Source organism: Streptomyces sp. NPDC037054 (assembly GCF_055606745.1).
On the sequence record NZ_JBVJSJ010000003.1, the window covers coordinates 112,126 to 168,357 of the forward strand.

Here is a 56,232-nt window from a genome sequence, read left to right on the forward strand (position 1 = left end):
CCGGCGTTCGTGTGCCGGGGCCCGCCCCGGGTGAGGGCCGTCAGTCGTCCCCGCGCTCCTGCGGGGTGTCACCCGCGCGGCCCTTCGGCGGGGTTCTGGACCGGTGGCTGGTGTCGCACCACGGGTAACGGCGGCTGCGACGGCAGGTGCACAGGGCGACCCGGAAGCGGTCGGACGACACGGTCGTGCCGTCCTCCATCTCCACCTCCACCGGGCCCTCGACCAGCATCGGCCCCCCGCGCCGCACGGTGATCCGGCGGGGCGGGTCAGACGGGGCGTTCGGCACGGACCACCACCAGTTCCTCGTCGTCCTCGGCCGGGCCGAGCAGGCCCCGCTCCCGCAGCCAGCGCTCCCGGCCGCGCAGCACCGGCCCGAACGCCACCCGCCGTCGCCGGGTCACCGCGGCCTTGAGCCCCGCGGCCCGCAGCCGCGCCACCGTCAGGTCGGGTGCGCTGAGCGAGGACTGCACGACCAGCAGCACGCCGCCCGGGCGCAGGACCGCCGGCGCCTCCCGGCAGATCTCGTCCAGGACCAGCCGCCCGTCGTGGCCCGCGTCCCAGGCCCGGGCCGCGCCGCGCGGACCGTCGCCGGGCGCCGGCACGTACGGCGGGTTGGCGAGCACCAGGTCGAAGGTCTCGCCGCGCACGGGCTCGAAGAGATGCCCGTGCCGGACCCGGATCCGCAGCCCGGCCAGCAGGGCGTTGGCGCGGGCCGCGCACACCGCGCGCCGCGAGGCGTCGACGGCGGTCACCCGCGATCCCCGCCGTGCGGCGGCCAGGGCGAGCGCGCCGCTTCCGGTGCCCACGTCGAGGACGTCGGCACCGGGCGGGACCGGCTCGTCGTACAGGGCCCCGGCCAGCAACCGGGTGTCGTCCTGAGGGGCGTACACGCCCGGCAGTACCAGTGGATTCACGTCGGCCCGGGTACCCCGGCATTCAGGAAATATGGGAGGTTTCAGGCGCGTCGGGTGTCCGGAGTGGTGTGCGCAGCGCCGAGCGGCCGGCCTCCCAGTCGGCGAGCAGCCGCGCCCCGAAGCGGTCCTCCACGTATCCCGTCGCGTCGATGCCGAAGGCGACGTCCGGCGCGAGGTGCGGCTCCTGCTCCAGCAGACCGGCGATCACCTCGTGCCGCACCACCTGCTCGTGCACGGCGTCCGCCTCCACGTGCTCGTCGTAGAAGTGCTCGGCCGCCGGTCCCGCGCCCGTGCGGCGCATCGCCTCGGCCAGTCGGCGGGAACCGGGCGACGAGGTGATCTCGACGGCCGCGAAGTGCCCCACGAGCGCCCCGCGCAGCCGCCGGTGCAGCCCGAACAGGGACATCATGTTCACCGTGACCAGCGCCTCGGTGTTCGCCGCGTCCAGATGGCGCCCGTACGTGGTGTCCAGGCCCAGGTCCGTCATGAGGTCCGCGAACAGCCGGGCGTGCACCCGGTCGGCGCGCCCGCCGCCGAACTCGTCGAACTCGACCGCCGCCATCGCCGCCTTCGCCCGGCCCGACAGCCGCGGCAGCACCCAGGCGTGCGGGTCGGCCTCCTTCAGGTGGTACAGCGAGCGCAGCGCCGCGTACTCGCGCAGGTGCCACAGCTCGCCCTTGTCGCGCAGGAAGTACGAGACGCCGGTGCCGTCCACGGGTTCGACGAGGAGGTCGGCGACCGCGTCGTCCACGCTGTCGTGCACGGGGGTGTCGGCGCGCAGGGCGGTCAGGAAGCGGTCCTCCAGCGCGGCCCGGGTGCGCAGCAGGTCCGGGTCCCATTCGAGCTCGCCCGGTACCCCCGCGAAACCGCGGTAGTGCAGCTCGTAGCAGAGGTAGAGGGCGAGCTGGAGGTCGTCGCCGTACGGGTCCGCGGCCCTCGCCCCGTCGGGGGCGGGCAGCGGTCCGGTACCGCGCAGGTACCGCGTGACGGCCTCGGAGAGCGGGCCCCGGGCCGTCGGCAGTCGTGGTTCTTCGCTGTCGTGCGCCATGCGGCCCCGGGTACCCCGGGCGGGCCCCGGCATCCGCGTGTCCGTGTCCTCGGCAGCCGCGCGGCGACCCGTGACTTTGGCGGTCCGTGGTCCGGGGTGGGCTCAGCCGTCGCCGGAGGACTGCTCCTGGGCGCGCGTGTTGGGGGTGATGGCCTCCCCGGCCTCGCCCCTGCGGCGCCGCTGATGGTCGGACTCGGTGGTGCGGCGCTCGGCGTCCTCGGCCTCGGCGAGGACCTCCTCGAGCGCGGTGTTCGGCTGGTCGTCCTCGGCGCGGTCGGCACGCCTGCGGTCGTCGGTCACGGTGCCTCCTTGGTGGTCGGCGGTTTGTTTCTCGCGGTCGGCGGTCGGCGGTGTGCGGTCTGCGGTGGTCGGTCTGCGGTGGTCGGTCGGCGGTCCGCGGTCGGCCGTGGTCGGTGGCCGGTCGGCGGTCCGCGGTCCGCGGTGGGCGGTCGACCGCAGGCCGGCGACTGTTCACTGTCGACAGTCGACGTCGGTCAGTGCGTCGCCGTTGCGATGCGCAGGGGTACCGGGCCCGGTGGAGCGGGCTCCTCGGCGTGCCGGGTGACCTCCGCCCACCACGACGGGCCGTCCTCGATGTGGCGCAGCAGCACGCCCTCGCGGATCGCCCAGGGGCAGATCGTCAGCGTCCGCAGTCCCGTCAGCTTCATCGCCGTGTGCCCCACGACGGCGCCGGCCAGGCTCTGCGCGGCCCGGGGCGCCGAGATCCCGGGGAGCCGGGCGCGCTCGGCCGCGGGCAGCGCGGCCAGCCGCTCGATCGCCATCGCCAGGTCCGTGCTGCGCAACTGCCGCTCCACGAACGGTCCGTGCCGCCCGGGCGGGGCGCCGCACAGCCGGCCCAGCTGCTGGAAGGTGCGCGAGGTCGCGACCGCCGTCTGCGGGCCCTCCCAGCGGATCCGCGCCGCGACGTCCCGCAACTGGTGCCGCACCTTGCGGCGCAGCGCCCGCACCTGCGCGGGCCCGGGCGGATCGGCGTCCGCGAAGAACTCGTGGGTCAGCCGCCCCGCGCCCAGCGGCAGCGACGCCGCGAAGTCCGGCAACCGGCCCCGGCCGAACGCCACTTCCAGCGAGCCGCCGCCGATGTCCAGCATCGCGAGCGGCCCGGAGCGCCAGCCCATCCAGCGCCGTGCGGCGAGGAACGTCAGCTCGGCCTCGACCTCGCCCGGCAGGGTGCACAGGGCGACGCCGGTGCGGGCCCGCACGGTGCGCAGCACGTCGTGGCTGTTCGGCGCGGCCCGCACCACGGCCGTGGCGAAGGCCAGCGGCGCGGCGGCGCCCCACCGCTCGGCGGTCCTGGCGGCCGCGGCCACCGCGTCGACGAGCCGTACGACGGATTCCTCCGGCACCGGGCCGCCCGGGGTCACCTGCTCGGACAGCCTGAGCCGCCACTTGGCGGTGTGCACCGGCAGCGGGACCCCGCCCTGCGCGTCCGCCACCACGAGCCGGACCGTGTTCGACCCCACATCCACGACGCTGATTCGCATGGACGGTGAGTACCCGCCCAGGGCCGCGATCAACGGTCGGAGCCGCACGAAGTCCGGGAAACGGCCGGGAAAAGGCCGGGGGAAGATCAGGGAACGCGGGGGGAACAGCGGGAGAACACGGGCAGAAGGAGGGAAGACGCCCGCGGACCCGGCGCCGGAGCCCGCCTCGGCTCTGGAGCTCGCCTCGGCCCCGGAGCCCGCCTCGGCCTCGGCGCGGGCCCCGGCGTCACGCCATCTGCCGCCGTACCAGCTCGTGCAGCCGCCCGCCGGTGTCGGCGAGCAGCTGCGCGGGCGGGCCCTGCTGGATGATCCTGCCGTCCTCCATCACGATCACCCGGTCCGCGTCCAGCACCGTCGACAGGCGGTGCGCGATGACGACGCGCGTGGCGTTGAGGGCCTTCGTGCTCTCGATGACCGTGCGCTGCGTCTCGTTGTCGAGCGCGCTGGTCGCCTCGTCGAAGAACAGGATCCGGGGCCGGCGGATCAGTGCCTGCGCGATCATCAGCCGCTGCCGCTGGCCGCCCGAGACGGCCCCGCTGCCCGAGACGATGGTGTGCAGCCCCATCGGCATCCGCCGGATGTCCTCGGCCAGGCCCGCCATCTCGGCCGCCGCCATCGCCTCCTCCGGGGTGTACGGCTCGCTGCCGCAGATGACGTCCAGGATCGAGCCGGTGAACGGCTGCGCGTGCTGGAGCACCACACCGCACTGCCGGCGCACCGCCGACTGGTCGAGGGCCGCGAGGTCCTGCCCGTCGTACAGCACGCTCCCCGACAGCGGCCGGTCGAAGCCGATCAGCAGCCGCAGCAGCGTGGACTTGCCGCAGCCGCTGGGACCGACGATCGCCACGAACTCGCCCGGCCGCACCGCGAACGACACGTCGTCCAGGACGAGGGGCCCGTCGTCGGAGTACCGGAACGACAGCCGCCGCGCCTCGATCGCCCCGGTCAGCGGGCCCGGCCGGGTGCTCGCGACCCGCACCTCGGGCGTCGCGTCCAGCACCGGCCGGATCTCCTCGAACAGCGGCAGCGCCGCCACCGCGGACACGAACGCGCCCGTCAGCTGCGTCACGGCCGTCAGCAGCATCGTCACCGACGTGTTGAACGTGAGGAACGCGGCCGCCGACATGGTGCCGCGCGCCGGGCCCGCCAGCAGCATGAACATCAGCAGCGTGCACAGCGGCAGATAGACCGCCCCGAGTACGGCCGTGAGGTTCTTGATGCGGCCGACCTTCTGCTGGAGCTCACGGCTGCGCGCGAACCGCTCCGCCCACGCGGCGTACGCGTAGTTCTCCGCCGCCGCGACCCGCAGCTTCGGCAGGCCGCGCAGCGTCTGGAACGCCTGGTTGTTCAGCTTGTTGGTGAGCACCACGAGCCGCCGCTGCCAGCGCACCTGCCACAGCCCGAGCCCCACGAACACGCCCGCGATCACCACGAGCATGCCGATCGCCGCCAGCGCCATGGGCACGCTGAACCACAGCAGCAGACCCAGGTTCATCGCGCCGACCGTGACCGACTGCGCCACCGTGGGGCCGACGCCCGCCAGCAGTCTGCGGATCGCGCTGATGCCCATCGCCGCGCTCGCCAGCTCACCGGTGGACCGCTCGGTGAAGAACTTCGTCGGCAGCCTCAACAGCCGGTCCCACACCGCCGGTTGCAACGTCGCCTCGACCCGGCCCTCCAGGCGCAGGATCGTCAGGTTCTGCAACAGCATGAACGCCGCCGCGACCACGCTGCTCAGCATCACCGCCAGACACACCTGCACGATGAGGTCGGTCTGTGCCTTCGGCACGAACTCGCCGAGCACCTTGCCCGTCGCGACCGGCACCAGCGCCCCGATCGCCACCGTCACGAGGCCGCTGAGCAGCAGGCCGGTCAGGTCGCCGCGCGTGCCGCGCATGCAGAACCGCAGCAGTCCCGCCGGGCCGAGCCGCTTGTCCGGCAGCGGACGGTAGAACATCACCCCGCGCGGCTCGAACTCCTCCGCGTTGGCCCTCTCCACGGGCGTCTCCCGCCCGCTCGACGGATGCACCGCCACGTACCCGCCGCGCCGCCACAGCAGCGCCACCGGCGCCCCGGACAGCGCCCGGTGCCCGACCAGCGGACCCACGTCGTCGCGCCACCACGGTCCGTCCAGCCGTACGGCCCGGGTGCGGACGCGGGAGGCCACGGCGATCTGCTCGACCGGGTCCAGCCGGTCGCCGCCCGTGCCGCTCTGCGCCGGCTCCGCGAGCGCGATCCCCGACTCACGGGCCACCAGCCGGCACGCCGCGTACGTGGCGTCGGCGTCGGCCGCCGTGCTGCGCCGGTCCGACCGCTTGCCGATGGAGGCGAGCAGCGTCCGGTCCGCCTGGGCGCGCACCGCCTCACCGGCCTTGATGCCGGCGGCCGTCCGCGTCTCGTGGGTGCGCTCCAACTGCTCGATCCAGCGGTCCAGCGTGGTCAGCAGCCGGTACTGCTGGTCGACCATGCTCTGCCACAGCGCCGGGTCCATCAGCAGGTCGGCCGCCGCCTCCGCGCCGTACAGCGAGCCGTACTGCACGCTGCCCGGCGGGACCTGCATCCAGAACACGTCGTCGTCGGCGGGCGCCACGCCACCGTCGCCCGCCATCGGGGCCTGGAACAGGATCGACAGGCTGCGGCCGACGCCGAGGGCGAGGGCGTACTCCAGCGGGCTGGTCGTCGGCGGCACGTACTGCGGGTTGCCGTACTCGTCGTACGACCACGTCTGCGTCTCCGCCGTCTGGTACAGCTCGCGCAGCCCGATGCGGTGCACGACGCAGTTCCGCAGCGGGCGCGCGACCAGCGTGTGCTGCGGGCCGGCCACCGGGCCGAGCAGCAGCGAGCCCGCCTCCAGCCGGCCGAGGTGGTGCCAGTGGCCCTGCTGCCCGGCGTCCACCGCGAACAGGTCGACGGCGCCCGACGCGACGAGCCACAGCACCTGCGGCCCCTCCAGGTCGAGCCGGTTGAAGCCCGTGCAGTCGATCGGGGTGCCCAGCGCGCCGAGCGCACCGAGCACGAGGTCGCCTTCGTGGCCGGTCGTCATCTCACCGCTCCCTGACCAGCGCCGCGTACGCCCCGCCGTGCGCCACCAGTTCGTCGTGCCGCCCGCGCTCCACGATCGTGCCGTGCTCCAGCACGACGATCTCGTCGCTGTCGCGCACGGTGCTCAGCCGGTGCGCGATCACCACGCAGGCGCAGCCCCGCTTGCGCAGGTTGTCCATCACGACCAGCTCGGTCTCCGCGTCGAGCGCGCTCGTCACCTCGTCCAGCACCAGGATGCTCGGCCGGCGCACCAACGCCCGCGCGATCTCCAGGCGTTGCCGCTGCCCGCCGGAGAAGTTCCGGCCGTCCTGCTCGACCCGGCTGTGGATGCCGCCCGGGCGGCGCACGATCACGTCGTACAGCGCGGCGTCCCGCAGCGCGTCCACGATCGCGTCGTCCGGGACGGACGGGTCCCACAGCGCCACGTTGTCGCGGACCGTGCCCTCGAACAGGAACACCTCCTGGTCCACGAAGGACACGGAGGCGGCCAGCGCGCCGCGCGGGATGTCCTCGATGCGCTGCCCGTCGATGCGGATCACACCCTCCCACGGGGTGTAGAGACCCGAGATCAGCCGGGACACCGTCGACTTGCCGCTGCCGGAGCCGCCGACCAGCGCCACCTGCTGCCCCGGTCCGACGGTCAGGTCGAAGCCGCTGAGCAGCGGCTTGTCCAGCGGGTTGTAGCCGAACGTGATGTTCTCCAGCTCGACGTGCCCGTGCAGCCGGCGCGTGGAGTCACCGGTGCCGGGACGGCCGTAGAGCGGGTCGGTCCTGAAGTTCTCCACGTCCTTCAGGCGGGCCACGTCCGCGGCGAAGTCCTGGATGCGGCCCGCGACACCGTTCAGCCGGGTCAGCGGGGCGGTGAAGCGGGTGACCAGCGCCTGGAAGGCGACGAGCAGGCCGATCGAGATGTGGCCCTCGACCGCGCGCATGCCGCCGATCCACAGGATCAGCGCGCTGTTGAGCGTCGCGAGCGTCGGCGCGACGACACCGAGCCAGGCGCTCGGCACGCCGAGCCGCTGCTGCTCCTCCAGCGTCGTGGCGTGCTGCCCGGCCCACTTGCGGAAGTAGCCGTCCTCGCCGCCGGTCGCCTTCAGCGTCTCGATCAACTGCAGGCCCGTGTAGGCGGTGTTGGTGAGCCGCGCCGTGTCCGCGCGGAGCTTCGCGGTACGGGTGGCGCGCAGCCGCACGACGACCCGCATCGCCACGACGTTGAGCAGCGCCACGCCGATCCCTACGGCGGTGAGCTGCGGGTCGTAGGTGTAGAGCAGCAGCGCGTACAGGACGACCACCACGGCGTCGACGCCCGCCGCCGCGAGGTCGCGGGCCAGCGTCTCGGCCACCGCGTCGTTGGACTGCAGCCGCTGCACCAGGTCCGCCGGGCTGCGCTGCGAGAAGAACGTCACCGGCAGCCGCAGCAGGTGCCGCAGGAACCGGGCGCTGGACAGCGTGGAGGAGATGATGCGGCCGTGCAGCAGATTGGCCTGCTGGAGCCACGTCAGCACCACCGTCAGCAGCACGCACGCCGCCATCGACGCGAACAGCACGCCCAGCAGCGAGGTCTGGCCGCCGATCAGGAACATGTCGATGTAGGTACGGCTCAGCGCGGGCACCGCCGCCCCGACCAGCACCAGCAGCAGGCTCGCCAGCACCGCGGCCGGCAGGGTGCCCGCCGTGCCGCGCAGCCGCGCCGGCATCGCGCCCAGCACGCCCGGCTTGCGCCCGCCGCGCTTGAAGCCGTCGCCGGGCTCCAGCACCAGCACGACGCCGGTGAAGCTGCCGTCGAAGTCCTCCATGGGGACGAAACGGCGGCCCTTGCCCGGGTCGTTGATGTAGACGCCGCGGCGGCCGAAGCGCCGGCCCATGCCGTCGTAGACGACGTAGTGGTTGAACTCCCAGAACAGGATGGCCGGCGCCGCCACCTCGGCGAGCGCCGCCGTGTCCATCTGCATGCCCTTGGCGGTCAGGCCGTAACTGCGCGCCGCCTTGAGCAGGTTGCTGGCGCGCGAGCCGTCCCGGGACACGCCGCAGGCGATGCGCAGCTCCTCCAGCGGGACGTGCCTGCCGTAGTGGCCGAGCACCATCGCCAGCGAGGCCGCGCCGCACTCGACGGCCTCCATCTGGAGCACCGTCGGCGTGCGGACCGTCTTCACCCGGCTCGTGGGGACCTTGCGTCTCGGCGGGGCGGCGCGGCGCCGGGAGCGGGTGTCCTGCGCGGCGCTCACGGCAGCAGCCAGTCGACGGGACGCTGGTCGGCCAGCTTGACGGAAGCCGTCGCCGCCGTCATGGAGGTGAGGGCGAACGGTGGTCCCTCGGCCGACGACCACGCGTAACCGCTCTTGTTTCCGGACGACGTGACGAGCCGGACCGTCACGGCCACCGGCCTGCCCTGCCGCGTGAACTGCTCGCCGAGCTGGCTGTCGCCGAGGAACGCCGCGATCTGCTGCGCCGACTGGGCGGTGCGGTCCACGGACTTCACCCGGCCGCGCAGCACGCCGTACTCCTGGCTGGGCACCGACTGCACGGTCAGGTCGACGGCGGCGCGCGCGGGGATGGAGGCCGCGTTCTCGGCGGGCACGTAGACGGTCGCATACAGCGGGTCGTCCTCGTGGGCGACCTTCTCGATCGCGGCGACGTTCGCGCCGGCCCGGATGATCCGGCCGACGGTGGCGGCGAGCGCGCTGACCCGCCCGGCGTCGACGGAGCGTACGACGCTCTCGCCCCGCGGGGTACGGACCTTGAGCACGGGGGAGTCGGCGGGCAGCCGTTGGCCCTGCTTCACGAGGACCGCGGTGACCTGGCCGGCGACGGGGCTCTGGAGGAGGTAACTGCCCTGCCCGTGCGTGAGGATGGCGGGCGCGCTCACCGTGGAGGCCACCGAGCCGGTGGTCGCCCACACGGACGCCGCCGCCATCGCGACCAGCGTCACGGACAGCACGAGCCAGCCCTGCGGCCGGGCGAAACGCACCGGGAGGTCCAGCTCCTCGGGCGACGAGAGCTTGGCGAGGGCCTGTTGGCGGAACTGCACGGACTTTCCCTCACCTGCGAGGACGACGAGGACAACGGAGAATCCCGGAACCGCCGGCTGCGGCTCCGGGACTCAGACGCGTGAAGGCGCGATCAGAGACCGGCGACCAGGCCCTGCACCGGGGCGGTGTTCAGGCCGGTGACACCCTCGACCGTGCCGACGACCGTGTCGACGGTCTGCGAGACCGGGGCGATGCCGTTCAGGGCGCCGGTGGCGCTGTTGAGGGCGTTCACGGACAGACCGCCGGAGACGTTGTCGAGCTCGGCGTCGGAGATCTCAACGGTGTCGACCTGGGGGGTGGAGTTCATGACGGAACTTCCCTTCGTATGGGTATTCACAAGGGGGAGCGGCCCCCTCTGGGGACAGACGGACGGCCGCCACCGCGGGCACCGGGCACCCGTGTCCGGGAAACCCGAACGGCCCCCGCGGTGCGATGGATCAAAGCACGCGGCTCGTCCGGGCTTCCAATCAACCAAACCTCTCACCAGGCGATTTGACGCACAGACGGACCGAACGGTGCAGGCCCCTGCACGACGCGGCGGCGACTTCTTCACATGCCCCACGGCATCGGTTCGCGCGACCCCTTGCGCCTCGCGTGCCGAATCCGGCACTCCCGCACCAATGGCGTACACCGGATCCGTTACGTGTGCAGATCCACCGACCGCGGTGACCGCGTTGGGCATTCGGTGTGCAGATTCACTGAAGCTGGGATTCCGTTCTTTGACTGGAACGGACTGTTACCGATCGATCGCTGTCCGTGTCAGCCCAGAAGTGCGTACACGGTGCTCGCCCGCGCCGCGAGATCGCCCGTCTCCTCGACCGTCATCGTGACGTCCGCGAACGCCATCCGCCGGCCCAGCTTGCCGAGCACCGCCTCGATCAGCACATCCGAACCGGTCACCGCGCGCTGGAACGTCGTCGACTGCTGAACGGTCGTCATGGGCGCGAAGCCGCCCCGCGCCGCCGACACCGCGATCACGGTCGCCGTGTCGGCCGCCGCCATCAGCGCCTGGCCCGACAGCGCGCCGCCCTCCCGCGCCAGCCGGTCCGACCAGGGCAGTCGCAGCGTCGCCCGGTCGTCGCCCAACGCGACGGCGGACAGCCCGAGTTCCAGCACCCAAGGGGCGAAGTTGGCGGAAAGGATCTTGTCGGCCTCTGCGGGAGTCATCGTCATATGGGCGATTGTGCCCGCCCGTTGCCCGCCGGAAGCGGATTGAACGCTCGCCGCGGCCCGTGCGTACCACCTGCCATCCAGGCGCCCCCGACAGCCGACGACCGGTGGCACGGTCCCCGTACCCCAGGAGGTCGAGAAGTTTGAGTCACAAGCGAATTCCGAAGCGCAAAGCCGCGTTCGCGGCGGGCGGCGCGATCGCGCTCGGCGCGGCCGCGATCCTGCTGCCGAACGCCAACGCCTCGCAGGACGACGCCTCGGACGCCGCCGCACCCAGGACCCTGAAGGCGGACGACGCCTCGGACCTCGCCTCACGGCTCGCCGGCCTGCTCGGTGACGCCTTCGCCGGCTCCTACTACGACGCGGACAGCCGGCAACTCGTCGTCAACGTCGTCCCCGGCGACAACAACAACGTCATCGTGCAGGCGAAGAAGGCGGGCGCGGCCGTCCGCGAGGTCGACAACAGCATCGCCGAACTCCGGGCGGGCGCGCGGACGCTGAAGACCGAGGCGACCATCCCCGGCACCGCCTGGTCCGTCGACCCGCGCACCAACAAAATCCTGGTGACCGCCGACAGCACCGTCACCGGCGCCGCCTGGGACAGACTGGAGTCCACGGTCGACGGCCTCGGCTCCGGCATGGCGACCGTCCGGAAGTCCGCCGGCACCTTCAAGACCTTCGCGTCCGGCGGCGACGCCATCTTCGGCGGCGGCGCGCGCTGCTCCCTCGGCTTCAACGTCACCGCCGCCGACGGCTCGCCCGCCTTCCTGACGGCCGGTCACTGCGGCGTCGCCACCGAGCAGTGGTCGGACGCGGAGAACGGCGCGCCGATCGCCACCGTCGACCAGGCCACCTTCCCCGGCGCGGGCGACTTCGCACTCGTCACGTACGACGACCCGAACACCGAGGCGCCGAGCGAGGTGAACGTCGGCGGGCAGACCGTACGGATCAGCCGGGCCGCCGAGGCCACCGTCGGCCAGCAGGTCTTCCGGATGGGCAGCACCACGGGCCTCGCCGACGGCCAGGTCCTCGGCCTCGACGCCACCGTCAACTACCCGGAGGGCACAGCGGCGGCTCGCTGTTCACGCAGGACGGCCTCGCGATAGGGCTGACCTCGGGCGGCAGCGGCGACTGCACGGCCGGCGGCGAGACGTTCTTCCAGCCGGTCACCACCGCCCTGGAGGCCGTCGGCGCGACCCTCGGCGACGGCGGCGCGGGCGCGGGCGAGGAGGACGCCGGAGCCGGTGAAGAGGGCCAGGGCGCGGGCGGCGAGGACGACGGCGCCGGTGAGCAGGGCCAGGGCCAGGGTCAGGGCCAGGGCCAGGGCCAGGGCCACGGCGCGGTCGGCAACGGCATCGCGAACGGCCTCTCGCGCTCGAACTGACCCGCGGCACCGCACGGCACGCCGCTGAGACCCACGGCCCGCACGACACCCACAGCACCGCCCGGCCAACACCCGCGGTTCCGGCCGGGCGGTGGCCGGTCCGGCTCCTCGGCGGGAGGACCGGACCGGCCCTCACCCCTCGCCCCGGGCGCGCAGCAGCAACAGGGCGATGTCGTCGAGCCGTTCCCCCTCGTGCGCGTTCCCGCTCACGAGGGCGTCGGCGAGTTCGTCCAGGGGCACGTCCCCGGCGTCGGACAGCCGGCGGCCGAGCGCCGCGAGCGCCTCCTCGAAGTCCACGCCGGGCGACTCCACCAGCCCGTCGGTGTAGAGGACCAGCAGACTGCCGGGGGAGAGGTCGACCTCCGTCGTCGGGTACGAGGCCGACGCGTCGATGCCCAGCAGCGGACCGCCCGCCAGGTCCAGCACCCGCACCCGCCCGTCCGGGCGTCGCAGCAGCGGCGGCGGGTGACCCGCGCGGGACATCACGGCCCGCCCCCGCTCCCGGTCGAGCCGCAGATACAGACAGCTCGCGAAGAGGTCGGAGCCGAGGTCGATGAGCAGCCGGTTGGTACTGGACATCACCTCCTCCGGCGCCTGCCCCACGGCGGTGTACGCCCGCACCGCCGTGCGGAGCTGCCCCATGAGACCGGCCGCCGTCACGTTGTGCCCCTGCACGTCCCCGATCACCGCCGCCGCCATCCCGGATGACACCGGCACCAGGTCGTAGAAGTCGCCCCCGATGTCCATGCCCTGCGTCGCCGGCAGATAGCGGGCCGCCGTGTCGAAGCCCCGCAGCGGCGCCAGCGAGTGCGGCAGCAGCGCGGCCTGCAGCCCGTGCGCCAGCCGGTGCTTCGCGTCGTACAGCAGGGCCCGCTCCAGGGCCTGCGCGATCATGCCGCCCAGGCTCGTCAGCACCGCCCGCTCGTCCGCCGGGAACGGATGCGGCTCGGCGTACGCCAGCACGAGGGTGCCCACCGGTCGCCCCGAGGCGATCAGCGGCAGGTACGCCCACGCCGCGTTGCCGTCCGGGGTCTCGCGCCGCGCCGGATACAGCCGCTCCAGCTCCTCCTGCGACTCCAGGAACGCCGGCACGCCCGTCCTCAGGACCTGCGTGCCCGGCGTCCGCTCCCTCAGCAGCGTCCCGTCGTGCTGCTCCACGATCCGCGCGTCGGGATACCCGCGGTGCCCCAGCACGTGCATGCGCCCCGCCCGGGAACCGAGCACGACCAGCGCGTTGCAGCCCACGGCCGGGGCGATGTCGTCCGCCACCAGCTGCACCACGTCCTGCGCGCTCACCGCCTCCGTCAGCGCGCTGGCCAGCGAGAGCACCTGCGTGATGGTGACCAGCCGGGACGGTCCGGCGTGGCGCTGCGCCGTCTGGTTCAGCTCCGTCACCGCCCGGGCCCGGTTGATGCGCACGCTCAGCCCGGTCGTGCTCGGGAACAGCCGGAACGACAGCCAGTCCCCGGGCGGCCGGAGCGCCACGAACGACGTCGTGTGCTGGCTGATCAGCGCCGCCCGGTACCGGTCCTCGTACACCGGGTCGTTGAGCCACGGCACCGCCACCCACAACTGGGTGCCCAGCAGCTCACTGACCTGCGCGCCCATCAGCTCCGCCGCCGCCGCGTTGGCGAACGTCACCCTGCCGTGCAGATCCAGCGAGCACAGCCCGTACGGCAGCCGCGCCGCCATCCGCGCCGCCTCCACCGACCCCAGCGTGTGGGCCGCGCCCCGCACCGCCGGCTCGGCCAGCAGATCCGGCTCGGGATGCACCGGACGGTTCTCCTCGGCCGCCCGCTGCAGACGCAGCGCGAGCCGTTCGCAGCCCGCCCGCAGATGCGCGCGTTCCCGGTCCGACAGCTCCGGCGGATGCGAGCCGGGCCAGGTGAAGAAGACCGAGCCGTACGCCCGGGACGCGGTCGCCACCGGCAGCGCCGCCAGCGCGAAGGGATACGGCAGCACCATCGCGACGCGCGGGAAGCGCCGCGCCATCTCCTCCTCGCCGCCCACCCACACCAGCCGCCGCTCGCGCAGCGCCTCGGCGACCGGGACCGGCGCGCCCAGCCCCACCCGCTCCCACGGCGCCGCGAACACCCGGGGCAGCCCCGCCATCACGGCCATCTCCAGCACCGGCTCGTCCGGCGCCAGCAGGTACACGGCGCCCGAGTGCGCGTGCACCTCGTCCATCATCGACGCCAGCGCCAGGGAGAGCAGGGGCCGGCCGAGCGGCGCCGGCGGGTGCGCCGGGGTCTGCGACCGTGACGGTCCGTCCGGCACGCCGACCACCTCCTCACCGGGCCACGCGACGGTCCAGGCATCAAATCTCCCTCCCCCGCCCCCGTCCCGCACCACGAACGGGTGACCACCCGGGACCGGCCCGCACGCGGGCCATACGGGGCGGGGGTACACGCGCCCCCGTGCGCCGTCGCCTACCCCCGACCCCCGGCCCATGCCGCCGGGAACGGCCACGGGGCCGGGACGGAACGTCCGCAGGGGCTGCGCGGGCGCGGGATTGGCGCTGTAATGACGGCGTGGCCAGTGAGGACGCGGCGGGACGCGGAGCGACGGTACTGCGTGCCGAAACGGCCCTCAGAACCCTCGCCGCGGCCCCCGCCTCACCCGAACGGACGCGCCGCGTCCTGGAGCAGGCCCTGGTCTTCGCGGGCGCGGCCTTCGTCGCCGTCTACACCCCCGGCGAGGACCCCGAACTGCTGTGCCTGGTGGAGTCCGCCGGCGTGCCGAGGACCCTGTACGGCGTCCGCGACAGCTACCCGCTCGCCGGGCACTCCCCGGTGGCCGACGCGCACCGCGCCGGGCAGGCCGTGTGGCTGTGCCCCGCCGAACTCGCCGACTCGGCCGACTCGCGGCGGGTGCCGTCCCGGGAGTTCTTCGTCGGCGCGCTGCCCCTGCTCGGCGAGCGCACCGGCGGCCTCCTCGCCGTCAGCGAGTCCCCGGGCGGCTTCGACACCGACGAACGCAAGTGCCTGGAACTCATCGCCGAGGCCGTCGTCTGGTCCGCCCCGGCCGCGACCGCCGACGGCGAGGAACTTCCCTCCAACGCCTTCAGCCTCGCCATGGACAGCGGCCGGGTCGAGGTCGGCGACGACCTCCTCGACCTGTTCGGCATGGACCGCGCCCGCTTCGACGGCCGGGTCGAGACGCTCCTCGGCCTGACCGTGCCCGAGGACCTGCCCTCCCTGATGTCCGTGGTCGAGGCCGACCACATGTCGATCGGCGACCGCGAGCTTGAGTTCCGCGTCCTCCAGCCGGACGGCCCGCCCAGGTGGCTGCGGCTGCGCGGCCGGCTCGTACCCGGCGGCGACGGCCGGCCGGCGCGGCTCGTCGGCACCGTCGTCGACGCCTCCAAGACGCGCGCCGACGTCACCGATGTGGCCCGCGTCCAGCGCCTGGCCGCCGCCCTGGCCACCGCGGGCACCGTCCGCGACGTCAGCCAGGCCGTCGTGTCCGCGCTGCGCGCCCCGCTGCACGCCGACCGCATCGCGCTGGCGGAACTGGAGGGCGACCGGCTCGTCGTCACCGTCCTCGACCCGCCCGAACCCGAGTCGTGGCCCGAGCTGTGGCGGCTGGAGTGGCGCACCGAGTGGCCCGACGCGCCGGTGCGCGCCATGCCCACCCTCGCCGCCGCCCTGCGCGACGGGCGCGCCGCGATCTGGCCCGCGGGAACCGCCCTGGAACCGGCCCTCGCCGAGGTCGGCCCCGGCGGCCTCGCCGTGCTGCCGCTGCCCGCCGGGGGCCGCATGGCCGGCGCCTGCCTGATCGGCTGGGACGCCCCGCACGACTTCGGCCCCGACGAGCGCGCCCTGCTCACCGCCTCCGCCGGACTCGCCGGCCAGGCCCTGATGCGCGCCCACGCCTTCGACGCCGAGCACGAACTGGTCGGCATGCTGCAACGCCAGCTGCTGCCGCGCCGCCTGCCGAAACTCCCCGGCGCGGTCGCCGTCGCCCGCTACCTGCCCAGCACCGCCGGGCTGGAACTCGGCGGCGACTGGTACGACGTCATCCCGCTCGTCGACAACCACGTGGCCCTCGTCATCGGGGACGTGCAGGGCCACAGCGCCGCCGCGGCCACCCTCATGGGCCAGATGCGCACCGCCCTGCGCGCCTACGCCACCGAGGGACACCCGCCGGACGTGGTCGTCTCGCACGCCAACCGCCTGCTGACGGAGATGGAGACCGACCTCTTCGCGACCTGCGCCTACGTCGACATCGACATGGAGGAGGGCACCGCCTGGTGCGTGCGCGCCGGTCACCTGCCGCCGGTGCTGCGCCACCCCGGCGGCGGCACGGAGATCGCGGAGGCGGAGGGCGGCCCGCCGCTCGGCGTGACCGCACAGGCCGAGTTCCCGATGAGCCCGCTCAGGCTGCGGCCCGGCACGGTCATCGCCCTGGTCACCGACGGGCTCGTGGAGACGCCCGAGACCGACATCGACACCGGCATGGACCGCCTCGCCCACGAACTGGCCGTCTCCGACCCCGCCCACCTCGGACTCGTCGCCGACGCCCTGCTCGGCAACGCCGGACGCGGCGACGACGTCGCCCTGCTGCTGGTGCGCTTCGACGGCATGGCCCGCCGCCCGCAGCGCGAGAGCTGGACCGTGTGGCGCGTCCCCGAGGCCGTGCGGCACGCGCGCCGCTTCACCCGTCGCACCCTGCGCGCCTGGGGCGTGACGCGGGAGATCGACACCGTCCTCCTCGTGGTGTCCGAGCTCGTCACCAACGCCCTCGCGCACACCGGCGGCCAGGTCCGCCTCGATCTCACCCTGGTCAACGGCCGGGTGCGGGTCGCGGTCGCCGACGCCTCGCCCCGCACCCCGGTCAAGCCCACCAGCATCGGCTGGGAGGCGACCGGCGGGCGCGGCATCCTGCTGGTGGAGGCCGTGTCGGCGGCCTGGGGGGCCGTGCCGGTCAGCGGCGGCAAGCAGGTGTGGAGCGAGGTCGCGATCGGATGACGCCCGCCCGCGGCGCGACCGCAGGTGCGTACGGCGCGTTCCCGGGTACCCGCCCCCTCTGACGGCCGGCGGCGGTCCCCCGAACGACCGGAGCCGGGCCGGTGGAGCAGGGCGGTGAGCAGACCATGACGCAGCACGTGCGCGACATCATGACCGGCGCGCCGGTGACCGTGGAACCGCAGGCGTCCGTCGCCGCGGTGGCCCGCACCATGCGCGACCGGGACGTCGGGGCCGTCCTCGTCACCGACGGCGACCGGCTGCGCGGCCTGGTCACCGACCGCGACCTGGTGGTGCGGTCCGTCGCCGAGGGCGGCGACCCCGAGCAGACCACCGTGGCGGGCGCGTGCAGCGACACCGAGGTCGTGACGGTGGCACCGGACGACGACCTGGACCGCGTGACGGCGCTGATGCGGGAGCACGCCGTGCGCCGCGTGCCCGTCGTCGAGGACGGCCGCCCGGTCGGCGTCGTCTCCCTCGCCGACCTCGCCATGGAGCGCGACCCCGGCTCCGCGCTCGGCGACATCAGCGCGGCCCGCCCCAACACCTGAGGCGGCCACCCCAAGGCACTCCGGGACGCGAACACTCGTGTCCCTGTCACGGAACAACTGACGGAAGCGGAAGGGAAGTCGAGGCGCCGTGATCGCGCAGTCGCACCAGAAGACAGTCGTACGCCGGCCCGAGACCGGATGGTCGAGGGCCCGCCGCCTCAAGGGCGAGAACGTCCTGCGCACCTGGATACCCGCCGTCGCCGAACGGGGCGGGCCGCGCGGGACCGACGGGGTCGCGGAGGGCAACATCGTGCGGGGCGAGGACTGACCCCGCCGCGGCAACCGGCGTCACCAAGAATTCAGCCGATCGATCGTCGCAGGAAACCGGCCAGATCCCGACACTTCAGCCGAGATCGCGGCTAAGGTGAACCAGATGAAGGCTCTCGTACTGTCCGGTGGCGCCGGCACGCGGTTGAGGCCGATCACGCACACTTCGGCCAAACAACTCGTCCCCGTCGCCAACAAGGCGGTGCTCTTCTACGGGCTCGAATCCATCGCCGACGCCGGCATCACCGATGTCGGGATGATCGTCGGCGACACGGCCGCGGAGATCGAAGAAGCGGTCGGCGACGGATCGAAGTTCGGCCTGAAGATCACCTACATCCCGCAGGAGCGCCCTCTCGGCCTGGCCCACGCCGTGCTGATAGCCCGGGAGTACCTCGGCGACGACGACTTCGTGATGTACCTCGGCGACAACTTCATCGTCGGCGGCATCACCGACCTCGTCGAGGAGTTCCGCGCCAACCGACCCGACGCCCAGATCCTCCTGACGCGCGTCGCCGACCCCCGCGCCTTCGGCGTCGCCGAACTGGACGCCGCCGGGCAGGTGATCGGCCTGGAGGAGAAACCGGAGAACCCCAAGAGCGACCTGGCGCTGGTCGGCGTGTACCTGTTCACGCCCGCCATCCACGGGGCCGTCCGGTCCATCGAACCCTCCTGGCGCGGCGAGTTGGAGATCACCCACGCCATCCAGCACCTGATCGACCACAGCGCCGACGTGCGCTGCACGGTCATCAAGGGCTACTGGAAGGACACCGGCAACGTCGTCGACATGCTCGAGGTGAACCGCACGGTCCTGGAGGGCATGGAGCGCCGCATCGACGGAGAGGTGGACGACGCCTCCGAAACCATCGGACGCGTGATCCTGGAGGAGGGCGCGAGGATCGTCAACTCCCGCGTCGTCGGCCCCGTCGTGATCGGCGCCGGATCGGTCGTCAGCGACTCCTACGTCGGGCCGTACACGTCCATCGCGGAGAACTGCCGTATCACCGACAGCGAGCTGGAGTTCTCCATCGTGCTGCGGGACTCCTCGATCCACGGAGTGGGCCGGATCGAGTCCTCACTGATCGGCCGGCACGCCGAGGTGACCCCGGCGCCCAGCGTGCCCAGCGCCCACCGTCTCGTCCTCGGCGACCACAGCAAGGTGCAGATCCACACATGAACCTCCTCGTCACCGGCGCCGCCGGCTTCATCGGCTCGCGCTACGTCCGCACCCTCCTCGAGTCCGACGCGCCCGACGCGCCGCGGATCACCGTGCTGGACAAGCTCACCTACGCGGGCACCCTCGACAACCTCGAACTGGACCATCCCCGCCTGGAGTTCGTGCAGGGCGACATCCGCGACGCCGAACTCGTCGAGAAGTTGATGTCCCAGGCGGACCAAGTGGTCCACTTCGCGGCCGAGTCCCACGTGGACCGCTCCATCCTCACCGCCGCCGACTTCGTCCTCACCAACGTGGTCGGCACGCAGACCCTCCTCGACGCCGCCCTGCGGCACCGCGTCGAACCGTTCGTGCACGTGTCCACGGACGAGGTCTACGGCTCGATCGAGTCCGGCTCGGCGACCGAGGAGTACCCGCTCGACCCCAGTTCCCCGTACTCCGCCTCCAAGGCGTCCTCCGACCTGTTCGCCCTGGCCTACCACCACACCCACGGCCTGGACGTGCGCGTCACCCGCTGCTCCAACAACTACGGGCCGCACCAGTTCCCCGAGAAGGTCATCCCGCTCTTCGTCACCAACCTCCTCGACGGCAAGAAGGTCCCGCTGTACGGCGAGGGCCTCAACGTCCGCGACTGGCTGTACGTCGACGACCACTGCCACGGCGTCGACCTCGTCCGCACCAAGGGCCGCCCCGGCGAGATCTACAACATCGGCGGCGGCACCGAGCTGACCAACAGGGAACTGACCGGACTGCTGCTGGAGGCCTGCGGCGCCGACTGGGACAGCGTCGAGTACGTCGCCGACCGCAAGGGCCACGACCTGCGCTACTCCGTGGACTGGAGCAAGGCCCGCGACGAACTCGGCTACCGCCCCCGGCACGACTTCGCCGCCGGCCTCGACGCCACCGTCGCCTGGTACCGGGACAACCGCGGCTGGTGGGAGCCCCTCAAGCGGCGCGTCGCCGAGGAGCGCGCATGAAGTGGCTCGTCACCGGCGCGGGCGGCATGCTCGGCCAGGACGTCGTCACCGAACTCACCGCACGCGGCGAGGACGTCACCGGCCTGGACCGCGCCGCCCTCGACATCACCGGCTCCGCCGCCCTCGACGCGGCGCTCGCCGCGCACCGCCCCGGCCTCGTCGTGAACTGCGCCGCGTACACCGCCGTCGACGACGCCGAGACCGACGAGGAGCGGGCGCTGCTGATCAACGGCGAGGGCCCGCGGCTGCTCGCCCGCGCCTGCGCCGAGCACGGCGCGCGGCTGATCCACGTCTCCACCGACTACGTCTTCTCCGGAGACACCCGTACCACCCCCTACCCGGAGGACCACCCGACCGCCCCGCGCACCGCCTACGGCCGCACCAAACTCGCCGGTGAACAGGCCGTACTGGAGGAACTCCCCGGGGCGGGCGCCGTCGTGCGCACCGCGTGGCTCTACGGCGTCCACGGCCGCAGCTTCGTCCGCACGATGATCGACCTGGAGGCCTCCCGGCCCACCGTCGACGTCGTGGACGACCAGCGTGGACAACCGACCTGGAGCGCGGACGTCGCCGCCCGCATCGCCGACCTCGGCCCCCGGCTGGCCGGCGGGGCGAGCGGCGTCTTCCACGCCACCAGCTCGGGCGAGGCGAGCTGGTACGAACTGGCCCGGGAGGTGTTCCGCCTCATAGGCGCGGACCCGGACCGGGTCCACCCGACCACCGGCGCGGCCTTCCCCCGGCCCGCACCGCGCCCCGCCTACAGCGCGCTCGCGCACGGCCGCTGGCAGGAGATCGGCCTGCCCGCGCCGCGCGACTGGCGCGCCGCCCTGCACGAAGCACTGCCCAGGATCCGCAAGGAGAGTCCCCTTCGTGAAACGCCATGAGTTCCTCCGGGAACTGCACAAGGTCAGCGCCAACCGCAACTACCTGGAGATCGGCGTCAACGACGGTCGCAGCCTGCGCCTGTCCCGCGTCCCCAGCATCGCGGTCGACCCCGCCTTCAAGGTGGTGTCGGAGATCAAGTGCGACGTCCACCTGGTGAAGGCCACCAGCGACGACTTCTTCGCCCGTGACAATCCGCTCCAGCACCTCAAGGGCGGCCGGCACCCGCTGCGCAACCTGCGCCGAGGCCGCAGCCCCATCGGCTACTGGCGCCGCACCACGCTGGACCTGTCGTTCATCGACGGCATGCACCTGTTCGAGTTCGCGCTGCGGGACTTCATCAACATCGAGAAGCACTCCGACTGGGGCAGCGTCATCGTCTTCGACGACATGCTGCCGCGCAACGTCGACGAGGCGGCCCGCGACCGGCACACCGGAGCGTGGACGGGCGACGTCTACAAGATCATCGAGGTCCTCGCGCGCCACCGGCCCGACCTGGTGACGGTCCAGGTCGACACCCAGCCGACGGGGCAGCTCGTGGTGTTCGGCGCCGACCCGACGAACACGGTGCTCCAGGACAAGTATGAAGAGATCCTCGAGGAGTACCTCGTCCCGGACCCGCAGAAGGTGCCGGAGGCCATCCTGGAGCGGGCCGGTGCCGTGCCGCCGGAGGCGCTGCTGGAGGCGGGCTTCTGGGGCCGTCTCGTCCGGGCCCGCAACATGGGCCTGTCGCGTTCCCGCGGCTGGGAGCCGCTGCGACAGGCCCTGGATCAGGTCGGCGTCAGCCGCTGACCCGGTCGGCGGCCGACCCCCGGTCGGCGGCCGACCCCCGGCCGGCCGCCGACCTCCGGTTCAGTCCTCGAGAGGCCTGCCGCGCAGGTGGGAGTACCACGTGCGGCAGGCCTCGTACGAGGGCAGCAGACCCGCCTGCCGGGCCTCCGCCAGCGTCGGCGCCTCGGTGTCCTTCGGGGACAGCACCGGCGTGATCCCCTCGGGCCATTCGATGCCCAGCTCGGGGTCCAGCGGGTGCAGCCCGTGCTCACGCTCCGGGGCGTAGCCGGTGGAGCACAGGTAGACGACGGTGGCGTCGTCGGTGAGCGCGAGGAAGGCGTGCCCGAGGCCCTCGGCGAGGAACACCGCGTGCCGCGTGTCGTCGTCCAGCCGCACCGCCTCCCACTGGCCGAAGCCGGGCGAGCCCTCCCGGAGGTCGATCACCACGTCCAGGACGGCGCCGCGCACGCACGTGACGTACTTGGCCTGACCGGGCGGCACGTCGGCGAAGTGCACCCCGCGCAGCACGCCCCGGCGGGACACCGAGCAGTTGGCCTGCATCACGCCCAGGTCGTAGCCGGTGGCCTCACGGAACTCCTCGCCCCGGTACCACTCGTGGAAGCTGCCCCGGTCGTCCGGGAACACCTTCGGCTCCAGGATCCACGCGCCTTCGATCCCCAGCGGTCGCATGTCACACCCTCCCCGCCGCGACGCGGCCCTTCACCCTGCCCCGCGCGGCGCTCAGCACCCGCCGCGCCTTGCGCGCCAGCCGCAGCAGCAGGCCGGGGCGCGGCGCCCGTACCGTCTCGATCCCTTCCGGCCCGACGCGCACGGCGAGCGGCAGCCGGTGGAAGCGCCGCTCGGCGGCGTCCGGCGCGACGCACACCGCCATCCGCCACAGGGCGCCGTCGGACAGCTCCGCCGCGGGCAGTTCGGCCTCGATCAGCGCGCCGTCGGCGCCGGGGGTGAGCGTGGCGGGCACTTCCAGGGACCGTGCGGCGCAGGCGAGCAGCAGCGGCACCTCGCCGGCGGCGGTCACGTGCAGCGGTACGGCGGCGCTGAGCCGGCCGGCGGCGACGGAGATCCGCGCGCCGCTCAGGCCGAGCCACTTGCCGCCCGCACCCACGTCCAGCGACAGATTGCGGTGCGGTTCGGTCCAGTACGGCCGGACGGCACGGCCGCCGACGACGGCCACCGGCCCGGCGGCGGGCCCGGGAGCGGCGGCGCGCGTCACCGGACCGAGGCGGATCTCCTTGGTCCAGCCGCCGAGCTTCACGCGGGCGACCGCGTCCCACACGCCGTCGTCCGGCAGCGCCGCCGGTTCCACGGTCGCCGTGGCCCGCAACTGCAGCCGCACCCGGCCGTCCCCGCCGGCCGGGACGGTCTCACGCGTGAACGTCACGGGCTGGAAGTACTGGGCGGCACTGGCGCGTTCCTTCAGCAGCAGGTCGGCGGTGGCCTGCTGGAACCGCGCGGCGGTCTGGGCCTCCACCCACGCGATCGCGTCCGCGACGTCCTTCGGGGTGTCCTCCAGCGTCGCGGACTCGGCCTGGGCGGGGAACGTCATCGGCTCCCGCCCGCACGCGTATTCGGCGGTGAACGCGACGTGCAGCGCGTCGCCGTGCCACTCGATCGTGCCGGGGACCGTCAGCGGTTTGACGTCGGCCTCCCACTCGGCGAACGCCACGACGTCGTCGTACCGGTCGGCGGCGGTCAGTGCCGCGACCACCTGCTGCGTCGGCTGGAGTCCGACGGCGACGCCGGGCCCGAAGCGTTCGACGACGACCTGGTGGATCTCGCGGAACAGCTCCCGGCGGTAGTCGTCGGGCAGCTTGAGGAAGCGCCGGGCGCGCAGCCGCTCGACCATCTCCACGCGCAGCCAGCGCCGGAAGAGTCTGTCGCGGACCTTGCCCGGCTCGGTGTACTTCTCGACGACGTCGAGGGCCTCGCGGAGGTTCTTGAAGTAGCCGACGGGGTCGAAGCGTTCGAAGCCCGCGTTGGAGCCGTCGTCCCGCCTGAGGTGGTAGTAGCAGACGTAGTCGCTGAGCACCGAGACGTTGTCCGCGCGCAGGTACGCCTCCGCGACGAAGACGTGGTCCTCCAGGCGCCGCCGGCCCTCCGGGAAGCGCAGTCCGGTGCGCTCCAGGAACTCGCGGCGGATCATCTTGTGCGGGGTCAGGCTGTCGATCAGCGGCGCGTTCTCGACGGTGGCGCGGGGGTGGTTGCGGCGGAAGAGCTCCACCGGAACGCCGCGGCCCTGCCCGGCCATCTTGCCGACGACCACATCGGCGCCGTTGGCGACGCCGTAGTCGTACATCCGCTCCAGCGCCTCGTCGCCGAGGTAGTCGTCGTTGTCGACGAACATCACGAACTCGCCCCGGGCGGCGTCGATTCCGACGTTGCGCGGCCTGCCCGACCAGCCGGAGTTCTCCTGGTGGATGACCCGCACGCGCGGGTCCTCTGCGGCGAGGGCGTCGAGCCGGGCGGGGGTGGCGTCGGTGGAGCCGTCGTCGACGAAGATCACTTCGTACTCGTCGGGCGGCAGGGACTGCCTCTGCAGCGAGGTGATGCAGTCCTCGATGTAGGTACCCGGATTGAAAACCGGGACGATGACGCTGACCTTGACCGGCATCGGGCTTCGGGCCCCCCTGGGTAGCTTGCCGAAAACATGCGGGTTTGGTGCGATGGCCTGATGCTAACCCCAACGAGCGTTGTCCTTACGGATCACGGGGGTTAACGCCGATTTCGTGATCGTGTCGCCGGGGCGGCCCGCGTCCGGCTCCCGGGGGACGGGTGCCCCGCCCTCTACGCTGTGCACGTGCGCCTGCTGCTGATGTCGGACACCCACCTCCCCAAGCGCGCCGGGGAACTGCCCGCGCCGCTCCTGGCCGAGCTGCCGCACGCCGACGTCGTGTTCCACGCCGGGGACTGGGTCGACACCGCGACCCTCGACCTGCTGGAGAGCCGCTGCCGCCGGCTGGTCGGCGTGTACGGCAACAACGACGGACCCGAGCTGCGCGCCCGGCTCCCCGAGATCGCGTACACCGAGCTGGACGGCCTGCGCTTCGCCACCGTCCACGAGACCGGCCCCGCGCAGGGCAGGGAGGCGCGCTGCGCGGCGCGCTTCCCGGGGCTCGACGTCCTCGTTTTCGGCCACAGCCACATCCCCTGGGACACCACGGCCCCCACCGGGCTGCGCCTGCTGAACCCCGGCTCGCCGACCGACCGCCGCCGGCAGCCCCACTGCACCTACATGACGGCGACGATCACCGGCGGCCGCCTGACCGACGTGGAGCTGCACCGGCTGCCGCGCCGTCGGCCTGCCGGGACGTAGGACCGGGCCGCCCCGTGGGAGGCGGCCCGGTCGCGGCGTCTGTGCGCTGTCAACGGACCTCCTTCCCGCTCGTCGAGGGGGCGAGGGCATGCATGCCTCGTTCGTTGATCGGCGCCTACCCGGTGGACGCCGGCGCACACCCGCAATCGCGCTGATCGTCCCCCGCGAGGATCCCGGTCACGCCGGACCCGCCGGATGGACGGGGCCCCGGGTCGCCGTCAGCGGGGCTCCGCTGCCGCCCCAGCGCAGCGCGATGATCTCGGCGGCGACGGACACCGCGACCTCCTCCGGTGTCCGTGCGCCCAGGTCGAGGCCCACGGGGGAGCGCAGCCGGGCGAGTTCGCCGTCGGACAGCCCCGCCCCGACCAGCCGGGCGAGCCGGTCCTCGTGCGTACGGCGGCTGCCCATCGCGCCGATGTACGCGGCGGGCCGGCGCAGCGCCACCTCCAGCAGCGGCACGTCGAACTTCGGGTCGTGGGTGAGGACGCAGATCACGGTGCGCTCGTCGGTGTCCGTGGCCGCGAGGTGGCGGTGCGGCCAGTCCACGACCACGTCGACGCCGGGCGGGAACCGCTTGGGGGTGGCGAAGGCCGGGCGGGCGTCGCAGACGGTCACCCGGTAGCCGAGGAAGTCACCGACGCGGGCGACCGCCGCCGCGTAGTCGATCGCGCCGAACACCAGCATGCGCGGCGGCGGCGCGAACGAGTGCAGGAAGACGCCGACCGCGTCCTCGCGCCGCTCGCCGTGCGGGCCGTAGTGCCTCAGGCCCGTGGCGCCGAGGGCGAGTTCGCCGCGCGCGTCCGCCGTGACCGCCGCGTCCAGCCCTTCCGCGCCGAGAGTGCCCGCCACCCGGTCCGGCCACACCGCGAGGGTCGCGCCGCGCGGCGCCGGGCCGTCGGTCACCGTCGCCACGGTCACCGGGTCGCCCGCGGCGACCGACTCGGCCACCGCCCCGAACCACCCGTCGGCGGCCGGGGTCACCGGGCGCACCAGCAGGGTGATCTCGCCGCCGCAGGCCAGCCCGACCGCGAAGGCGTCCTCGTCGCTGTACCCGAACGTCTCCAGGCGGGCCTCGCCGCTCGCCACCACCTCCCGGGCCAGCTCGAAGACGGCTCCCTCGACGCAGCCGCCCGACACGCTGCCGACCACCTCGTCGCCGGGGCCCACGGCCATCGCCGCGCCCGGGTCGCGCGGGGCGCTGCGGCTGACGCCGACGACCGTCGCGAGCCCGAAGGGGGAGCCGGCCGCGTACCACGCGTCCAGCGCCGGGAGGATGTCACGCATCGCCGTCTCCTCTCACCAAGGCGGCCGGCCGGACACGACGCACGTCACTCCAGGTCGGGTCCGGTGCGGCGGCGAGCGCTGCGGCGCGCCTTGGTTGACCGTTAATCCATTGAGTCCTCGGTCGCTGTCTGCTGCACTGCACGGACCCGGAGCCGTCGGTTCCAAGGATCCAAGGAGCGAGCGATGCGCGGAACGTTCATGTCCCCCCAGGAAGGAACACCCCACTCCCCGAAGGACATGACGCTTCGTGCATTTGCTCAACCTGGGAATCCTCGCGCACGTCGACGCGGGTAAGACGAGCCTGACCGAACGGCTCCTGCACACCGTCGGCGCGGTCGACGAGATCGGCAGCGTCGACGCCGGGAACACCCGGACCGACACCCTCGCGCTGGAACGCCGGCGCGGCATCACCATCAAGTCCGCCGTCGTCTCCTTCCCGCTCGACGGCCGGACGGTCAACCTCATCGACACCCCCGGCCACCCGGACTTCATCGCCGAGGTGGAACGGGTCCTCGGCGTCCTCGACGGCGTCGTGCTGGTCGTCTCCGCCGTGGAGGGCGTCCAGGCCCAGACCCGGATCCTGATGCGGACGCTGCGCCGGCTGCGCATCCCGACCCTGCTCTTCGTCAACAAGATCGACCGGCGCGGAGCCCGCCACGACGAGGTGCTGCGGGCCGTCGCCGACCGGCTCACCCCGCACATCGTGCCCATGGGCACCACCGCCCGGCTCGGCACCCGCGACGCCCGCTTCACGCCGGGCCTGCCGCCGACCGCGCCGGAGGTCCTCGCGGAGCACGACGACGCCCTCCTCGCGGCGTACCTGGCGGACCCGGAGCGGGCCCTCACCGGCGACCGGCTGCGGACCGCCCTCGCCGACCAGACCCGGCGTGCCCTGGTCCACCCGGTGTACTTCGGCTCGGCCCTCACCGGCGCCGGAATCGACGCGCTGCTGTCCGGCGTCCGCGACCTGCTGCCCAGCGCCGACGGCGACCCCCGGGGCCCCGTCTCCGGCACCGTCTTCAAGGTGGAGCGGGGCCCGGCGGGGGAGAAGGTGGCCTACGTCCGGATGTTCTCCGGCACCCTCCGCGTCCGCGACCGGGTGCCGTACGGCGACGCGCGCGCCGAGGGCCGCGTCACCGCGATCAGCGTCTTCGACCACGCCACGGACACCCGTGCCGACGCGGTCCCGGCCGGGCGCATCGCCCGGCTGTGGGGCCTGACGGACGCGACGATCGGCGACGCCGTCGGCGAGCCCCGCGCCGGAGCGCGACGCTTCTTCGCCCCACCGACCCTGGAGACCGTCGTCGTCCCCGCACCGGACACCGACCGGCGCGCCCTGCACCGGGCGCTCACCCTGCTCGCCGAGCAGGACCCGCTCATCGACCTGCGCCACGACGAGGTGCGGCAGGAGACCTCCGTGTCCCTGTACGGCGAGGTGCAGAAGGAAGTCGTCCAGGCCACGCTCGCCGACGAGTACGGCCTCGACGTCACCTTCCGGGAGACCACGCCGCTGTGCGTCGAACGGCCTCTCGGCACCGGCGCGGCCGTGGAGTTCAACAAGAAGGACGGCAACCCCTTCCTCGCCACCGTCGGCCTGCGCGTCGACCCGGCACCCGTCGGCTCCGGCGTCGACTTCCGGCTGGAGGTCGAGCTGGGAGCCATGCCGTACGCCTTCTTCAAGGCCGTCGAGGACAGCGTCCGCGAGACCCTCGGACAGGGCCTGTACGGCTGGCGGGTCACCGACTGCACGGTCACCATGACCCACAGCGGCTACTCGCCCCGGCAGAGCCACGCCCACCAGGGCTTCGACAAGAGCATGTCCAGCACCGGCGCCGACTTCCGCGGGCTCACCCCGCTCGTGCTGATCGAGGCGCTGCGCCGCGCCGGCACCCGGGTCCACGAGCCGCTGCACCGCTTCCGCCTGGAGGCGCCGGTGGACACGCTCGGCGCGCTCCTGCCGGTGCTGGCCGCGCTCGGCGCCGTGCCGCGCACGACTGTCACGCGCGGGGACACCGGGATCCTCCAGGGCACGGTGCCCGCGGCCCGGGTGCACGGGCTGGAGCAGCGGCTGCCGGCGCTGACCCGCGGCGAGGGGGAGCTGGAGAGCGCCTTCGAGGAGTACGCGCCGGTCACGCACGGCACGGTGCCCTGCCGCCCGCGCACCGACCACAACCCGCTGAACCGCAAGGAGTACCTGCTGAACGTGACGCGCCGGGTGGGCGGCTGACCACCCGGCGCGTCCCCGCCGGGCGCGAGGGCCCCGGCCGTCAGCCGCCGGCCGGGCCCGTCCAGTCGCGCTGGACGTGACCGAGCCGGACCCGCTGCGGGTGGTCGCCGACGGGCACGGACGCCGTCTTCTCCCCGGTGGCGAAGTCGATGGCCGTGACCCGGTCGGCGCCGCTCTCGGAGACGACGCAGCTGCGTCCGTCGCCGCTGACCGTCGCCCAGTAGGGCTTGGACACGGTGACGAGCGGACCCTCCTGGAGGGTGGCCCGGTCCACGACGGTCGCGTAGTCGTCCATCGTGCCCGCGACGCACAGCTTCGTGCCGTCCGGGCTCATCGACATGCCGTGGTGGCGCGAGTCGTTGACCCAGGTCGTGCGGTCCTCGCTCGTCGCCGGGTTCTTCGGCAGCGTCTTCACCCGCGTGATCCGGTCGGAGGCGACGTCGTACTCCAGGAAGCCGTTGAAGAACGACACCTGGAAGTACAGCTTCGACTCGTCGGGCGAGAACACCGCCGGGCGCACCGCGTCGGAGTGGTCCTCCAGCCCCGCCGCGTCGAGCCGCTCCCGCATGTCGACGGTCCTGACCTGCCGGTACGTCGTCGCGTCCACGACCGTGATGCGCCGGTCGCCCTTCGTCCAGTCCAGCCAGGGGGCGTCCAGCGCGGTGTTGACCTCGCCGATGGACATGTTCCAGAGGTATGTGCCGTCCTTGCTGAACACGTTCTCGTGCGGCTTGTCGCCCGTGGCGAACTTCCCGAGCTGCCGGCCCGTGGCGATGTCCAGCACGTGCACGGTGTTCGCGGTCGACGCGGAGACCGCGACCCGCGTGCCGTCCGGGGAGAGGGCCATGTGGTCGGAGCGGTAACCGTCCACGGGGAAGCGCCAGTTGATCCGTCCGGTGGCGAGGTCGAGGGAGACGACGTCGGCGAAGCTCGGCCGCGACACCACCACCGACGTGCCGTCCGGCGTGGAGTACATGTCGTCCACGAACTGGTCGTGGCCCTCGCCGACGCTGTTGCGGATGGCCGTGAAGTAGATCCACTTGATCGGGTCGGCCCTGATCTCCGCGAGGCGCTCCGCCTTGTCCGGCACGACGTCGATCCGGCCGATCCTCGCCAAGTCCCCCTTGGACTCGACGACATCGGCGGTGCCGTCCCAGTTGTTGCCGACGAACAGCACCTCGCGCAGGGCCGCGGAGTCGGCCGGGGCGGCTTGGGCGGTCGCGGGGACGGCGGCGGTCAGGGCGAGGGCGGCGGCTATGGAGCACAGGTGCCTGGGGCTGAGGGCAGGCAAGGACTGCTCCCTTCTCGGGACACGCACGGCGGGAAAACTGAGCACTGCTCATGTCTCAACTTACTGAAAAGTAAGGAGAGGTCGTGCCGCACCACAAGACCGCGGACACGACAACTTTTCCCGCCGAGGTGTCCCGTCCGGGCTACTCGTCCCAGGCCTGGATCATCGTCTGCCCGACGATCTTGCCGTCCCGCAGCGTCACCATCGACTCGGCCAGGACGCGTGTGCCGTCCGCGTACCGGCACGACTCGGTGAACGCGGCCTGGTCGCCCTGGACGACGCACTGCTCCAGCTTGTGCGTCATGTCCCGGCCGTAGACGTCGTCGAGCATCTCGGTGATCTCGTCCCGGCCGCGCAGCACCTTCGGGCTGCTGGGCTGCGTGTTGTGGTCGACGATGCGCAGTTCGGCGTCGTCGGCGTAGAGCGACGCGAGGGTCGCCGCCGTGTGTTCCTCGATGCCCCGGCGCAGCGCTTCGGTGTCGAAGCCGGGGCCTGCCGCGGTGCCCATGGTGACCTCCTCCGGGGGCCGCGGCCCGACCGTTCCGGGCCGCCCAGGGCCCCGTCTACGAGCCTCCTCCGCCCCCGGGTCCGCGGCAAGCGCAGCCGGACGGCTCCGCCTGTCGGGTGAGCCCGGCCCCGCGCCCGTGTCCGGAAGCGGCCCGCCGCCGTTGCTGAAAGCATGATCTCAACACGACGTATCGTCGCCGCCGTTGGTCTCGCCGCCGGGTTCGCCGGACTCGCCGCGCCGGCGGCGGGCGCGGCCGACGGGGCGGTTCAGGACGCCGGGCGGCTGAACCCGATCACGACGCTCGACTCGCTGGCGGTCGCCGACCTCCCCGAGGAGCACAAGGACGAGATGCCCCGGCCCTCCGCGCAGCTGGCCGAGCTCAACAAGGTGAGCGAGCTGAACCGGCTCAACGAGCTGCACCAGGTCACCGACCTCGTCGCCCCGGTCACCGGCCTGGTGCCCACCGTCGAGTACTGACCGGCGCCACCGCCCGCGAGGGGCCGCCCGCAGCCCGGGCGGCCCCTCGCCGCGTGTCCCGAGGCCAAGGCTCAGTCCGCCGCCGCCAGGAACTGCGTCGCCGCCAGCTCCGCGTACAGCGGGTCCCCGGTCACCAGCTCGGCGTGCGTGCCGACGGCGCGGACCCGGCCCGCGTCGAGGACGACGATCCGGTCGGCCATGGTCACCGTGGACAGCCGGTGCGCGACGACCAGCACGGTCGTCGTACGGGCCACGTCGGCGACGGTGTCCCGCAGCGCCGCCTCGTTCACCGCGTCCAGCTGCGAGGTCGCCTCGTCGAGCAGCAGCAGGCGGGGGCGGCGCAGCAGGGCGCGGGCGATGGCGACCCGCTGGCGCTCGCCGCCCGACAGCCGGGTGCCGCGGTGGCCCACGAGCGTGTCGAGCCCGTCCGGCAGCCGCGCGACGAGACCGTCCAGGCGGGTCGTCTTCACCACCCGCGCGACGGCGTCGTCGTCCGCCTCCGGATTGCCCAGCAGCAGGTTGTCCTTCAGCGAGCCCGACAGGACCGGCGCGTCCTGCTCCACGTAGCCGATGGCGGCCCGCAGCTCCGACAGCTCCCACTCGGCGACGTCCCGCCCGTCCAGCGTGATCACGCCCGAGACGGGGTCGTAGAACCGCTCCACGAGCGAGAACACGGTCGTCTTGCCCGCGCCGGACGGCCCCACGAACGCCGTCATGCCGCGCGCCGGCACCGTGAACGTCACGCCGTGGTGGACGTACGGAAGGTCGTCGGCGTACCGGAAGCGGACGTCGGTGAACGCGACCGACGCGGGCTCGGCGCCGGGCGTGGGCAGCGGCGCGGGCCGGGCGGCCGGCTCGGCGGGCAGCCGCAGCGCCTCCTGGATGCGGGCCAGGGCCGCGGCCCCGGTCTGGTACTGCGTGATCGCGCCGACGACCTGCTGGATCGGCGACATCAGATAGAACACGTACAGCAGGAACGCCACCAGCGTGGCGACGTCGGTGGCGCCCGTCGCCACCCGCGCGCCGCCCACCGCGAGCACCGTGATGAACGCGCACTGCATCGCGAGCCCTGCCGTGTTGCCCGCGGCGGCCGACCACTTGGCGGCCCGCACGCTCTGCCGCCACGACTCCTCGGCCGCCGCGTGCAGCGTGCGCTCCTCGCGGTCCTCGGCGCCGGACGCCTTCACCGTGCGCAGCGCGCCCAGGATCCGCTCCAGGGAGGCACCCATCACGCCGACCGCGTCCTGCGCCTGCCGGCTCGCCCGGTTGATGCGCGGCACGATCACCCCGAGGATCGTGCCCGCCAGCAGGATCACCGCCAGCGTGACCCCCAGCAGCACCGGCTCCACCAGGCCCATCATGACCACGGTCGCCACCAGCGTGAGCCCGCCCGTGCCCAGGCCCACCAGCGAGTCGGTGGTGACCTCGCGCAGCAGCGTCGTGTCCGAGGTGATGCGGGACATCAGGTCGCCCGGCTCGGTGCGGTCCACCGCCGCGACTTTGAGCCGCAGCAGATACGACGACAGGGCCCGCCGCGCGCCGAGCACCACCGACTCCGCCGTGCGCCGCAGCACGTACGAACCCAGCGCCCCCACCGCCGCGTTGGCGACCACGAGCGCCGACATGAGCAGCAGCGCCCCGGTGATGGCGCGGTCCCGCGACAGGTCGGTGATCAGCTCCCGCGCCACCAGCGGCAGCGCGAGGCCCGTGGCGCCCGTGACCAGCGACAGCAGGGCACCCGTGAGCAGGGCCCAGCGGTGCGGTCTCACGTAGCCGAGGAGCAGCCGCCACGCGGGCGCGCCGGGCTCCGTCTCTGCTGTGCTCACTGCTCTCCTCGGGAGTCGGGGCGAAGCCCTCAGATTACGGTGGCACGGGCCCACGGGACCGGGGAATTTCCAGGCCGGGGGCCCGCGGCGCCCGGCCGGTGCGTGCCGTTACCGATCAGTCACGCGTACGCTCGAAGGGATCCGACGGACGGACGAAGGGGCCAGCAGCATGGCGCAGGAAGTACGCGGCGTGATCGCACCGGGCAAGGACGAGCCGGTACGGATCGAGACCATCGTGATCCCCGATCCGGGGCCCGGCGAGGCGGTGGTGAAGGTGCAGGCCTGCGGGGTCTGCCACACCGACCTGCACTACAAGCAGGGCGGGATCAGCGACGACTTCCCGTTCCTGCTGGGCCACGAGGCCGCCGGCGTGGTCGAGTCGGTCGGCGCGGGCGTCACGGACGTCGCGCCCGGCGACTTCGTCGTCCTCAACTGGCGCGCGGTGTGCGGGAAGTGCCGGGCCTGTCTGCGCGGCCGGCCCTGGTACTGCTTCGACACGCACAACGCCGAGCAGCGGATGACGCTGGCCGCCACGGGGCAGGAGCTGTCCCCGGCGCTGGGCATCGGCGCGTTCGCGGAGAAGACGCTGGTGGCCGCCGGGCAGTGCACCAAGGTCGACCCGGCGGTGGCTCCGCAGGTGGCGGGGCTGCTCGGGTGCGGCGTCATGGCGGGCATCGGCGCGGCGATCAACACCGGCGGTGTCGGACGGGGCGACACGGTCGCCGTCATCGGCTGCGGCGGTGTCGGCGACGCGGCGATCGCCGGAGCGCGCCTCGCCGGCGCGGCGAAGATCATCGCCGTGGACATCGACGACCGGAAGCTGGAGACGGCCCGGGGGATGGGTGCCACGCACACGGTCAACTCCCGTGCCACGGACGCCGTCGACGCGATCCGCGAACTGACCGGCGGCTTCGGCGCGGACGTCGTGATCGAGGCGGTGGGGCGCCCGGAGACCTACCGGCAGGCGTTCTACGCCCGCGACCTGGCCGGCACGGTGGTGCTGGTCGGCGTGCCGACGCCGGAGATGAAGCTGGAGCTGCCGCTGCTGGACGTGTTCGGGCGCGGCGGCTCGCTGAAGTCGTCCTGGTACGGGGACTGCCTGCCGTCCCGGGACTTCCCGATGCTGATCGACCTCCACCTCCAGGGGCGCCTGGACCTGGCCGCGTTCGTCACCGAGACCATCCAACTGGACGAGGTGGAGAAGGCGTTCGAGCGGATGCACGCCGGTGACGTGCTGCGTTCGGTGGTGGTGCTGTGATGGCCGCCCGCATCGAACGCCTCGTCACCTCCGGGCAGTTCACGCTCGACGGCGGCACCTGGGACGTCGACAACAACGTCTGGCTCGTCGGCGACGACCGCGAGGTGGTCGTCATCGACGCCGCCCACGACGCCGACGCCATCGCCGAGGCGGTCGGCGACCGACGGCTGACCGCGATCGTCTGCACCCACGCCCACAACGACCACGTGAGCGCGGCCCCCGCCCTCGCCGACCGCACCGGCGCCACCATCTGGCTGCACCCCGACGACCTCCCGCTGTGGAAGCTGACCCACCCGGACCGCGACCCCGACGCCCACCTGGCCGACGGGCAGGTGATCGAGGCCGCCGGCGCCGACCTGACCGTGCTGCACACCCCCGGGCACGCGCCCGGCGCGGTCTGCCTCTACGGCCCGGGCCTGGGCGCCGTGTTCACCGGCGACACCCTCTTCCAGGGCGGCCCCGGCGCCACCGGACGCTCCTACTCCCACTTCCCGACGATCATCGACTCGATCCGCGACCGGCTGCTCACCCTGCCGCCGGAGACCAGGGTCCTCACCGGACACGGCGACCCGACCACCGTCGGCGCCGAGGCACCGCACCTCCAGGAGTGGATCGAGCGGGGCCACTGACCCGGGAGGCACGCCCGGCCGGGTGACGTCCGGGTGACGTCTCCCGAAATGGCGACAGAGGATGTCCGGCTTACCCGCCACCCTCGTGACTGAACGAAGGTCACCGGGTACGGGAGGTCGGACATGCCACTGCCGCTGAAGGACAAGGTCGCGCTGGTCGCCGGGGCGACACGCGGCGCGGGACGGGGGATCGCGGTCGAACTCGGCGCGGCCGGGGCCACGGTGTACGTGACCGGCCGCAGCACGCGCGAGCGGCGCTCCGAGTACGACCGCCCCGAGACCGTCGAGGACACCGCCGACCTCGTCACCGCCGCCGGCGGCCGGGGCATCGCCGTACCCACCGACCACCTCGACCCCGAGCAGGTCCGCGCCCTCGTGGACCGCGTCGCCGGCGCACACGGCCGGCTCGACGTCCTCGTCAACGACATCTGGGGCGGCGAACACCTCTTCCAGTGGGACACCCCGGTCTGGGAACACGACCTCGACAAAGGGCTGAGACTGCTCAGGCTCGCCGTCGAGACCCATGCGATCACCAGCCACCACGCCCTGCCCCTGCTGCTGCGCAACCCCGGCGGGCTGGTCGTCGAAGTCACCGACGGCACCGCCGAGTACAACCGCGACACCTACCGCGTGAGCTTCTTCTACGACCTCGCCAAGGCGTCCGTGCTGCGCATGGCCTTCGCCCTCGGTCACGAACTCGGCCCGCGCGGCGCCACCGCCGTCGCGCTCACCCCGGGCTGGCTGCGCTCGGAGATCATGCTGGAGACCTTCGGCGTACGGGAGGACAACTGGCGCGACGCGCTGGAACGCGTCCCGCACTTCGCCATCTCCGAGACCCCGCGCTACGTCGGCCGTGCGGTCGCCGCCCTCGCCGCCGACCCGGACGTGGCGCGCTGGAACGGCCGTTCGCTCTCCAGCGGCGGCCTCGCGAAGGAGTACGGCTTCACCGACCTCGACGGCAGCCGCCCCGACGCCTGGCGCTACCTCGTCGAGGTCCAGGACCCCGGCCGCCCGGCGGACACCACCGGCTACCGCTGAGCGGCGCCCGCGCGGGGGCTGCCGCGCCGATCACCGGGCCAGTACCGTCGGCCCATGACCGACACGACACGCTTTGCGGGCCACGGAGTTCTCGTCACCGGCGCCGCCCGCGGGATCGGCGCCGCCACCGCGCGGCGGTTCGCCGAGGAGGGGGCGCGGGTGCTGGTGACGGACGTGGACCTGCCCGCGGCCCGGGCGACCGCGGGCGGCCTGCGCGAACACGGCCTCGCCGCCGAGGCGTTCGGCTGCGACGTGGCCGACCGGGCCTCCGTCGAGGCGGCCGTAGCCCGCGCCGTCGAGGCCTTCGGCACGCTCGACGTCCTGGTCAACAACGCCTACCACTGCGGCCCCGACGCCGCGCGCTTCGAGGACGAGCCCGACGAGTCCTGGGCGCGCGACCTCGACCTCACCCTGACGGGCGCGTACCGCTGCTGCCGCGCCGCCCTGCCCCACCTGGCGGCCTCCGGGCGCGGCGCGATCGTGAGCATCGGCTCGGTCAACGCGGTGCAGGACTTCGGCAACCACGCCTACAGCGCCGCCAAGGCCGGCCTCGCCTCCCTCACCCGCACCCTCGCCGGGCACGCCGCCGCCCGGGGCGTCCGGGTCAACCTGGTCGTGCCGGGCACGGTGCGCACCCCGGCGTGGCAGGGGCGCGACGCCCAGCTGGACGCGGTGCGCGCGCTGTATCCGCTCGGCCGGGTCGGGCAGCCGGAGGACATCGCCGCCGCCGTCGCCTTCCTCGCCTCCCGCGACGCGGCCTGGATCACCGGCACCTCCCTCACCGTCGACGGCGGGCTCACGGCCGTCAACGCCGGGTTCCGCGCGGCAGCCGCGGGCGCGCTCGACGACCCCGAGGGGTGAGTCGCGGGGCGTCGGCCCGGAGCCGGGGCGCCCGCGGAATGTCACCGTTTCGTACCGGCCGCCGCCCGCGGCACAACCGATCGCGCCGGACGCCGGTCTAGTTGTCAGACATCGCAGAAGCCGCTGCGAGCATTCCGCGCGAAAGGCATGACGGCCATGGGGGACATACGCAGAAGAGGAGTCGTCGCCCTCGGGGTGACCGCCCTGGTGACACCGCTCACGCTCGCACTCGGCGCCGCGCCGGCGCAGGCCGCGAGCTGCACGACGACGGCCGGCCCGTACCAGAAGCAGGTGGAGAAGTTCCTGGGCCGGCCGGTCGACGGCAAGCAGTCGAGCGCCGACTGCAAGGCCATCCAGGCCTTCCAGAACAAGCACGGCATCCGTCCCAACATCGGCTACGCCGGGCCGGTCACCTGGGGCGTGATGGACCTCATGCTCAAGCAGAAGGCCGTCGGGACGAACCCCAACAAGGCCGGCAAGTGCCCGGTGAACAAGGGCCGCATCGCCTGCGTGGACCTCACCCTCCAGCTCAGCTGGATCCAGGACGGCAGCAGGCTCGTGTACGGCCCGGTCCCCGTCCGCACCGGGCGCGACGGCTACGAGACCCGCACCGGCCTGAAGAAGATCTACTGGCGCAACATCGACCACGTCTCGACCATCTACGACGTGCCGATGCCCTACAGCCAGTTCTTCGACGGCGGCCAGGCCTTCCACCAGGCGAGCCTCAGCATGTGGAACCCGCCCGGCTCGCACGGCTGCGTGAACATGACCACCACCGACGCCAAGAAGTACTGGTCGCTGCTGAAGACCGGCGACGACGTGTACGTGTACGGCCGCAAGCCCGGCACCTGACAGACGCGCCCGCCGGGCACCGCCGGACCGCCCGCCGGGCACCGCCGAAGCCGGTGCCCGGCCCGTGCGGCAGACGTGAACTCCCCGGTCACAGCGGCCAACTGCCCTCTCGGGAGGTCCGCATGGACGTGAGCAGGGACACGGTCCGATATGCCCCTTTTGCGTGTGCTTACTCACAGCGTCTTCACCTCCGGAGCCGTATGCTTCACAGCATGTCCACCACTGTTGAACCCTCCTCCGAGCGATCGGCTGCCGAGGTCAACGAGGAGATCCGGGCCCTGTGGCGCCGGTCGGGCGGGACACTCAGCGTCGAACAGCGCGAGGAGTACCAGCGCCTCGTCCTCGAATGGGCCTCCGCGGCCCCGCAGCGGGTGCCGGCGGCCTGAGCACCGGGTAGCCGCCCCCGCGCATCGCATCCTCGTCCCTGGGCACCCCTCACCCGATGGGTGCCCTCCTCGCACTGGCCTCGGCCGTCTGCTACGGCATCGTCGACTTCGCCGGCGGACTGCTGTCCAGACGCGTCCCCTACGCGGCCGTCACCTTCCTCGGCCAGGTCGGCGGGCTCCTGCTCGCCTGCCTGGCCGCCCTTCTCGTGCAGGCCGACGCCGTGCGCCCCGCCGACCTGCTGTGGGGCGCGCTGTCCGGCCTCGGCAGCGGCACCGCCATGCTGGCCCTCAATCGAGGGCTGAGCCGGGGCGCCATGAGCGTCGTCGTGCCTTTGAGCGCCGTCACCGGCGTCGCGCTGTCCGTGCTCTGCGGCGTCGTCCTGCTCGGCGACCGCCCCGGCGCCCTCGCCTGGACGGGCATCGCCCTCACCGTGCCCGCCCTGTGGCTGGTGTCCGGCGGCTCGACGGGACCGCGCTCCGAGATCACCGACGGACTGGTCGCGAGCGCGGGCGTCGCCGTGCAGTACGTCGCCCTCGGCCAGGCCGCGGCCGGCAGCGGACTGTGGCCCGTCGCCGCCGGACGCGTCGCCGCCGTGCTCCTGCTGCTGCCGGGCGCGGCACGCCACCACCGGAGCCTGCGTCTGCCGCCCCGGCGCTGTGCCGAGGCCCTCGTCATCGGCGCGGGCGCCGCCCTCGGCCTGATCCTCTATCTGCTCGCCGCCCAGCGGCAGTTGCTCGCGGTCGCCGTGGTCCTCGCCTCCCTCTACCCGGCCCTGCCCGTCGTCCTCGGCCTCGCCCTCCTCGACGAGCGCCTCACCCGGTGGCAGGCCCTGGGGCTGGCGGGCGCCGGGACGGCCACCGTCCTGCTCACCCTCGGCTGATCAGCCCCACGTCGCCGAGTAGTACCGGCGATAGCGGTCGCGGTCCCGCTCCACCCTGATCCAGCGCGTCGCCACGAGGGCGACCAGGCTGCCCGCGACGACCAGCAGGCCAGGGCCGGCGTTCCGGCGGTCCGTGAGCCGCGACAGCAGCGCCGAGACGTCCGTACCGTCCGTGACCGGCGCCGACGGGCCCGGCACCGCACCGCCCGGAAGGGCGGCACCCTGCGGGCTCGACGGCGCGGACGAGGCGCCGCCCCCCGAGTCGCCGCCGGGGGAGCCCACGATCAAGCGCACACCCAGGGCCGCCATCGCCTTCGTCACCGGCTGGAAGAACGTCGTGCCGCCCTTCGCGCAGTCGCCGTTGCCGCCCGACGTCACGCCCAGCGCGACACCCTCGGAGAACAACGGGCCGCCGCTGTCCCCGGGCTCGGCACACACGTCCGTCTCGATCAGGCCGGAGACCGTGCCCTCCGGGTAGTTGACCGTCGCGTCCACCGCCGTCACCCGCCCCGCCCGCAGCCCGGTCGTGCTGCCGCTGCGGAACACGCGCTGCCCCACGGACGCGTCGCCCGCCCCCGTGATCCGCACGCCCTCGCCGCCGCCGACGGCCACCACGTCCGCGCCCTCGCCGGCCTCGCCGCCGTCGTACTTCACGAGGGAGAAGTCGTCGCCCGGGAAGCTCCCGGCCACCGTCGTGCCCACCCGCCGCTCACCCCGGCCGTCCGCGAACCACACCGAGCCGTCCGGGCCGCAGTGCCCCGCCGTGAGGATGAAGTCGTCGCGCCCGTCGGTCACGTTGAACCCCGCCGAGCAGCGCCCCGCCGTGGACAGGATCGGGCGCGCGCCGTTCAGCCGGGTCGTGAAGGCGCCCTCGGTGCGCTCCATGCGCACGAACCCGCCGATGCCCTCGGCGACACCGGTCAGCCGGGACCAGTCGGACGCGGAGACCGTGCGGTCGCCGCGGACCACCACCCGGTTGTTCCGGTAGTCCACCGCCCACGCCGTCCCGGCCACCCGTGGCGCCGCCCGCAGCGTCGCCGTGGCCGCCCGCAGATCGCGCATGCTGTGCCGCACGAGCCGCGCCTCGACGCCCGCCCGCCGCACCTCGGCCGCCCCCTCCCGGTCGGTGACCGCGACGACCGGCCGTCCGTCGGCACCGATCCAGCTGCCCGCCGTACGGGACACGCCGAGCCGCGTCACGACGTCCGCGCCGGCCGTGGTGCGGGCGTCCGTGCGGGCGTCCGTGCGCGGCGCGGCCGACGGGCCGGGCGGCTCGCTCGCCACGGCACGGGTCATCATCACCGTGCCGAGCAGGAGCCCGCCGACGGCCGCCAGCCGCGTCACTCGCCGGACGGTACGTCGTCGTGCGTGCCTCATGCCTGACTCCCGGGCCCGAACAGCGGCGCCTCGGCACCGCGGCGCGCTCTCGGAGTCGAGCGCCCTCCCTCCATACGGGGCCCGGGCCGGGCGCGTTCACCGCGCCCGGCAGCGCGTCAGCTCTTGCGGCCCACTCCGCAGAACATCGCCACCTCGGCAGGCTCCGGCCCGTCCTCGGGCTCCGGACGCCAGCGGGAGCAGGACGCGACGCCCGGCTCCAGCAGCTCCAGACCGTCGAAGAACCGGACGACGTCCTCGGGCCTGCGCTGCGTCAGCTTCGGAGTGCCGTGCTCGTTCCAGAACTTGACCGCCTCGTCCACGTCGGGCATCGCCGGGCTGGTGATGGTGTGCGACAGCACCAGGTGGCTGCCCGACGGCAGGGCGTCCAGCAACTGCCGCACCACGCCGTAGGGGTCCTCGTCGTCGCGGAGGAAGATGACCACGCCGAGCAGCATCAGCGCGACCGGCTTCGTGAAGTCCAGGGTCCGCGCCGCGTGTTCGAGGATCGCGTCGACGTTGCGCAGGTCCTCGTCCAGGTAGTCCGTGGCGCCCTCGGGCGTGCTGGTGAGCAGCGCGCGGGCGTGGGTGAGCACCAGCGGGTCGTTGTCGACGTAGACGATGCGGGACTCCGGCGCGATCTTCTGCGCGACCTCGTGCGTGTTGTCGGCGGTGGGCAGGCCGGTGCCGATGTCGAGGAACTGGCGGATCCCGGCCTCGGCGACGAGGTGGCGCACGGCCCGCCCGAGGAAGAGCCGGTCGGCGCGGGCGTACTCACCGATGCCCGGGTGCAGTTGGCGTATCTGGTCGCCGGCCGCGCGGTCGACCTCGTAGTTGTCCTTGCCGTCGAGCCAGTAGTTCCAGATGCGGGCCGTGTGCGGCTGGGAGGTGTTGATGCGGTCGAGCAGCGGCTGCTGGGCGTGCTGCTCGGCCGACGGGGTGTCGGTCACGGGGACTCCCGGGGTGGTGACGTGCGCGGACAAAGAGCAATTTAGACCCGCGAGTTGATCTCTGACGAGTCTTCGGCGCCTTCCGTCCCCGGCCGGATCGCCGCCCGACCGCGCGCGTCGCCCCACAGGGCCGCGTCCCCCGCGTACGGCCGCAGCAGGGCGGTGAGCCGCTCGTCGCCGCGTCCGTTCAGCTCGTCGGAGGTGATCTTGCGGGCGATCCCCGCGAGGAGTCCGCGAGTTGGACCCCGGGATCGTCCCGCGCCGCCACCAGCCGCACCCCGGCCGGGGCGACGCCGGCCCGCCGCGCGGTCTCCTCGATCCACGCGATGCGCTCCGGCGTCCGCGTGTGCCTAGACTGCCCGTCATGGACGACGCGTCGCTCGACCGGCTCGCTGCCGGGAAGTACCTGCTCCTCACCAGCTACCGCAAGAACGGCACGCCGGTCGCCACGCCGGTGTGGGTGGTGCGCGACGGCGACTCGCTCGGCGTCTGGACGGTCGCCGACTCGTGGAAGGTGAAGCGGATCCGGGCCCGTGCCGACGTCCTCGCCGGCCCCTGCGACCTGCGCGGCAACCCGACCGGCGAGCAACTCCCGGCCACCGCCGAGATCGTCGACGCGGCCACGGTCGCCCGCTACCGCCGGCTCCTCGCCCGCAAGTACGGCCTCGTCGGTCGCCTCACCCTGCTCGGCAGCAGGCTGCGCCGCGGACTCGGCGGCACCGTCGGCATCAGGGTCACCCTCACCGGCTGAGACGCCGCGGGCCCGTCAGGTCCAGGCGCGGTACGGCTCGTCCACGAGCTGGAAGACCGGCTCGCCCCGCACCGGGTCCTTGGCGGTGGACAGCCGCACCCGGTCACCGCTGTGGATGCCGACGGGCGGGCCCATGACCCGGCCCCGCACGACGAAGCCCTCGGTCATCTCGATCAGCGACACATTGCGCGCGGCGGGGGAGTTGCGGTGCACCACCGTGGAGTGGCGGACCGTGCCCGTGCCCTCGCTGCGCTCCGTGCGCAGGTCGCTGCCCCGGCACACCGGACACAGCAGCCGGTGGTACATGGCGGTGCCGCACCAGGCGCAGCGCTGGAAGAGGATCGCGTCCTTGTCCGGGCCCCCGGGTGCGAGGACGCCCGTGGCGGAGCCGGCTGCCTGCTGAGTGGCGCTTCCTGAGTGGTGGTACACGCTGTCAACTCCCTGCACTCGGCCGGAATGCCGCGTGCGCGGACACCCGGGCACGCGCGTGCCCGGTTCGCCGTGCCACCGCGCACGGCATCAGAGTATGGCACTGAGTGCCAGGCGTAAAGGCACTGCGTACCCCATTGTGGCCGTAATCGCCCGCACGGGCCCCGCTCAGTCCCGCGCGAGGGTGGTCTCGATCTCCTGGACGACCCGCCACAGCGGAGCCCCGCGCCGCGACACCACGACCACCACGTCCTGCGGCCGCTCGTCGGCGGGCGGCACGGCCGGACCGCCGAACGCCGACCGTACGTACCCCACCGCGTGGTCGAACGCGGCGCTCGCGTCGCCCTTGCCGTCCGAACGCAGCCAGGACCGCAGGGCGTTGTTGTGCGCCGCGACCACCGCCGCCGCGATCACGTCCGCCTGGAGCGTGCCGTCGGGCTGGCCGGCGAACCGCCCGCGCAGGTACTCGGCGAGGGCGCGCTCGTAGCGCCACACCACCGACAGCTCGTACGCCCGCAGCCCGGGGACCCGCTTGGTGAGGCGGTAGCGCTGCACCGAGAAGGACGGGTTCTCGGCGTACATGCCCAGCACCAGCCGGGCCGCCTCGCAGACCCGGCGCACCGGCTCGCGCTCGTCGCCGCCGGACGCGAGGAACGCCGTCATGTCCGCCAGGCACCGCTCGTGGTCGGGGAAGACCACGTCCTCCTTGGAGGGGAAGTAGCGGAAGAACGACCGCCGTCCGACCCCGGCGAGCGCCACGATGTCGTCCACCGTGGTCTGTTCGTAGCCGCGCTCCAGGAACAGCCGGAAGGCCGCCGCGACCAGCGCGTCCCGCATGGGCGGCTTCGCGGCCGCCGCCTCCGCCTTCTCGCCGCGGCGGGGCGCCGCACTGCTGGAGCTCATGAACGGAACGTAGCACCCGCACGGCCGCGATGGCACTCGGTGCTGCGGGAACAGGGAACTGAGTACCCTACCGGGCTCGGCAGGCGCCGGAGCCGGGGCCGCGGGCCTCGCATACGATCTTCCCCAGTCGCCGCCGAGGAGCCCCGCATGCCGCACGCCCGCCCCCGTGTCCTGTACGTCACCGACCTGGCCTATCCGGCCCGCGGGCGCCGCTACTGCGACGAGGACATCTTCCTGACCTCCCGGCTGCGCGAGCACGTCGACCTCGCCCTGTGCCACCCCCGGGACGCAGCCGCCCTCATGGACGCCTTCGACGCCGTGGTCGTGCGCAACAGCGGCCCCGTACTGGAGTACCAGGAGGCGTACGACGCGTTCCGCGCGCGTGCGGCCGAGCGCGGCACCCGCGTCTACAACCAGCTCACGGGCCGCGCCGACATGGCGGGCAAGCAGTACCTGCTCGACCTCACCGCCGCGGGACACCCCGTCATCCCCACCGTCGACCGCGCCGAGGACCTGCACCTGCTGCCCGCGGCCGGCCACTACGTCGTCAAGCCGAAGCTGGGCGCCGACTCCATCGGCCTGCGGATCGTCCCCGCCGACCGGGTCCGCGACGAGGTGCGCGGCGAGGTCCTCGTCCAGCCGCGCGTCGACTTCGCCTACGAGGTCTCCTTCTACTTCGTCGACCACGACTTCCAGTACGCCCTGTACGCCCCCGACCCCGCCCGGCGCTGGGAGCTGCGGCCCTACGAAGCCACCGCCGCCGACCTGGAGTTCGCCCGCCGCTTCATCGACTGGAACACCATCGACCACGGCGTCCAGCGGGTCGACGCCTGCCGCGCTCCCGACGGCGAACTGCTGCTGGTCGAGCTGGAGGACCTCAACCCCTACCTGTCGCTCGACGCCCTCGACGACACGCGGCGGGACGCCTTCGTCGCCGCGCTGACCGCCTCCCTGCACGGCTTCCTCGCGGCGGGCTGACCGCGCGTACGGGCCGGGATGGCACGGCCGCCGGCGCTGTGGTGAGCTGGAAGGACGCGCCCGGCACCGGAGAGGGGACGGCACAGGGCATGGCGGACCTGGACGCGTTCACACGGCGGCTGAACCCCGACATGTGCGTGGTCACGGCCTCGGCGGGCGGTGAGCGCGGCGGCTGCCTGGTCGGGTTCGCCTCGCAGTGCTCCCTCGACCCCGTGCGGTTCGTGGTGTGGCTGTCCGAGGTCAACCACACCTACCGGGTGGCCCGTTCCGCGGACGTGCTGGCCGTCCACCTCCTCACGCGTGAACAGCGCGACCTGGCCGAGCTGTTCGGCGCACGCACCGGCGACCGGGAGGACAAGCTGGCCCGGGTCGCGTGGCGGGAGGCGTACGGCGGGGCCGTCGTGCTGGAGGACGCCGCGGCCTGGTTCGTCGGCCGGGTCGTGCTGCGCGCCGGGGGCGGGGACCACATCGGGTTCGTCCTCGACCCCGTCGAGTGGGGCGAGCGGGAGACCGGCGGCGGCACGCTGCTGCGCCTGGCGGACGCCCAGGACATCGCGCCCGGCCACCCCGTCGACTGACGGCCTTCCGGCCGGGCGGGCCGGGGCCGAATCGGCGGAACCGGGCCGCGGCCGGGCCGGCGGTGCGTCTTGGGCGGTACGCCTACTGGGGCCGCGCGTCGGCCGGATCGTCGAGCGGCACCCGGATGTCGAGCACGCACACGTCGTCGCGCCGCTCCTCTTCGAGCATCGCCGCGAGCACGGGGTCCAGCGGCGAGCCGGTGTGGTGCCCGTGCGCCTCGACGACCCGGGCGAGCCGCTCCATGCCCCGGTCTATGGGTTCCTCGGGCCGCTCGACCAGGCCGTCCGTGAACATCAGCACCCGGTCGCCCGGTCTCAGGAGGCACTCGCCCTCCTCGAAGACCGGTGTGGCACTCGCCCCGAGCAGCACCCCGCGCGGCCGGTCGAGATAGCGCGCCTCGCCGTCGCGCAGCAGCAGCGGCGGCGGGTGACCGGCCTGCGCCCAGACCAGCCGGCGCCCCTCGGGCTGGTAGCGGGCGAGGACCATGGTGGCCGTGCCGTGCGAGTCGTGGGAGTGCAGCAGCAGCGTGTTGAGGCGGGCCAGCGCGCCGGTCAGGGACGAGCCCGTGATGACCATGCCCTTGGCGGTGAACCGCAGCTGGGCCATGGTGGCGACGGCGTCGATGCCGTGTCCGGCGACGTCGCCGACGACGAACAGGGCTTCCTTCTCCGACAGTTCGATCGCCGAGAACCAGTCGCCGCCGACGTTGACGCCCGCCTGCGCGGGCAGGTAGGCGACGTCGACGTGCAGACCGGAGAGCCGCATCGACCGCTTCGGCAACGGCAGCAGCGCGTGCTGGAGGCGGGCCGCCAGTGTGCGTTCGGCGCGCAGTACGTCGTGCTGGGAGAGGATGGCCCGCTCGCTCTCGACCAGGGCCAGCTCCACCCGGCGCCGGGCCGTCAGGTCCTGCACGACGCCGTGCACCTCGACGGGCGTGCCGCTCAGGTCCTCGACGGCCTCGGCGACGACCCGCAGGTGCCGCACGGCGCCGGCCGCTCGGACGCGAACCGGCAGGTCGAGCGGCCGGCCCTCCTCCAGGAGCCGCTCGACGGCTCGCGCGAGCGCGGGCGCGTCCTCGGGCAGCGCCAGACTGGACAGTTCGGCGAGGCGGACCGGACCGTGCGCGGGTTCCCGGCCGAAGAGCGTGAAGACCTGCGACGACCAGGCCGCCTCCTGCGTGACCAGGTTCCAGTTCGCCCAGCCGAGGCTGCCCAGCCGCTGAAGATCCGCCAGCCGCTGTTCCTGGAGGTCGGAGGCGTCCTGCCGCAGCCAGGTGACGACCAGCCGGTCGTCCAGCCGCGTCACCCGGACCGCGTACGTGGACAGCTCCGCGACGCCCGCGACGATCTCCTGGTGGGCGAACGGGGCGCCCTCGAAGGGCTCACCGGTGGACAGGGTGCGCAGGCAGCCCCGCCACACGGACTCGCGCCCCATGGCCGGGCAGCACTCCAGCAGCCGCCGTCCGGCCAGCTCGTCGCGGGCGTGGCCCACGATGTCGCCGGCCTGCGCGGTCGCGGCGTCGATGCGGAAGTCCTCGACGCGTCCCGCCGGTGAGCGCAGCGGCGTCAGCAGCAGCGCCGCGACCGGCAGCGCGTCGAACACGGTCCGCAGGGAGGCCTCGGCGGTCCGGGCGGCGCCGGACTCGTCCCGGCCGGGGCCGAACAGGCGCAGCGGGCCCGAGCAGAGCAGCGCGGCGCCGCGCAGGTGCTCGCGGCTGCGGGGGGTGAAGGCGCCGGAACGGGGGTGGAGCACGCCGACGCACACGTCGTCCGCGTTCACGCTCGGCACCGGCAGCCAGGCCTGGGAGCGGTGGTGCCACGGCGGCTGGTCGACGGGCGACCGGTGGCCGGCGCGGCCGGTGCCGGTGTCCTCCAGCCAGCACGGCTCGCGGTCCCCGAGGGCGTCGAACGGCGGGAAGCCGGCCAGCGGCGGAACGTGACGCCACGCCTCGGCGTGGGTGTCGCCGAGACCGGCGTGTGCGACGAGCTCCAGCCCGCCGGAGGGCCGGCGGGCGTAGAGCACGACGGTGTCGGCGCCGGTGTCCGGCGCGAGGTGCTCCAGCAGGCACTCCGCGAGCTCCTGCACCCCGCCGACCCGTACCAGGGCCCGCCCGAGGCGGCCCAGGGCGGCGGCGACGTCGTCGGGGGAGGAGGCCTCACCGGGCATGTCCGACGCGGCGGCCGTCGCGGCCTGCGCGAGGGTCTCGAGGCCGGGGGACGCGGCCGCCTGCTCCCCGGCCAGTGGGGGCACGAGGCTGCCGAGCGCGATCCAGCACTCCTCCAGCAGGGTCCGGCGCGCCGCCTTGGCCCGCTGGGCGAGCGTCTCCCGTGCCGCGTCCGGGGAGCAGCTGCTCGCGGCCATCACGGCGCCCACCGCCCGTTCGAGGACGGCCGACGTCGCCGCCAGGTCGCGCAGCCGTTCCATCTCGGCGCGCTGCCTGGCGACCACCTTGGCCAGCGCGATCGTGTCCGGGGCGACGCCGGGCTCGATCGGGCTGGTGGGCTCGCTTGTCACGGGTTGAGCATCGCACACGCACGTCGGTTCGATGACCGGCTTACCCACACGTAATCTTCCCCGAGTGGGCACGTCACGGTCGAAAACGCCCTCCGGCGCCGGAGGCGGAACGCGCCGTTCAGCGGCCGGATCCCTGCTCCGCCAACGCCCGTGCGACGGCCCGGACGCTGCGTGCGATGTGCTGCAGGTGCAGGACCTCGGCGGCATACAACTTGATCGTGTGTTCGATCACGGACTCGTGCAGGCCCAGCCGGGGCAGGTCGGCCCGCGCGGTCCGGAGCGCGGTGCGGGCCACCCGGATCTCGTGCTCCACCTGGATCTGCGCGTGCCGGGCGAGCAGCACGGGGTGGCGGATCAGGGCGGGGTAGCCGCCGTAGCGCGCGGGCACCAGCTCGCGCAGCCACCTGGCCGCCGAGCGTTCCCAGTCGTAGCTGCCGGGGGTCTTGACCTGGCAGGGCCAGTCCGGGCTGACACGCGTGGACGTCAGAGGCATGATCATCGCTTCCGGTGGTGCGGCTCGTCGGGGTGCGACGGGGTGGGGGCGGCCCCGGCCTAGGGGATGACCGGGGCCGCCACGGGCTCTCGCGCAGGCGATGGCCCGGTCGGGCACCCGGGGCGCCTGGGCGGGTGGGAGTCGGCGGCGGGTGCTCGTGCAGCGTGAGCAGTATTTATATATGCCGTTGACTTGGCAAGGAGTATGAAAACATTCATGCGTGCTGTGAACGGACCGCTCTCCGCGCGGGCCCGTACGGTGACACCCCACCGGAGCTCAACGGCCCGCGCCCGCCCGGCCCTTGGCGCGAAGCGGCTCAGTCCTTGAGGAAGAACTGGTGCTCGTCGGCGACCTGCTCGTACTCCTCGAGCCGGGCCTGCGTCCGCTCCGGATCGGCGTCGGTCATGGCCTGGAGCAGCGCCGCGCACATCACGCCCGGCGCCGCGTAGGAGTCGAAGACCAGCCGTGAGCCGGTCCCGGTGGCGAAGGTGACGTCGGCCTCGTCCACGACCGGGCCGAGCGCCAGGTCGGTGATCAGGGCGACCTTGAGCCCGGCCCGCCGCGCGACCCGGACCGCGCCCAGCGTCTCGTGGGCGTGCCGGGGCAGCGAGAACGCCAGCACCCAGGTGCCGCCCGCCTCCCGGGACTGCAGCAGCGCGTCGTAGGCGACCGTGCCGCCCTGCGTGACGAGCCGTACGTCGGGGTGGATGCGGCGGGCGGCGTAGGCGAAGTACTCGGCGAGCGACACGGAGATGCGCAGGCCCAGCACCGTCAGCGGCATGGAGGCGGACAGCTCGCGGCCGACGTCGATGACCCGGTCCGGGTCGGCGAAGTCGCGGCGCAGGTTCTCCAGGTTCTCGATCTCGGCGTCGACGGCCGCCTGCAGTTCGTTGGCGCGGTTCTCCTCGCCGGGCCCGCCCGCGAGCGTGCCGAGCGCGATCGCCTGGAGCCGCTCCCGCAGCGCGGGATAGCCGCTGAAGCCGACCGCCGACGCGAACCGCGTCACCGACGGCTGGCTCACGCCGACGCGCTCCGCGAGGTCCGTGATCGACAGGAACGCCGCCTCGGTGATGTGCTCGATGAGGTACTGCGCGATGCGCCGCTGGCCCGGGGAGAGCCGGGGCCGGTCGAACAGGCCGCGCAGCTGGGAGGTGGGGGAGGGCTCCGCCTCGGGCGCCGTCCGTCCCGAGGTGATCGCGGATGCCTGTGCGCGTGCCTGCTGCGGCGATGGCACCGGTGCGCCTCCTTCGTCTCCCACAGCGTTCAACATAGCTCACCGACCGTGTCGGCCAGGGGCGGTGGCCCGGGCGTCCGGCCCGGTCGGGGCGTCGGCGGGGAAGGCCGGGGATAGGCGCGGGCCGGGCGGGAACCCGGCGCCGGGAAGATCCGCGTACGACGCCGGAAGGAGCCACCGCCATGACGGTCCCCGAGGAGAACCGGGCGAAGACCGACACCACCGACGAGGTCCTGGACGACCGCCGCGACCGGCGCGGCCAGGGGCGCGACGAGGACGCGAACCGTCCGCCCGGCGCCACCGGCCGCACCCTGCGCGAGGCGCTGGAGGAGGCCCGGGTGCGGCCCGACGACTACGACGAGAACAAGTGACCGGCTCCCGTGCGACGGGAGCCGCGAGGCGGACGACAGCGGCAGGAGACCACCACATGAGCGCGCTCACCGCGCTGGAACAGGCGCTTGAGGACCGATGGGAGGCCCTGTGGGCCCGCCTCCTGGACAAGGAGCCCGTCGAACTCCTCGACGCGCTCCGGGAGGAGTGCGACAGCAACGCCCTGGTGTGCGGCGAGGGCCGGAAGATGGCCCCCAACGTGTACGCCGTCGAACTGCACCCCGGCGTGCACGACGAACTGGTGCGCCACGGCGGGCGGGTGGGCCAGGAACTCACCGACAGCCTGGCCCGGCACGGCGAACGCAAGGGCTACACCTGGCCGGGACCCCTCACCGTGCACGTCACGAGCTCCCCGCACGTGCCCAACGGCCGCTACCGCGTGACCAGCGCCGTCATGTCCCACGTCAGCGCGGACGGCCTACCGGACCCGGGCCGCGCGTGACGGGCGGACGTCAGCGGCGGTAGAGCGAGATCGAGTGCCCCACGTCGCCGACCCGGCGGCTGCCGGCGAGCAGCGCGGCCAGCCGGCCCGTCGCCTTGGCGGCCGCCGAGTCCGACACCACCAGCAGCCCCCGCACCTGACGGGCGGGCACCTCGCGGGGGTCGGCCGCGTCGATGCCGTAGTACGACGGCACTCCGCTGCCCTTGTAGACGAGCCAGACCCGCTCGCCCCGGTGCTGCTCGCGCAGCCGCTCGGCGAGGCGACCGAGGTCCTGGCCCCAGTCCACGTTGGAGTCGTGCAGCCGCAGCCGCGTCTTCGCCGGGCCGCCGAACGCCTCGTTGGAGTACGGCAGATAGAAGGGAAACGCGCGCAGCGAGCTCACCGCCACGCACAGCACCAGCGCACCCGTCACGACCGGCACCCAGCGCCTGCGCGCCGCCGTCACGAGGACCCCGCCCGCCGCCACGGCCAGGAACATCGGCACGAAGACCGCGTACCGGGTCCCGAAGTCCCTCGAACCCTGCATCGCCGCCACCAGCAGCACCGCCGGCGCGGCGAGCAGATACGGCGCCGCGGGCCGCAGCCGCCGCACCGCCACCGCCGCGACCGCGCCGGCGGCCCACAGCGCGAGCGCGCCCAGCGGCGTCTTCACCAGCAGCGCGGCCGGCAGGTAGTACCAGAGCGAGCCGGTGTAGAGCCGGCCGAACAGGAAGCCCTGCCACGGCAGCCTCTCCAGGCCGAACTGCACACGCATCCCGTCCCGGTACGGCTCCGGGAAGGGCAGCGCCTCCACCAGCAGCCCCCGCACCCCGGTCACGTGGGGCACCGCCTGCTGCGGCGCCCAGCGCAGCCGCGGATCGACCACCAGATACGCGGCCCACACGACGGCGACGGCCACCAGCGCGACGACACCCGCACCCGCGCAGGCCCGCGCCCACGCGCGCCGGCGGTCACCGGACGCCCGGTCACCGGACACCGTGCGCAGTGCCGCCCAGGCGGCCAGACCCAGCAGCACGGGCACCGCGGGCAGCGTGCTCATCTTCGTGGCCAGCGCCGCCCCCAGCGCCACCCCGGCGAGCGGCAGACACCACCGGGGCCGGTTCCGCGCCCGCCACAGCAGCCACACCGACGTCAGCACGAAACCCGCAGCGGGCACGTCCAGCGTCGCCAGCGAGCCGTGCGCGACGACGTCGGGGGAGAAGGCGTAGAGGGCGAGGGCCGTCAACCCCGCGCCCGCACCGGCGAGTTCCCGGGCGAAGGCGAACACCACGAGGCCGAACAGCAGCGTCAGCGCGATCACCGGGAGGCGCGCCCACAGCATCAGCCGCCACGGGTCGTTCCCGGACTCGTACAGCAGGCGCCGCCCCAGCGCGCCCTGATCGCCGGTGAACCCGGCGTCCAGGCGCGGATCGGCGAGCGCCACGCCCACGCCGACGACCAGCTTGCCCAGCGGCGGGTGCTCGGGATTGAAACGCAGGCTGTGCTCGCGCAGCTGGACCACGGCCGTCCCGACGTACACGGGCTCGTCGATCGTCGGCGTCTGCCGTACGGCCGTCCACACCATGGCGAACGCCATCTGTACGAGGAGCACGCCCACGACGACCGGCACGAGCCACCGCCGCCCCGCCGGCCGCGCCCCGGCCACGGCGGACGCCGCCGGGGCCGCCGTCACCGGCTGCGCTGTGCGCGCCATCATCCGCCGCCTTCCGTCGCACCGACGGATACGGCTCGCGACCGGCCGGGGTTCATCCCGGCATACTCTCAGGTACGGGCGTCCAGGCGCGGCAGCGCCGCCGCCGGCACCACCAGGTCGGCGCGGTCCCGGGTCGCGGCGACCAGATCGGCGTTGCGCTGGTCGGTGCCGAGCACCCAGGCCACCGCCTCGTCGGGGGACTTGCCGAACTCCTCGTGCCGGGCGATCAGCCGCCGGACGCGCTCCTCCTCGTCGAGCTCGCAGAACCACACCTCGTCCAGTTGCGCCCGCACCCGCGCCCAGGGGCCGTCGTCCAGCAGCAGGTAGTTGCCCTCCGTCACGACCAGCCGGGCCGTCGGCGGCACCGGCACGGCGCCCGCCAGGGGCTGCTCCAGGACACGCTCGAAGCCGGGTGCGTACACCACCTCGTCGTACGGGTCCTCGCGCAGCCGCCGCAGCAGGGCCGCGTACCCGGCCGCGTCGAAGGTGTCCGGGGCGCCCTTGCGGTCCCGGCGGCCGAGCCGGTCCAGCTCGGCGTCCGCCAGGTGGAAACCGTCCATGGGGACGTGCGCGGCCCACGCCTCGCCGTCCCCGTTCAGCGCCCGGACCAGGTGTTCGGCGAGCGTCGTCTTGCCCGCGCCGGGACCGCCCGCGAGACCGAGGACGGCGCGCCGCCCGGCACGGGGCAGGGCACGGGCCCGGCCGAGGAGATCGTCGAAAGTCAGCGGCACACGCAGAGTCTGTCACCCGGCACCCCGCCGCCGGAACGCCGCGAGCCGTGAGCCCGGGGCCGTCCTGGCCGTGGGGCACCTGGCCGAATCCCGCGCGACGCGCCCCGCACGGCGGAGTTAGTTTGGCGGTGATTTCCCCGCAATATGCCCTCAGTCGCCACGAAAGCGACTCGGGTGCGACAAATCCTTCGACGTTACGGCAGAGGGGTGGACGATGGCCGGCGGCACCGACGCGATCCTCGTGGGCACGCGACACCGCGCGCCGGCGACCGAGCCCGGCGTGCCCCGCCGCGAGCACGGCACCCGCCTGCTGATGGTGGTCGCCGGCCTGTTCACACTGGCCCAACTCGTTCTCGTACGGCCAGGCCTCGGCCTCGGCTGGGACGAGACCGTGTACGTCAGCCAGGTCGCCCCGCAGTCGCCGGCGGCGTTCTTCAGCGCACCGCGCTCCCGGGGCGTCACCCTGCTCGTGGCGCCCGTCGCGTCCTGGTCGACGTCCGTCCCACTGCTGCGCGTGTACCTCGCCGTGCTCTCCGGCATCGGCCTCTACCTCGCCCTGCGCGCCTGGCGCGGGCTGTTCCCCACTCGTGTCCTGGCCGTGGCGGGCGCCCTGTTCGTCACCCTGTGGGTGACGCTGTTCTACGGCCCGCAGGCCATGCCCAACCTCTGGGTCGCGTTCGGCGCCATGATCTGCGTCGGCTGCTTCCTGCGCGCCCGCGGCGATCGTTCCGACCGGGCCGCCCTGTGGGGCATGGCCGGGGGAGCGCTGCTCATCGCGCTGATGCGGCCCACGGACGCGGTGTGGGTGACGATCCCGCTGCTCGTGCTCGGCGTCGCCGGACGCCACTGGCGGATCACGCTCGCGCTCCTCACGGGACTCGCCGTCGGGGCCGCCGAGTGGGTGATCGAGGCGTACGTCGGCTTCGGCGGCCTCACCGAGCGCCTCAACGAGGCCTCCCGCGTCCAGGGCCACCTCGGCTGGTACTTCGCCGTCGACGACCAGGTGCGCGCCCTCGGCGGCCGGGCGCTGTGCCGTCCCTGCGTCGGAGCCGTGCCGCACCCGGCGGTGGCGCTCTGGTGGTTCGCCCTGCCGGTGCTGGCCGCGCTCGGACTGGCCGTCGCGATCCGCGCCGGCCGCGCCACGCGCACCCTGGTACCGCTGGCCTGCGCCGCCACCGCCGCCTTCCCGTACCTCTTCATGATCGGCTACGCGGCGCCCCGCTTCCTGCTGCCCGCCTACGCCCTGCTGTCCCTCGCGGTCGCGGACGCGCTGCGGCACCTCGTCACCGCGCCCCGCGGCCGGTGGCGCACGGCGGCCGTGGCCCTCGTCGCCGTCGGCCTCGCCGGGCACCTCGCCGTGCAGTACGCCGTCCTCTCGCACACCGTCAGCCGCAACACCGCCGACCGCGACTCCTGGACGCGCGCCGCCGCAGACCTGCGCCGGCTCGGCGTCCGCCCGCCCTGCCTGATCACCGGGCACGAGGCCATCCCGCTCGGCTTCTACGCCGGATGCGCGTCGGCCGCGACCACCGGCAACAACGCCAACGCCACCGTCGCGGAGATCCAGAACACCGCGCGCCGCGTCCCGGTCGTCCACCTCACCCTGCCCGGCGGCGTCCCGGCCGGCTACGCCCGCGACTGGCCCCAGCACCGGCTGGAGCGCCTGCGGGCGTACGTGGCACCCGGACACGGGTGACGGCGATCCCCCTGTCCGCCGAGGTTAGGGCCCGCGCATCGGGAAACGCGGACCGGGACACACGCACGACCGAAGTCGACGCAGCGCCCCAGGGAGGCACACATGGGCACGGAACCGATGGCGGACGACGCGTACCAGCCCACCGGGACCAACGAGGAGCAGGAGGACGCCGCGCCCCTCGACATGCAGGACGCCGTCGACGAACGGACCTACGACGACACGCTGGACGAGGGCTACTCCCCGCCGGAGAAGCCCCTCGGCGTGACCAAGCACGGCACCACCGCCGCCGAGCAGCACGACGGGGAGTCCCTGGACGAGCGGCTCGCGCAGGAGCGGCCCGAGGAGACGGACACCGCCGGGGACGGGGTGGGCGACCTCCCGGGCGGCGAGGGCGAACCCGTCGACCCCGAGGCGGGCGGGCGGCGCGCCGGCCGGCTGGTGGCCCCGGACGAGGGGGCGCACCCGGACACCACGAAGGAGACGGTCGCCGAGGACGTGGGCATCGACGGGGGCGCCGCGGGCGCCGAGGAGGCCGCGATGCACGTGGTGGAGGACGACACGGCCCTGCCGGACGACCGGGACACCTGACGCCGCGGTCCCGGGGGTGATGCCACGGTCCCGGGGCCGGTCACAGCGGGGAGCCCGACGGGCTCCCCGCTCTCGTGTGCCGAAGACGGCGACTGAGTCCTGAGCGCTGAGGGCTGAGGGCTGAGTGCTGGGGGTTCGAGGTCAGGGCAGCATCTTGTCGAGGGCCGCGGGGCCCTCGGCCGCCAGCTTGCGCTTGGCCCATTCCAGGTTGGCGGGGGTCAGGTCCCGGCCCGCGGCCAGCACCAGGTCCTCGGGCGACACCTCGGTGCCGGTGCGGGCGTGGAGCAGGCCGTCCGGGGTGGCGCGGTCCTCGGGCGGCCGGGACGCGTCGGGCTGTGACGTCGACATGATCGTTGCTCCTCGGGTCCGGATCGCTGTTGCGGCCCCGGTGCGGTCACCGGGTCCGATATCTCACCATTCAACGCCGGAGCGCACCCTGCATCCTCAGGCGCCGGGGCCGCGGGGGAGCGGACGGCTCCCCGTCCGTGCCGGGGTACCTTTCCGGGCCCTTCGGAAACGTCGCGATGACGGCCGGCCGGGGGCCGGTTGCCCCCGTTCGGACGCCCACCGATGTCGCGTCGGCGAGCGGCGGGTTTATGTGGAGTCACGTGTCCCAGCGAGTGACAGGAGTTATCCATGCGTAACCGTGTGATGGCCGCAGTCGGTCTGGCCAGTGCGGCGCTGTTGGCGTGCGCCGGTACCGCCGCCGCGGACGACGGGCCGGTCGTCGGTGTCGCCAAGCACAGCCCCGGCGTGCTCTCCGGCAACGTCGTCCAGATCCCCATCGACGTGCAGGCCAACGTGTGCGGCAACACGGTCAACGTGATCGGGCTGCTCAACCCGGCCATGGGCAATGTCTGCGTGAACGACTGACGTCACCACGACGCCTGACGTCACCACGCGCGAACGGCGCCCCGCGGGATCTCCGCGGGGCGCCGTCCTGCTGTCCGCCCGCTCGTGCCCCTGCCGCCGCCTAGAACGGCGTCAGCGTCAGGCGGAAGCCCGTCGGGGCCGTGTCCTGGATGTAGGAGGCGAAGTCGGCGACGTCGTCGAAGGCGAAGCCGTACGCCTTGCCGTCCTCCGTGGCCGCGTGCACCGCCTTGGAGTAGTGGTTCGTGAGGTCGGTGCCGTAGAAGTCCGCGGGGTCGGTCGTCGGCTGGGACGGGTGGCTGATCAGGGTGGTGCGGTTGAAGCCGGCGCCGAGCACGGCCGCCACCGGCCCGGTCGTGCCGTCGTTGGGCGCGGCCAGCTTCCCGTCGCAGAACAGCACGTCCCGCGTGGACGGCTTGTCGAAGCCGACCTGGGCGGGACCGTCGAAGGTGAACCGGTCGGCGCGCACCCGCCCGGTGAAGGTCCCGGCGTTGGTGGTGACCGTGAGGTCCTTGCCGGTGTACGTGCTCCACACCTCGTCGATGTAGGGCGCGAGGTAGTCCTTCGGGAACAGCCCGGCGTCCAGGCCGTGGCCGGGCGCGATGATGCGGGTGTCATCCACCACGAGTTTCGAGAACTCCTCGACCTGCTTCACGGCGGCGAACGCGGCGTCCCGGCCGCCCTCGCGGATGGTGCCGGTCGTCTGGTCCTTGGCTCCGGTGAGACGGATGGCGAGCGGCACGCTGAACATGTCGACCATGGTCGTGTTGCAGAACATGCCCGACGAGTTGTACGTGAACTCGGCGCAGTCGTGCAGCACGCCGTGGTTCGGGTCCGACGACACCCAGCCCGCCGGGTACTGCAGCGCGGCGTTGCCGTTGCCGTCCGCGACGGCCTTGAACTTCAGCTTCGCGCCGAGGGAGACGTAGATCCGGCCGGACATGTACGGCAGGGTCAACTGCGTCTCGCCGCTTCCGGACAGGCCGATGGCGTAGTCGGTGAAGCCGTCGGCACCGTTGTCGGACAGGGCGATGGGGGCGAGGGTGCCCTCGGGGGTGAGCCGGACCTGCTTCCCGTCCTGGTTGCC

Annotated in this window: 53 protein-coding genes and 1 pseudogene (1 of these 54 only partly in view); 26 read left to right on the forward strand and 28 right to left on the reverse strand. The window is 73.6% G+C overall.

Features of this window, described 5'->3' with window-relative positions; translation table 11 throughout:
* Positions 1–40: 40 nt before the first annotated feature.
* The 10 genes from ACZ7D7_RS09110 to ACZ7D7_RS09155 all read right to left on the reverse strand — a co-directional run bounded on the left by ACZ7D7_RS09110 (position 41) and on the right by ACZ7D7_RS09155 (position 10,708).
* Positions 41–286 (reverse strand): CDGSH iron-sulfur domain-containing protein, encoded by a 246-nt coding sequence (locus ACZ7D7_RS09110; RefSeq protein WP_470823322.1) that lies wholly within the window; start codon positions 284–286, stop codon positions 41–43.
* Entirely contained in the window at positions 267–914 is a 648-nt protein-coding gene (locus ACZ7D7_RS09115) for a HemK2/MTQ2 family protein methyltransferase (RefSeq protein WP_470823323.1), read from the reverse strand. Before ACZ7D7_RS09115 ends, ACZ7D7_RS09110 begins: the two co-directional genes overlap by 20 nt.
* 22 nt (positions 915–936) lie before the next feature.
* Entirely contained in the window at positions 937–1,962 is a 1,026-nt protein-coding gene (locus ACZ7D7_RS09120; RefSeq protein WP_470823324.1) for an iron-containing redox enzyme family protein, read from the reverse strand.
* A gap of 102 nt (positions 1,963–2,064) precedes the next feature.
* Positions 2,065–2,262: a hypothetical protein gene (locus ACZ7D7_RS09125; protein ID WP_470823325.1), complete on the reverse strand. Its 198-nt coding sequence runs from the start codon at positions 2,260–2,262 to the stop codon at positions 2,065–2,067.
* A gap of 194 nt (positions 2,263–2,456) precedes the next feature.
* The gene (locus tag ACZ7D7_RS09130) at positions 2,457–3,464 is read right to left on the reverse strand and encodes a Ppx/GppA family phosphatase (protein ID WP_470823326.1); all 1,008 of its coding nucleotides are present in this window, start codon (positions 3,462–3,464) and stop codon (positions 2,457–2,459) included.
* Positions 3,465–3,690: 226 nt separating this feature from the next.
* On the reverse strand, positions 3,691–6,507 hold the full coding sequence (locus tag ACZ7D7_RS09135) for an NHLP bacteriocin export ABC transporter permease/ATPase subunit (protein ID WP_470823327.1): 2,817 nt from the start codon (positions 6,505–6,507) through the stop codon (positions 3,691–3,693).
* Between the two features lies 1 nt (position 6,508).
* On the reverse strand, positions 6,509–8,731 hold the full coding sequence (locus ACZ7D7_RS09140) for an NHLP family bacteriocin export ABC transporter peptidase/permease/ATPase subunit (RefSeq protein ID WP_470823328.1): 2,223 nt from the start codon (positions 8,729–8,731) through the stop codon (positions 6,509–6,511).
* Entirely contained in the window at positions 8,728–9,534 is an 807-nt protein-coding gene (locus tag ACZ7D7_RS09145; RefSeq protein ID WP_470823329.1) for a biotin/lipoyl-containing protein, read from the reverse strand. The genes ACZ7D7_RS09140 and ACZ7D7_RS09145 overlap by 4 nt, the downstream gene beginning before the upstream one ends.
* A 92-nt stretch (positions 9,535–9,626) precedes the next feature.
* Positions 9,627–9,842, reverse strand: coding sequence for a type A2 lantipeptide (locus ACZ7D7_RS09150; protein ID WP_470823330.1), 216 nt, complete (start codon positions 9,840–9,842; stop codon positions 9,627–9,629).
* A 452-nt stretch (positions 9,843–10,294) separates the two neighbouring features.
* Positions 10,295–10,708: a PaaI family thioesterase gene (locus ACZ7D7_RS09155; RefSeq protein ID WP_470823331.1), complete on the reverse strand. Its 414-nt coding sequence runs from the start codon at positions 10,706–10,708 to the stop codon at positions 10,295–10,297.
* Positions 10,709–10,848: 140 nt separating this feature from the next.
* Between ACZ7D7_RS09155 and ACZ7D7_RS09160 the strand changes: the two are divergent.
* Positions 10,849–12,089, forward strand: a pseudogene (locus ACZ7D7_RS09160) (S1 family peptidase).
* Between the two features lie 132 nt (positions 12,090–12,221).
* On the opposite strand, the gene ACZ7D7_RS09165 reads toward ACZ7D7_RS09160, so the two are convergent.
* Positions 12,222–14,375 (reverse strand): SpoIIE family protein phosphatase, encoded by a 2,154-nt coding sequence (locus ACZ7D7_RS09165; protein WP_470823332.1) that lies wholly within the window; start codon positions 14,373–14,375, stop codon positions 12,222–12,224.
* 245 nt (positions 14,376–14,620) lie between these two features.
* On the opposite strand from ACZ7D7_RS09165, the gene ACZ7D7_RS09170 reads away from it, so the two are divergent.
* The 7 genes from ACZ7D7_RS09170 to ACZ7D7_RS09200 all read left to right on the forward strand — a co-directional run bounded on the left by ACZ7D7_RS09170 (position 14,621) and on the right by ACZ7D7_RS09200 (position 21,699).
* Positions 14,621–17,059 (forward strand): SpoIIE family protein phosphatase, encoded by a 2,439-nt coding sequence (locus ACZ7D7_RS09170; RefSeq protein WP_470823333.1) that lies wholly within the window; start codon positions 14,621–14,623, stop codon positions 17,057–17,059.
* A 125-nt stretch (positions 17,060–17,184) separates the two neighbouring features.
* The gene (locus ACZ7D7_RS09175; protein WP_470823334.1) at positions 17,185–17,607 is read left to right on the forward strand and encodes a CBS domain-containing protein; all 423 of its coding nucleotides are present in this window, start codon (positions 17,185–17,187) and stop codon (positions 17,605–17,607) included.
* 88 nt (positions 17,608–17,695) lie between these two features.
* The gene (locus ACZ7D7_RS09180) at positions 17,696–17,875 is read left to right on the forward strand and encodes a hypothetical protein (protein WP_470823335.1); all 180 of its coding nucleotides are present in this window, start codon (positions 17,696–17,698) and stop codon (positions 17,873–17,875) included.
* Between the two features lie 105 nt (positions 17,876–17,980).
* The gene (locus ACZ7D7_RS09185) at positions 17,981–19,048 is read left to right on the forward strand and encodes a glucose-1-phosphate thymidylyltransferase (RefSeq protein ID WP_470823336.1); all 1,068 of its coding nucleotides are present in this window, start codon (positions 17,981–17,983) and stop codon (positions 19,046–19,048) included.
* The gene (gene rfbB / locus ACZ7D7_RS09190; RefSeq protein ID WP_470823337.1) at positions 19,045–20,025 is read left to right on the forward strand and encodes a dTDP-glucose 4,6-dehydratase; all 981 of its coding nucleotides are present in this window, start codon (positions 19,045–19,047) and stop codon (positions 20,023–20,025) included. Before ACZ7D7_RS09185 ends, rfbB begins: the two co-directional genes overlap by 4 nt.
* Entirely contained in the window at positions 20,022–20,909 is an 888-nt protein-coding gene (gene rfbD, locus ACZ7D7_RS09195) for a dTDP-4-dehydrorhamnose reductase (protein WP_470823338.1), read from the forward strand. The genes rfbB and rfbD overlap by 4 nt, the downstream gene beginning before the upstream one ends.
* On the forward strand, positions 20,896–21,699 hold the full coding sequence (locus tag ACZ7D7_RS09200; RefSeq protein WP_470823339.1) for a class I SAM-dependent methyltransferase: 804 nt from the start codon (positions 20,896–20,898) through the stop codon (positions 21,697–21,699). The genes rfbD and ACZ7D7_RS09200 overlap by 14 nt, the downstream gene beginning before the upstream one ends.
* 60 nt (positions 21,700–21,759) lie before the next feature.
* Here the strand turns inward: ACZ7D7_RS09200 and rfbC are convergent, their stop codons facing one another.
* Together rfbC and ACZ7D7_RS09210 are read right to left on the reverse strand one after the other, a co-directional pair.
* Entirely contained in the window at positions 21,760–22,368 is a 609-nt protein-coding gene (rfbC, locus tag ACZ7D7_RS09205) for a dTDP-4-dehydrorhamnose 3,5-epimerase (RefSeq protein ID WP_470823340.1), read from the reverse strand.
* 1 nt (position 22,369) lies between these two features.
* Entirely contained in the window at positions 22,370–24,310 is a 1,941-nt protein-coding gene (locus tag ACZ7D7_RS09210; protein ID WP_470823341.1) for a glycosyltransferase family 2 protein, read from the reverse strand.
* A gap of 186 nt (positions 24,311–24,496) precedes the next feature.
* Here ACZ7D7_RS09210 and ACZ7D7_RS09215 point away from each other — a divergent pair, with 186 nt between their 5' ends.
* Positions 24,497–25,012: a metallophosphoesterase family protein gene (locus ACZ7D7_RS09215; protein ID WP_470823342.1), complete on the forward strand. Its 516-nt coding sequence runs from the start codon at positions 24,497–24,499 to the stop codon at positions 25,010–25,012.
* A gap of 177 nt (positions 25,013–25,189) precedes the next feature.
* Here the strand turns inward: ACZ7D7_RS09215 and ACZ7D7_RS09220 are convergent, their stop codons facing one another.
* On the reverse strand, positions 25,190–26,296 hold the full coding sequence (locus tag ACZ7D7_RS09220) for an XdhC family protein (protein ID WP_470823343.1): 1,107 nt from the start codon (positions 26,294–26,296) through the stop codon (positions 25,190–25,192).
* A 247-nt stretch (positions 26,297–26,543) separates the two neighbouring features.
* On the opposite strand from ACZ7D7_RS09220, the gene ACZ7D7_RS09225 reads away from it, so the two are divergent.
* Positions 26,544–28,523 (forward strand): GTP-binding protein, encoded by a 1,980-nt coding sequence (locus tag ACZ7D7_RS09225; RefSeq protein WP_470823344.1) that lies wholly within the window; start codon positions 26,544–26,546, stop codon positions 28,521–28,523.
* Positions 28,524–28,563: 40 nt separating this feature from the next.
* Here the strand turns inward: ACZ7D7_RS09225 and ACZ7D7_RS09230 are convergent, their stop codons facing one another.
* Together ACZ7D7_RS09230 and ACZ7D7_RS09235 are read right to left on the reverse strand one after the other, a co-directional pair.
* Entirely contained in the window at positions 28,564–29,814 is a 1,251-nt protein-coding gene (locus ACZ7D7_RS09230; protein ID WP_470823345.1) for a YncE family protein, read from the reverse strand.
* 142 nt (positions 29,815–29,956) lie between these two features.
* Positions 29,957–30,322 (reverse strand): nuclear transport factor 2 family protein, encoded by a 366-nt coding sequence (locus ACZ7D7_RS09235; protein ID WP_470823346.1) that lies wholly within the window; start codon positions 30,320–30,322, stop codon positions 29,957–29,959.
* Between the two features lie 171 nt (positions 30,323–30,493).
* Here ACZ7D7_RS09235 and ACZ7D7_RS09240 point away from each other — a divergent pair, with 171 nt between their 5' ends.
* Complete coding sequence (locus tag ACZ7D7_RS09240) at positions 30,494–30,799, forward strand: hypothetical protein (protein ID WP_470823347.1); 306 nt, start codon at positions 30,494–30,496, stop codon at positions 30,797–30,799.
* 71 nt (positions 30,800–30,870) lie between these two features.
* Here ACZ7D7_RS09240 and ACZ7D7_RS09245 read toward each other — a convergent pair whose 3' ends face one another.
* Positions 30,871–32,625 carry an ABC transporter ATP-binding protein gene (locus ACZ7D7_RS09245; protein ID WP_470823348.1) on the reverse strand — a complete coding sequence of 585 codons (1,755 nt, stop codon included), beginning with the start codon at positions 32,623–32,625 and terminating at the stop codon, positions 30,871–30,873.
* Positions 32,626–32,794: 169 nt separating this feature from the next.
* On the opposite strand from ACZ7D7_RS09245, the gene ACZ7D7_RS09250 reads away from it, so the two are divergent.
* From ACZ7D7_RS09250 to ACZ7D7_RS09280, 7 genes are all read left to right on the forward strand, one after another.
* Positions 32,795–33,883, forward strand: a complete 1,089-nt coding sequence (locus ACZ7D7_RS09250; protein ID WP_470823349.1) for an S-(hydroxymethyl)mycothiol dehydrogenase — start codon at positions 32,795–32,797, stop codon at positions 33,881–33,883.
* A complete protein-coding gene (locus ACZ7D7_RS09255) occupies positions 33,883–34,512 on the forward strand; it encodes an MBL fold metallo-hydrolase (protein WP_470823350.1) in 630 nt (209 codons plus the stop codon). The genes ACZ7D7_RS09250 and ACZ7D7_RS09255 overlap by 1 nt, the downstream gene beginning before the upstream one ends.
* 123 nt (positions 34,513–34,635) lie before the next feature.
* On the forward strand, positions 34,636–35,550 hold the full coding sequence (locus ACZ7D7_RS09260; protein WP_470823351.1) for an SDR family oxidoreductase: 915 nt from the start codon (positions 34,636–34,638) through the stop codon (positions 35,548–35,550).
* Between the two features lie 54 nt (positions 35,551–35,604).
* On the forward strand, positions 35,605–36,411 hold the full coding sequence (locus ACZ7D7_RS09265) for an SDR family NAD(P)-dependent oxidoreductase (protein ID WP_470823352.1): 807 nt from the start codon (positions 35,605–35,607) through the stop codon (positions 36,409–36,411).
* Positions 36,412–36,567: 156 nt separating this feature from the next.
* Entirely contained in the window at positions 36,568–37,263 is a 696-nt protein-coding gene (locus tag ACZ7D7_RS09270) for a L,D-transpeptidase family protein (RefSeq protein ID WP_470823353.1), read from the forward strand.
* 200 nt (positions 37,264–37,463) lie between these two features.
* The gene (locus ACZ7D7_RS09275; RefSeq protein ID WP_470823354.1) at positions 37,464–37,649 is read left to right on the forward strand and encodes a hypothetical protein; all 186 of its coding nucleotides are present in this window, start codon (positions 37,464–37,466) and stop codon (positions 37,647–37,649) included.
* 56 nt (positions 37,650–37,705) lie between these two features.
* Positions 37,706–38,530, forward strand: coding sequence for an EamA family transporter (locus ACZ7D7_RS09280; protein WP_470823355.1), 825 nt, complete (start codon positions 37,706–37,708; stop codon positions 38,528–38,530).
* Here the strand turns inward: ACZ7D7_RS09280 and ACZ7D7_RS09285 are convergent, their stop codons facing one another.
* Both ACZ7D7_RS09285 and ACZ7D7_RS09290 read right to left on the reverse strand, forming a co-directional pair.
* A complete protein-coding gene (locus tag ACZ7D7_RS09285; RefSeq protein WP_470823356.1) occupies positions 38,531–39,907 on the reverse strand; it encodes a S1 family peptidase in 1,377 nt (458 codons plus the stop codon).
* Between the two features lie 116 nt (positions 39,908–40,023).
* A complete protein-coding gene (locus ACZ7D7_RS09290) occupies positions 40,024–40,854 on the reverse strand; it encodes an SAM-dependent methyltransferase (RefSeq protein WP_470823357.1) in 831 nt (276 codons plus the stop codon).
* A gap of 364 nt (positions 40,855–41,218) precedes the next feature.
* Between ACZ7D7_RS09290 and ACZ7D7_RS09295 the strand changes: the two genes are divergently transcribed.
* Complete coding sequence (locus tag ACZ7D7_RS09295; RefSeq protein ID WP_470823358.1) at positions 41,219–41,605, forward strand: PPOX class F420-dependent oxidoreductase; 387 nt, start codon at positions 41,219–41,221, stop codon at positions 41,603–41,605.
* Positions 41,606–41,620: 15 nt separating this feature from the next.
* On the opposite strand, the gene ACZ7D7_RS09300 is transcribed toward ACZ7D7_RS09295, so the two are convergent.
* Together ACZ7D7_RS09300 and ACZ7D7_RS09305 are read right to left on the reverse strand one after the other, a co-directional pair.
* Complete coding sequence (locus ACZ7D7_RS09300) at positions 41,621–42,034, reverse strand: Zn-ribbon domain-containing OB-fold protein (protein WP_470823359.1); 414 nt, start codon at positions 42,032–42,034, stop codon at positions 41,621–41,623.
* 168 nt (positions 42,035–42,202) lie between these two features.
* Complete coding sequence (locus ACZ7D7_RS09305; RefSeq protein WP_470823360.1) at positions 42,203–42,937, reverse strand: TetR family transcriptional regulator; 735 nt, start codon at positions 42,935–42,937, stop codon at positions 42,203–42,205.
* 147 nt (positions 42,938–43,084) lie between these two features.
* Between ACZ7D7_RS09305 and ACZ7D7_RS09310 the strand changes: the two genes are divergently transcribed.
* Entirely contained in the window at positions 43,085–43,915 is an 831-nt protein-coding gene (locus tag ACZ7D7_RS09310; RefSeq protein WP_470823361.1) for an ATP-grasp domain-containing protein, read from the forward strand.
* 89 nt (positions 43,916–44,004) lie between these two features.
* Complete coding sequence (locus ACZ7D7_RS09315) at positions 44,005–44,493, forward strand: flavin reductase family protein (protein WP_470823694.1); 489 nt, start codon at positions 44,005–44,007, stop codon at positions 44,491–44,493.
* Between the two features lie 82 nt (positions 44,494–44,575).
* On the opposite strand, the gene ACZ7D7_RS09320 is transcribed toward ACZ7D7_RS09315, so the two are convergent.
* The 3 genes from ACZ7D7_RS09320 to ACZ7D7_RS09330 form a co-directional block, all read right to left on the reverse strand.
* Complete coding sequence (locus tag ACZ7D7_RS09320; RefSeq protein WP_470823696.1) at positions 44,576–46,918, reverse strand: PP2C family protein-serine/threonine phosphatase; 2,343 nt, start codon at positions 46,916–46,918, stop codon at positions 44,576–44,578.
* Positions 46,919–47,126: 208 nt separating this feature from the next.
* Positions 47,127–47,507 (reverse strand): hypothetical protein, encoded by a 381-nt coding sequence (locus ACZ7D7_RS09325; protein ID WP_470823362.1) that lies wholly within the window; start codon positions 47,505–47,507, stop codon positions 47,127–47,129.
* A gap of 310 nt (positions 47,508–47,817) precedes the next feature.
* Entirely contained in the window at positions 47,818–48,735 is a 918-nt protein-coding gene (locus tag ACZ7D7_RS09330) for a MurR/RpiR family transcriptional regulator (protein WP_470823363.1), read from the reverse strand.
* Between the two features lie 182 nt (positions 48,736–48,917).
* On the opposite strand from ACZ7D7_RS09330, the gene ACZ7D7_RS09335 reads away from it, so the two are divergent.
* Positions 48,918–49,106, forward strand: coding sequence for a hypothetical protein (locus ACZ7D7_RS09335; protein ID WP_470823364.1), 189 nt, complete (start codon positions 48,918–48,920; stop codon positions 49,104–49,106).
* A 56-nt stretch (positions 49,107–49,162) separates the two neighbouring features.
* On the forward strand, positions 49,163–49,567 hold the full coding sequence (locus tag ACZ7D7_RS09340) for a DUF3662 domain-containing protein (RefSeq protein WP_470823365.1): 405 nt from the start codon (positions 49,163–49,165) through the stop codon (positions 49,565–49,567).
* 10 nt (positions 49,568–49,577) lie between these two features.
* Here ACZ7D7_RS09340 and ACZ7D7_RS09345 read toward each other — a convergent pair whose 3' ends face one another.
* Positions 49,578–51,263, reverse strand: coding sequence for an ArnT family glycosyltransferase (locus ACZ7D7_RS09345; protein WP_470823366.1), 1,686 nt, complete (start codon positions 51,261–51,263; stop codon positions 49,578–49,580).
* Between the two features lie 65 nt (positions 51,264–51,328).
* A complete protein-coding gene (locus ACZ7D7_RS09350; protein WP_470823367.1) occupies positions 51,329–51,991 on the reverse strand; it encodes a nucleoside/nucleotide kinase family protein in 663 nt (220 codons plus the stop codon).
* 214 nt (positions 51,992–52,205) lie between these two features.
* Between ACZ7D7_RS09350 and ACZ7D7_RS09355 the strand changes: the two genes are divergently transcribed.
* Both ACZ7D7_RS09355 and ACZ7D7_RS09360 read left to right on the forward strand, forming a co-directional pair.
* Positions 52,206–53,687, forward strand: coding sequence for a hypothetical protein (locus ACZ7D7_RS09355; RefSeq protein ID WP_470823368.1), 1,482 nt, complete (start codon positions 52,206–52,208; stop codon positions 53,685–53,687).
* A 102-nt stretch (positions 53,688–53,789) separates the two neighbouring features.
* Complete coding sequence (locus ACZ7D7_RS09360; protein ID WP_470823369.1) at positions 53,790–54,275, forward strand: DUF5709 domain-containing protein; 486 nt, start codon at positions 53,790–53,792, stop codon at positions 54,273–54,275.
* A gap of 141 nt (positions 54,276–54,416) precedes the next feature.
* Here the strand turns inward: ACZ7D7_RS09360 and ACZ7D7_RS09365 are convergent, their stop codons facing one another.
* Positions 54,417–54,623 (reverse strand): hypothetical protein, encoded by a 207-nt coding sequence (locus tag ACZ7D7_RS09365; RefSeq protein ID WP_470823370.1) that lies wholly within the window; start codon positions 54,621–54,623, stop codon positions 54,417–54,419.
* Positions 54,624–54,911: 288 nt separating this feature from the next.
* Between ACZ7D7_RS09365 and ACZ7D7_RS09370 the strand changes: the two genes are divergently transcribed.
* Complete coding sequence (locus ACZ7D7_RS09370; protein WP_470823371.1) at positions 54,912–55,148, forward strand: chaplin; 237 nt, start codon at positions 54,912–54,914, stop codon at positions 55,146–55,148.
* A gap of 100 nt (positions 55,149–55,248) precedes the next feature.
* On the opposite strand, the gene ACZ7D7_RS09375 is transcribed toward ACZ7D7_RS09370, so the two are convergent.
* On the reverse strand, positions 55,249–56,232 hold the 3' portion of the coding sequence (locus ACZ7D7_RS09375; protein ID WP_470823372.1) for a beta-1,3-glucanase family protein. The gene runs 216 nt beyond the window's last position; the window shows 984 of its 1,200 coding nt (coding positions 217–1,200); the start codon falls outside the window, past its right edge; its stop codon occupies positions 55,249–55,251.

Excerpts from the sequence above, each read along its gene's own strand:
- ACZ7D7_RS09320 (WP_470823696.1), bottom strand. The coding sequence starts at position 46,918 with ATGGAACGGCTGCGCGACCTGGCGGCGACGTCGGCCGTCCTCGAACGG.
- ACZ7D7_RS09240 (WP_470823347.1), top strand. The coding sequence starts at position 30,494 with ATGATCTCAACACGACGTATCGTCGCCGCCGTTGGTCTCGCCGCCGGG.
- ACZ7D7_RS09365 (WP_470823370.1), bottom strand. The coding sequence starts at position 54,623 with ATGTCGACGTCACAGCCCGACGCGTCCCGGCCGCCCGAGGACCGCGCC.
- ACZ7D7_RS09370 (WP_470823371.1), top strand. The coding sequence starts at position 54,912 with ATGCGTAACCGTGTGATGGCCGCAGTCGGTCTGGCCAGTGCGGCGCTG.
- ACZ7D7_RS09255 (WP_470823350.1), top strand. The coding sequence starts at position 33,883 with ATGGCCGCCCGCATCGAACGCCTCGTCACCTCCGGGCAGTTCACGCTC.
- ACZ7D7_RS09360 (WP_470823369.1), top strand. The coding sequence starts at position 53,790 with ATGGGCACGGAACCGATGGCGGACGACGCGTACCAGCCCACCGGGACC.
- ACZ7D7_RS09275 (WP_470823354.1), top strand. The coding sequence starts at position 37,464 with ATGCTTCACAGCATGTCCACCACTGTTGAACCCTCCTCCGAGCGATCG.
- ACZ7D7_RS09150 (WP_470823330.1), bottom strand. The coding sequence starts at position 9,842 with ATGAACTCCACCCCCCAGGTCGACACCGTTGAGATCTCCGACGCCGAG.
- ACZ7D7_RS09220 (WP_470823343.1), bottom strand. The coding sequence starts at position 26,296 with ATGCGTGACATCCTCCCGGCGCTGGACGCGTGGTACGCGGCCGGCTCC.
- ACZ7D7_RS09210 (WP_470823341.1), bottom strand. The coding sequence starts at position 24,310 with ATGCCGGTCAAGGTCAGCGTCATCGTCCCGGTTTTCAATCCGGGTACC.
- ACZ7D7_RS09340 (WP_470823365.1), top strand. The coding sequence starts at position 49,163 with ATGAGCGCGCTCACCGCGCTGGAACAGGCGCTTGAGGACCGATGGGAG.
- ACZ7D7_RS09325 (WP_470823362.1), bottom strand. The coding sequence starts at position 47,507 with ATGATCATGCCTCTGACGTCCACGCGTGTCAGCCCGGACTGGCCCTGC.
- ACZ7D7_RS09310 (WP_470823361.1), top strand. The coding sequence starts at position 43,085 with ATGCCGCACGCCCGCCCCCGTGTCCTGTACGTCACCGACCTGGCCTAT.
- ACZ7D7_RS09305 (WP_470823360.1), bottom strand. The coding sequence starts at position 42,937 with ATGAGCTCCAGCAGTGCGGCGCCCCGCCGCGGCGAGAAGGCGGAGGCG.
- ACZ7D7_RS09335 (WP_470823364.1), top strand. The coding sequence starts at position 48,918 with ATGACGGTCCCCGAGGAGAACCGGGCGAAGACCGACACCACCGACGAG.
- ACZ7D7_RS09185 (WP_470823336.1), top strand. The coding sequence starts at position 17,981 with ATGAAGGCTCTCGTACTGTCCGGTGGCGCCGGCACGCGGTTGAGGCCG.
- ACZ7D7_RS09120 (WP_470823324.1), bottom strand. The coding sequence starts at position 1,962 with ATGGCGCACGACAGCGAAGAACCACGACTGCCGACGGCCCGGGGCCCG.
- ACZ7D7_RS09315 (WP_470823694.1), top strand. The coding sequence starts at position 44,005 with ATGGCGGACCTGGACGCGTTCACACGGCGGCTGAACCCCGACATGTGC.
- ACZ7D7_RS09295 (WP_470823358.1), top strand. The coding sequence starts at position 41,219 with ATGGACGACGCGTCGCTCGACCGGCTCGCTGCCGGGAAGTACCTGCTC.
- ACZ7D7_RS09285 (WP_470823356.1), bottom strand. The coding sequence starts at position 39,907 with ATGAGGCACGCACGACGACGTACCGTCCGGCGAGTGACGCGGCTGGCG.
- ACZ7D7_RS09270 (WP_470823353.1), top strand. The coding sequence starts at position 36,568 with ATGGGGGACATACGCAGAAGAGGAGTCGTCGCCCTCGGGGTGACCGCC.
- ACZ7D7_RS09355 (WP_470823368.1), top strand. The coding sequence starts at position 52,206 with ATGGCCGGCGGCACCGACGCGATCCTCGTGGGCACGCGACACCGCGCG.
- ACZ7D7_RS09175 (WP_470823334.1), top strand. The coding sequence starts at position 17,185 with ATGACGCAGCACGTGCGCGACATCATGACCGGCGCGCCGGTGACCGTG.
- rfbD (WP_470823338.1), top strand. The coding sequence starts at position 20,022 with ATGAAGTGGCTCGTCACCGGCGCGGGCGGCATGCTCGGCCAGGACGTC.
- rfbC (WP_470823340.1), bottom strand. The coding sequence starts at position 22,368 with ATGCGACCGCTGGGGATCGAAGGCGCGTGGATCCTGGAGCCGAAGGTG.
- ACZ7D7_RS09135 (WP_470823327.1), bottom strand. The coding sequence starts at position 6,507 with ATGACGACCGGCCACGAAGGCGACCTCGTGCTCGGTGCGCTCGGCGCG.
- rfbB (WP_470823337.1), top strand. The coding sequence starts at position 19,045 with ATGAACCTCCTCGTCACCGGCGCCGCCGGCTTCATCGGCTCGCGCTAC.
- ACZ7D7_RS09155 (WP_470823331.1), bottom strand. The coding sequence starts at position 10,708 with ATGACGATGACTCCCGCAGAGGCCGACAAGATCCTTTCCGCCAACTTC.
- ACZ7D7_RS09280 (WP_470823355.1), top strand. The coding sequence starts at position 37,706 with ATGGGTGCCCTCCTCGCACTGGCCTCGGCCGTCTGCTACGGCATCGTC.
- ACZ7D7_RS09260 (WP_470823351.1), top strand. The coding sequence starts at position 34,636 with ATGCCACTGCCGCTGAAGGACAAGGTCGCGCTGGTCGCCGGGGCGACA.
- ACZ7D7_RS09345 (WP_470823366.1), bottom strand. The coding sequence starts at position 51,263 with ATGATGGCGCGCACAGCGCAGCCGGTGACGGCGGCCCCGGCGGCGTCC.
- ACZ7D7_RS09130 (WP_470823326.1), bottom strand. The coding sequence starts at position 3,464 with ATGCGAATCAGCGTCGTGGATGTGGGGTCGAACACGGTCCGGCTCGTG.
- ACZ7D7_RS09265 (WP_470823352.1), top strand. The coding sequence starts at position 35,605 with ATGACCGACACGACACGCTTTGCGGGCCACGGAGTTCTCGTCACCGGC.
- ACZ7D7_RS09250 (WP_470823349.1), top strand. The coding sequence starts at position 32,795 with ATGGCGCAGGAAGTACGCGGCGTGATCGCACCGGGCAAGGACGAGCCG.
- ACZ7D7_RS09235 (WP_470823346.1), bottom strand. The coding sequence starts at position 30,322 with ATGGGCACCGCGGCAGGCCCCGGCTTCGACACCGAAGCGCTGCGCCGG.